Origin of the sequence: Paraburkholderia sp. RL17-380-BIE-A (assembly GCF_046028085.1) — a bacterium.
GTDB lineage: Bacteria > Pseudomonadota > Gammaproteobacteria > Burkholderiales > Burkholderiaceae > Paraburkholderia.
Genome location: NZ_JARESQ010000018.1, coordinates 1 through 57,671, shown reverse-complemented (window position 1 = coordinate 57,671; position 57,671 = coordinate 1). Strand labels below are relative to the sequence as shown.

General features: G+C 63.4%; 53 protein-coding genes (1 of these 53 running past the window's edge). 37 read left to right on the top strand and 16 right to left on the bottom strand.

Annotated elements, in window-relative coordinates:
• Positions 1-146, top strand: partial view of a cell division protein FtsB gene (ftsB, locus tag P0D68_RS26855; protein ID WP_091792905.1) — the end only. 289 nt of this gene lie to the left of the window's left edge; the window shows 146 of its 435 coding nt (coding positions 290-435); its start codon lies beyond the left edge, outside the window; the stop codon is at positions 144-146.
• A gap of 122 nt (positions 147-268) precedes the next feature.
• On the opposite strand, the gene P0D68_RS26850 is transcribed toward ftsB, so the two are convergent.
• From P0D68_RS26850 to P0D68_RS26840, 3 genes are all read right to left on the bottom strand, one after another.
• The gene (locus tag P0D68_RS26850) at positions 269-658 is read right to left on the bottom strand and encodes a hypothetical protein (RefSeq protein WP_408301778.1); all 390 of its coding nucleotides are present in this window, start codon (positions 656-658) and stop codon (positions 269-271) included.
• Between the two features lie 194 nt (positions 659-852).
• Positions 853-1,803, bottom strand: coding sequence for an Hsp33 family molecular chaperone HslO (gene hslO, locus P0D68_RS26845; protein ID WP_408301780.1), 951 nt, complete (start codon positions 1,801-1,803; stop codon positions 853-855).
• A 64-nt stretch (positions 1,804-1,867) separates the two neighbouring features.
• The gene (locus tag P0D68_RS26840) at positions 1,868-2,392 is read right to left on the bottom strand and encodes a gamma carbonic anhydrase family protein (RefSeq protein ID WP_408185444.1); all 525 of its coding nucleotides are present in this window, start codon (positions 2,390-2,392) and stop codon (positions 1,868-1,870) included.
• 329 nt (positions 2,393-2,721) lie between these two features.
• Here P0D68_RS26840 and P0D68_RS26835 point away from each other — a divergent pair, with 329 nt between their 5' ends.
• The 10 genes from P0D68_RS26835 to P0D68_RS26790 all read left to right on the top strand — a co-directional run bounded on the left by P0D68_RS26835 (position 2,722) and on the right by P0D68_RS26790 (position 11,989).
• Entirely contained in the window at positions 2,722-3,633 is a 912-nt protein-coding gene (locus P0D68_RS26835; RefSeq protein WP_408301782.1) for a ferritin-like domain-containing protein, read from the top strand.
• Between the two features lie 84 nt (positions 3,634-3,717).
• Positions 3,718-4,602: an alpha/beta fold hydrolase gene (locus P0D68_RS26830; RefSeq protein WP_408301784.1), complete on the top strand. Its 885-nt coding sequence runs from the start codon at positions 3,718-3,720 to the stop codon at positions 4,600-4,602.
• Positions 4,603-4,750: 148 nt separating this feature from the next.
• Positions 4,751-5,581 (top strand): 3',5'-nucleoside bisphosphate phosphatase, encoded by an 831-nt coding sequence (locus tag P0D68_RS26825; protein WP_091792910.1) that lies wholly within the window; start codon positions 4,751-4,753, stop codon positions 5,579-5,581.
• Between the two features lie 157 nt (positions 5,582-5,738).
• A complete protein-coding gene (locus tag P0D68_RS26820; protein WP_091800294.1) occupies positions 5,739-6,374 on the top strand; it encodes an L-threonylcarbamoyladenylate synthase in 636 nt (211 codons plus the stop codon).
• A gap of 47 nt (positions 6,375-6,421) precedes the next feature.
• Positions 6,422-7,084: a site-2 protease family protein gene (locus tag P0D68_RS26815; RefSeq protein WP_091792912.1), complete on the top strand. Its 663-nt coding sequence runs from the start codon at positions 6,422-6,424 to the stop codon at positions 7,082-7,084.
• Positions 7,085-7,090: 6 nt separating this feature from the next.
• On the top strand, positions 7,091-8,293 hold the full coding sequence (locus tag P0D68_RS26810; protein ID WP_408185447.1) for a tryptophan--tRNA ligase: 1,203 nt from the start codon (positions 7,091-7,093) through the stop codon (positions 8,291-8,293).
• Positions 8,294-8,366: 73 nt separating this feature from the next.
• Complete coding sequence (locus tag P0D68_RS26805) at positions 8,367-8,966, top strand: class I SAM-dependent methyltransferase (RefSeq protein ID WP_408301787.1); 600 nt, start codon at positions 8,367-8,369, stop codon at positions 8,964-8,966.
• A 43-nt stretch (positions 8,967-9,009) separates the two neighbouring features.
• On the top strand, positions 9,010-9,936 hold the full coding sequence (dapA, locus tag P0D68_RS26800) for a 4-hydroxy-tetrahydrodipicolinate synthase (RefSeq protein WP_091792918.1): 927 nt from the start codon (positions 9,010-9,012) through the stop codon (positions 9,934-9,936).
• 132 nt (positions 9,937-10,068) lie between these two features.
• Positions 10,069-11,208 (top strand): NlpB/DapX family lipoprotein, encoded by a 1,140-nt coding sequence (gene bamC, locus P0D68_RS26795; protein ID WP_091792920.1) that lies wholly within the window; start codon positions 10,069-10,071, stop codon positions 11,206-11,208.
• A 7-nt stretch (positions 11,209-11,215) separates the two neighbouring features.
• Positions 11,216-11,989, top strand: coding sequence for an MBL fold metallo-hydrolase (locus P0D68_RS26790; protein WP_408301790.1), 774 nt, complete (start codon positions 11,216-11,218; stop codon positions 11,987-11,989).
• Between the two features lie 145 nt (positions 11,990-12,134).
• Here P0D68_RS26790 and P0D68_RS26785 read toward each other — a convergent pair whose 3' ends face one another.
• Positions 12,135-12,833: a Bax inhibitor-1/YccA family protein gene (locus P0D68_RS26785; RefSeq protein ID WP_007181342.1), complete on the bottom strand. Its 699-nt coding sequence runs from the start codon at positions 12,831-12,833 to the stop codon at positions 12,135-12,137.
• Positions 12,834-13,132: 299 nt separating this feature from the next.
• On the opposite strand from P0D68_RS26785, the gene ndk reads away from it, so the two are divergent.
• From ndk to P0D68_RS26700, 17 genes are all read left to right on the top strand, one after another.
• Positions 13,133-13,558 (top strand): nucleoside-diphosphate kinase, encoded by a 426-nt coding sequence (gene ndk, locus P0D68_RS26780; RefSeq protein WP_007181343.1) that lies wholly within the window; start codon positions 13,133-13,135, stop codon positions 13,556-13,558.
• Positions 13,559-13,719: 161 nt separating this feature from the next.
• Complete coding sequence (gene rlmN, locus P0D68_RS26775; RefSeq protein WP_091800296.1) at positions 13,720-14,871, top strand: dual-specificity RNA methyltransferase RlmN; 1,152 nt, start codon at positions 13,720-13,722, stop codon at positions 14,869-14,871.
• A gap of 216 nt (positions 14,872-15,087) precedes the next feature.
• Positions 15,088-16,200 carry a helix-turn-helix domain-containing protein gene (locus P0D68_RS26770; RefSeq protein ID WP_408301793.1) on the top strand — a complete coding sequence of 371 codons (1,113 nt, stop codon included), beginning with the start codon at positions 15,088-15,090 and terminating at the stop codon, positions 16,198-16,200.
• A gap of 86 nt (positions 16,201-16,286) precedes the next feature.
• Complete coding sequence (ispG, locus tag P0D68_RS26765) at positions 16,287-17,603, top strand: flavodoxin-dependent (E)-4-hydroxy-3-methylbut-2-enyl-diphosphate synthase (protein WP_091792926.1); 1,317 nt, start codon at positions 16,287-16,289, stop codon at positions 17,601-17,603.
• A 21-nt stretch (positions 17,604-17,624) separates the two neighbouring features.
• Positions 17,625-18,965, top strand: coding sequence for a histidine--tRNA ligase (gene hisS / locus P0D68_RS26760; RefSeq protein ID WP_408301795.1), 1,341 nt, complete (start codon positions 17,625-17,627; stop codon positions 18,963-18,965).
• Positions 18,966-19,043: 78 nt separating this feature from the next.
• Positions 19,044-19,673: a YfgM family protein gene (locus tag P0D68_RS26755; protein WP_408301797.1), complete on the top strand. Its 630-nt coding sequence runs from the start codon at positions 19,044-19,046 to the stop codon at positions 19,671-19,673.
• Between the two features lie 86 nt (positions 19,674-19,759).
• On the top strand, positions 19,760-20,905 hold the full coding sequence (gene bamB, locus P0D68_RS26750) for an outer membrane protein assembly factor BamB (RefSeq protein WP_091792932.1): 1,146 nt from the start codon (positions 19,760-19,762) through the stop codon (positions 20,903-20,905).
• A 447-nt stretch (positions 20,906-21,352) separates the two neighbouring features.
• Entirely contained in the window at positions 21,353-22,690 is a 1,338-nt protein-coding gene (gene der / locus P0D68_RS26745; RefSeq protein WP_091792934.1) for a ribosome biogenesis GTPase Der, read from the top strand.
• Between the two features lie 153 nt (positions 22,691-22,843).
• The gene (gene hfq, locus P0D68_RS26740; RefSeq protein WP_006051315.1) at positions 22,844-23,080 is read left to right on the top strand and encodes an RNA chaperone Hfq; all 237 of its coding nucleotides are present in this window, start codon (positions 22,844-22,846) and stop codon (positions 23,078-23,080) included.
• A 30-nt stretch (positions 23,081-23,110) separates the two neighbouring features.
• Positions 23,111-24,325, top strand: coding sequence for a GTPase HflX (gene hflX / locus P0D68_RS26735; protein WP_177204955.1), 1,215 nt, complete (start codon positions 23,111-23,113; stop codon positions 24,323-24,325).
• 49 nt (positions 24,326-24,374) lie between these two features.
• Complete coding sequence (hflK, locus tag P0D68_RS26730) at positions 24,375-25,763, top strand: FtsH protease activity modulator HflK (RefSeq protein WP_408301800.1); 1,389 nt, start codon at positions 24,375-24,377, stop codon at positions 25,761-25,763.
• A 12-nt stretch (positions 25,764-25,775) separates the two neighbouring features.
• A complete protein-coding gene (gene hflC, locus P0D68_RS26725) occupies positions 25,776-26,678 on the top strand; it encodes a protease modulator HflC (protein ID WP_408301802.1) in 903 nt (300 codons plus the stop codon).
• Positions 26,679-26,722: 44 nt separating this feature from the next.
• On the top strand, positions 26,723-26,914 hold the full coding sequence (locus P0D68_RS26720) for a DUF2065 domain-containing protein (RefSeq protein ID WP_012433522.1): 192 nt from the start codon (positions 26,723-26,725) through the stop codon (positions 26,912-26,914).
• 289 nt (positions 26,915-27,203) lie between these two features.
• On the top strand, positions 27,204-28,355 hold the full coding sequence (locus tag P0D68_RS26715) for an ATP phosphoribosyltransferase regulatory subunit (RefSeq protein WP_408301804.1): 1,152 nt from the start codon (positions 27,204-27,206) through the stop codon (positions 28,353-28,355).
• Between the two features lie 204 nt (positions 28,356-28,559).
• Positions 28,560-29,906 carry an adenylosuccinate synthase gene (locus P0D68_RS26710; RefSeq protein ID WP_091792942.1) on the top strand — a complete coding sequence of 449 codons (1,347 nt, stop codon included), beginning with the start codon at positions 28,560-28,562 and terminating at the stop codon, positions 29,904-29,906.
• Positions 29,907-29,909: 3 nt separating this feature from the next.
• The gene (locus P0D68_RS26705; protein ID WP_091792944.1) at positions 29,910-30,500 is read left to right on the top strand and encodes a phosphoribosyltransferase; all 591 of its coding nucleotides are present in this window, start codon (positions 29,910-29,912) and stop codon (positions 30,498-30,500) included.
• A gap of 281 nt (positions 30,501-30,781) precedes the next feature.
• Positions 30,782-32,668: a potassium transporter Kup gene (locus P0D68_RS26700; protein WP_091792946.1), complete on the top strand. Its 1,887-nt coding sequence runs from the start codon at positions 30,782-30,784 to the stop codon at positions 32,666-32,668.
• Between the two features lie 192 nt (positions 32,669-32,860).
• Here P0D68_RS26700 and P0D68_RS26695 read toward each other — a convergent pair whose 3' ends face one another.
• The gene (locus P0D68_RS26695) at positions 32,861-35,203 is read right to left on the bottom strand and encodes a Tex family protein (protein WP_408185454.1); all 2,343 of its coding nucleotides are present in this window, start codon (positions 35,201-35,203) and stop codon (positions 32,861-32,863) included.
• 164 nt (positions 35,204-35,367) lie between these two features.
• On the bottom strand, positions 35,368-35,802 hold the full coding sequence (locus P0D68_RS26690) for a hypothetical protein (RefSeq protein ID WP_408185486.1): 435 nt from the start codon (positions 35,800-35,802) through the stop codon (positions 35,368-35,370).
• On the opposite strand from P0D68_RS26690, the gene P0D68_RS26685 reads away from it, so the two are divergent.
• The 3 genes from P0D68_RS26685 to yoaA all read left to right on the top strand — a co-directional run bounded on the left by P0D68_RS26685 (position 35,714) and on the right by yoaA (position 39,255).
• Positions 35,714-36,592: a hypothetical protein gene (locus P0D68_RS26685; protein ID WP_408468771.1), complete on the top strand. Its 879-nt coding sequence runs from the start codon at positions 35,714-35,716 to the stop codon at positions 36,590-36,592. The genes P0D68_RS26690 and P0D68_RS26685 overlap by 89 nt on opposite strands.
• Before the next feature lie 127 nt (positions 36,593-36,719).
• The gene (locus tag P0D68_RS26680) at positions 36,720-36,938 is read left to right on the top strand and encodes a DUF465 domain-containing protein (RefSeq protein ID WP_007181361.1); all 219 of its coding nucleotides are present in this window, start codon (positions 36,720-36,722) and stop codon (positions 36,936-36,938) included.
• A gap of 64 nt (positions 36,939-37,002) precedes the next feature.
• A complete protein-coding gene (gene yoaA / locus P0D68_RS26675) occupies positions 37,003-39,255 on the top strand; it encodes a DNA repair helicase YoaA (protein ID WP_408301811.1) in 2,253 nt (750 codons plus the stop codon).
• 156 nt (positions 39,256-39,411) lie between these two features.
• Here yoaA and P0D68_RS26670 read toward each other — a convergent pair whose 3' ends face one another.
• Positions 39,412-39,687: a hypothetical protein gene (locus P0D68_RS26670; RefSeq protein ID WP_091792954.1), complete on the bottom strand. Its 276-nt coding sequence runs from the start codon at positions 39,685-39,687 to the stop codon at positions 39,412-39,414.
• 232 nt (positions 39,688-39,919) lie between these two features.
• Positions 39,920-41,179, bottom strand: coding sequence for a JmjC domain-containing protein (locus P0D68_RS26665; RefSeq protein ID WP_408301813.1), 1,260 nt, complete (start codon positions 41,177-41,179; stop codon positions 39,920-39,922).
• A 32-nt stretch (positions 41,180-41,211) separates the two neighbouring features.
• Between P0D68_RS26665 and P0D68_RS26660 the strand changes: the two genes are divergently transcribed.
• Positions 41,212-41,751 (top strand): FKBP-type peptidyl-prolyl cis-trans isomerase, encoded by a 540-nt coding sequence (locus P0D68_RS26660; protein WP_011488927.1) that lies wholly within the window; start codon positions 41,212-41,214, stop codon positions 41,749-41,751.
• On the opposite strand, the gene P0D68_RS26655 is transcribed toward P0D68_RS26660, so the two are convergent.
• The 4 genes from P0D68_RS26655 to P0D68_RS26640 form a co-directional block, all read right to left on the bottom strand.
• Positions 41,731-43,125 carry a hypothetical protein gene (locus tag P0D68_RS26655; RefSeq protein ID WP_408301832.1) on the bottom strand — a complete coding sequence of 465 codons (1,395 nt, stop codon included), beginning with the start codon at positions 43,123-43,125 and terminating at the stop codon, positions 41,731-41,733. The two genes, P0D68_RS26660 and P0D68_RS26655, sit on opposite strands and share 21 nt — an antisense overlap.
• Positions 43,112-45,796, bottom strand: coding sequence for a DNA mismatch repair protein MutS (gene mutS, locus P0D68_RS26650; RefSeq protein WP_408301816.1), 2,685 nt, complete (start codon positions 45,794-45,796; stop codon positions 43,112-43,114). Before mutS ends, P0D68_RS26655 begins: the two co-directional genes overlap by 14 nt.
• Before the next feature lie 159 nt (positions 45,797-45,955).
• On the bottom strand, positions 45,956-47,254 hold the full coding sequence (lplT, locus tag P0D68_RS26645; protein ID WP_408301818.1) for a lysophospholipid transporter LplT: 1,299 nt from the start codon (positions 47,252-47,254) through the stop codon (positions 45,956-45,958).
• 211 nt (positions 47,255-47,465) lie between these two features.
• Positions 47,466-48,269 (bottom strand): inositol monophosphatase family protein, encoded by an 804-nt coding sequence (locus P0D68_RS26640; protein ID WP_408301820.1) that lies wholly within the window; start codon positions 48,267-48,269, stop codon positions 47,466-47,468.
• 421 nt (positions 48,270-48,690) lie between these two features.
• Between P0D68_RS26640 and P0D68_RS26635 the strand changes: the two genes are divergently transcribed.
• Both P0D68_RS26635 and cysE read left to right on the top strand, forming a co-directional pair.
• Entirely contained in the window at positions 48,691-49,527 is an 837-nt protein-coding gene (locus P0D68_RS26635; RefSeq protein ID WP_408301822.1) for an RNA methyltransferase, read from the top strand.
• Positions 49,528-49,715: 188 nt separating this feature from the next.
• Positions 49,716-50,576 (top strand): serine O-acetyltransferase, encoded by an 861-nt coding sequence (gene cysE, locus P0D68_RS26630; RefSeq protein WP_408301824.1) that lies wholly within the window; start codon positions 49,716-49,718, stop codon positions 50,574-50,576.
• Positions 50,577-50,745: 169 nt separating this feature from the next.
• Here cysE and P0D68_RS26625 read toward each other — a convergent pair whose 3' ends face one another.
• The 4 genes from P0D68_RS26625 to P0D68_RS26610 form a co-directional block, all read right to left on the bottom strand.
• On the bottom strand, positions 50,746-51,543 hold the full coding sequence (locus P0D68_RS26625; protein WP_408301826.1) for a UDP-2,3-diacylglucosamine diphosphatase: 798 nt from the start codon (positions 51,541-51,543) through the stop codon (positions 50,746-50,748).
• 47 nt (positions 51,544-51,590) lie between these two features.
• Positions 51,591-52,085 (bottom strand): peptidylprolyl isomerase, encoded by a 495-nt coding sequence (locus P0D68_RS26620; RefSeq protein ID WP_007181373.1) that lies wholly within the window; start codon positions 52,083-52,085, stop codon positions 51,591-51,593.
• A gap of 140 nt (positions 52,086-52,225) precedes the next feature.
• Positions 52,226-52,807 (bottom strand): peptidylprolyl isomerase, encoded by a 582-nt coding sequence (locus P0D68_RS26615; RefSeq protein ID WP_091793251.1) that lies wholly within the window; start codon positions 52,805-52,807, stop codon positions 52,226-52,228.
• Between the two features lie 68 nt (positions 52,808-52,875).
• A complete protein-coding gene (locus P0D68_RS26610) occupies positions 52,876-53,694 on the bottom strand; it encodes a tetratricopeptide repeat protein (protein WP_408301829.1) in 819 nt (272 codons plus the stop codon).
• A gap of 231 nt (positions 53,695-53,925) precedes the next feature.
• On the opposite strand from P0D68_RS26610, the gene cysS reads away from it, so the two are divergent.
• The 3 genes from cysS to P0D68_RS26595 all read left to right on the top strand — a co-directional run bounded on the left by cysS (position 53,926) and on the right by P0D68_RS26595 (position 57,516).
• A complete protein-coding gene (cysS, locus tag P0D68_RS26605) occupies positions 53,926-55,323 on the top strand; it encodes a cysteine--tRNA ligase (RefSeq protein ID WP_091793255.1) in 1,398 nt (465 codons plus the stop codon).
• A 47-nt stretch (positions 55,324-55,370) separates the two neighbouring features.
• The gene (locus P0D68_RS26600; RefSeq protein ID WP_091793257.1) at positions 55,371-56,420 is read left to right on the top strand and encodes a DNA-3-methyladenine glycosylase family protein; all 1,050 of its coding nucleotides are present in this window, start codon (positions 55,371-55,373) and stop codon (positions 56,418-56,420) included.
• 124 nt (positions 56,421-56,544) lie between these two features.
• On the top strand, positions 56,545-57,516 hold the full coding sequence (locus tag P0D68_RS26595) for an acetyl-CoA carboxylase carboxyltransferase subunit alpha (protein WP_007181378.1): 972 nt from the start codon (positions 56,545-56,547) through the stop codon (positions 57,514-57,516).
• Positions 57,517-57,671 lie beyond the last annotated feature (155 nt).

Below are 57,671 nucleotides of genomic sequence, written 5' to 3'. Positions count from 1 at the left end.
CGAACACGCCATCGGTCACCACGTCCACGCGTGGTGAGATGTCGGCGGCGCCGCTGCATGTGGTGCCGAATCCGGAATCGCGCGCGAAGCCGGATCGCAAGCACGGCGGCAAAGGTGCTGCGAACGAGAAGAAGCCTGCGCACTGAGCTTCGTCGCGGCTCAAGGGTTCAATACGAAAGACGCAAAAAAAAGCACGGTGAGAACCGTGCCTTTTTCTTTAAGCTCGCTCGTCCGGTCGGATTCTCGCGGCGCGTGAGCTTGCTGCCGCTCACCAACCCCAGTACGGCCCGTAACCGACGCCAATTCCCGTACCCCAGCCGTGCCCCCAACCACCACCGTAGTAGCTGCCGTACACACTGACTGGCGGCGTGTAGTAACGCGACCAGGCTTGCGCCGCGTTTTCGGCGGCAATCGCCTGATTCTGCTCGGCCATGACCTGCTGGTCGATCGCGTCATAGCGCTGGCGCTCTGCGGGTGTCAGCGGTTGGGCGTTGCCGGCCGTGCCCGACTGGTCGGCGGGCAGGCGGCTATAGATCGGCGACGGCCCCGGCGGGTCCATCATGCAGCCGGCCAGCATGCCACTGCCGACGACGATAGCCAGCACGGCGGCCGCGCGTGCGTGACGCAGCAGCGGCATCAACGAAGTAGGGTGGTTCATGTTCGATCTCCATCGGTCGGATGCCTAAGCAAATCATGCGCCGCCTGGCCCCGCCAATGATTCAACGCAATATTCGACGATGCTGTGCCGCCCGAGCCCTGAAAAGGTAGCGGGCGACACGGTATTGTCTGCCGTGACACAAGCGTGACGGACCGGCGTTCGGCGCGCATGGAGCCCGCGCGCCGGCGGGCCGTTCAGTGCCGCTGTTCAGCCGCGGGCGTCACACCTTGTGAGAGCGCCTCGGCGACAAAAAGTTGCGCGACATCGACCGGATCGAACTCGTAACGCTGGTTGCAGAACTCGCAATGAATCTCCACGTGACCGCGTTCTTCGAGTACGCCGTCCACCTCTTCGCGGCCCAGCATCTTCAGCATGCCGCCGACCTTTTCGCGCGAACACGTGCACTCGAAGCGCGTCTTTGCCGGTTCGAAATGCTGAACGTTCTCCTGCCAGAACAGGCGCCGGAAAATCGTTTCCGGTTCTTCCTTCAGCAACTCGTCTTGCGACATCGTGCCGCCCAGCGTGCAGACGCGTTCCCACGTGTCCGCGTCCAGATCGCCCGGATGCGGGACGATGCCGCCGTCTCCCGGCAGTTTTTGCAGCAGCATGCCGACGGCGCGTTCGGTGTTCGCCGCGAGCCACAGGCGCGTGTCGAGCTGCTCCGAGTGGTGCATGTAATGCTCGAGCACTTCGGACATCGAGTTGAGCGGGCCGTCCACGCCCGAGAGCGGCACGATACTTTGATACGGTTGCTGACCGGGCTGCTTGTCGGCCGGATCGAGCGTGATCACGCAACGGCCGTGGCCGCTCGCGTTCAACAGGTCGACCATGCTGGTCGTCTCGCCGATCACGTTGGCCGCCTCGCCTGACAGCTTGGCGGTGGCGCGCATCGACAGATCGGAGCCGCACTGCACCACCAGCATCTTGACCGGGCCGTCGCCGAAAATCTGCATGATGAGCGTGCCGTCGAACTTGAGGTTCGCCGACAGAAGCGCGCACGCGGCCATCATTTCGCCCAGCACCGTGCGCACCGGCGCCGGATAATCGCGGCGTGACAGGACTTCCTGCCACGTATTGCGCAGCGAAACGATCTCGCCGCGCACCGGCGCCGCGCTGAACATGAATTTTTGCAACTGGTCGCTCACAACTTTTCCTCGGTCAAATGACGCAGCGTGATGCCGCGTCGTGCGCGCCGTGCGCACCGGCTGGCTAGCCGATGCGCACGAGCTGCGCCTTGTAATATTCGCGGCGCTCGGCATAGGTTGCCGCGCCGCGCTGCATGTTGGCGATATCCGTCTCGGTCAGTTCGCGCACCACCTTGGCGGGCGCGCCGAGAATCAGCGAATTGTCGGGAAACACTTTGCCTTCGGTGACGATGGCGCCCGCTCCGACCAGACAGTTGCGGCCGATCACCGCACCATTCAAGACCACGGCCTGAATTCCGATCAGCGAACCTTCCTTGATCGTGCAGCCGTGCAGCATGACCTGGTGGCCGATCGTGACGTTCGGCTCGATCGTCAGCGGAAAACCGGGGTCAGTGTGCAGCACGGCGTTTTCCTGCACGTTGCTGCCCGTGCCAATGGTGATGGGCTCGTTGTCGCCACGAATCGTCGCGCCGAACCAGACGCTGGCGTTCTCTTCGAGCGTGACGTTGCCGATGATGCTCGCTGAATCCGCTACGAACACGCTTTCATGGATGGTCGGGGCGGCATCGCCAAGCTTGTAAATGGTCACAGTGTCTCCTCTTGATCGGTCGCTACGTGCGCGGAATAGGGCGCGAAACGGGCCGGCATGTCTTGCGCCGCCGGGCTGTGCCGCCACGCCAAGGCTTTGGCCACGTTGGATGGTCGCGAATCGAGTATTGTAAACGGTTGTGTGCTTGAGCCGCTTGATACGGCGGCGCGATACGCCGCTTCGCTCCTGGGGCTGCAGGTTGCGTGGTCGTGCCGCGGCTCGTGCTTTGAAGGCCGCGGGTCGATGTATCGGCCGCGGCTCGTCCTGCCGTTTCCCTGGCCTCCGCGCCTTCGGCTCTTTTTGCTGTTTCCTTTGTCGATCCGCTTGCCATGATGTCTGCCGCTCCGTCCGCTCCGTCCGCTCCGTCTGATTCATCCGTCGCCGATTCCGGACGGCAAGCGCATTGCGCGCGCGCCGCCGCGCTCCACGCATTGTGCGAAGCCGATCCGGCCGCCAAGGCCGCCGCGGCCCGAGGGCTCTACGCGGCGGTACTCGAAGGCGGCATGGTGTGCGCCGCAGACCTCGAACTCGTCGAACCGGCCGGTCTGCCGGGCCGTCCCGCTCGGCCCGAACTGGTCGATCCGCGCCAGTTGAAGCGGCGCAGCATGCAATCGCCGCAAGGGCGCGCGGTTCTGCTGCATGCGCTCGCGCACATCGAATTCAACGCCATCAATCTCGCGCTCGACGCGGTCTGGCGCTTTGCCGGCATGCCCGCGGCGTTCTACACCGACTGGCTGAAAGTCGCCGCCGAAGAGGCCTATCACTTCTCGCTGCTGGCCGCGCGCCTCGCGCAGTACGGCCACGTCTACGGCGACTTCCCGGCCCACGACGGCTTGTGGGACATGTGCGAGCGCACGCGCGGCGACGTGCTGGCGCGCATGGCGTTGGTGCCGCGCACACTCGAAGCGCGCGGCCTCGACGCCTCGCCGCCGATTCGAGCGCGCCTGTTGCAGGCGGGCGATCAGGCATCGGCGGCAATTCTCGACGTGATCCTGCGCGACGAAATCGGCCACGTGCTGATCGGCAACCGCTGGTTCCGGCACCTGTGCGACGCCAGCGGATTCGACCCTCACGACTCGTACACGCGTCTTGCCGACCAGTATCACGCACCGAAATTACGTGGTCCGTTCAATTTCGAGGCGCGCCGCGAGGCCGGCTTCGACGAAGCGGAACTGGCCGAGCTGACAGCCCTCGCGGGCCTCAACGCTCCGCAGGCGGTGCCGCCGTCCGCCGCCGACTGAGGCTTCCTTCGCAATCCGGCGCCGCGCGTTGCCGGCCTATCTCGTTATAATCGAACGACCATTCTTTTTTTGGACGTGCCGTTCATGAACTCTTCCCGGTCTGAATTCGTCGCCGTGCGCGGCATCCGTCTGCATGTGCGCCGCTGGGGCAACCCGGATGCGCCGATGCTGTTCATGCTGCACGGCTGGATGGACGTCGCGGCGTCGTTCCAGTTCGTCGTCGACGCGTTGGGCGGCGAGTGGCAGGTGCTGGCGCCGGACATGCGCGGTTTCGGCCTGTCGGACTGGCCGGTGGCGGAGCGCGGCGGCGGCAGTTACTGGATCCAGGACTATCTGGCCGATCTCGACGCCTTGCTCGACCACTATGCGCCGACCGGCGAAGTGAATCTGGTCGGCCACAGCATGGGCGCCAACATTGCCTGCGTGTATGCGGGCGTGCGGCCGGAGCGGGTGCGGCGCGTGGTCGACCTCGAAGGGTTCGGCCTCGCGCCTTCGCACGCGGCGCAGGCGCCCAAACGTCTGCGCAACTGGCTCGACGAATTGCGCGATCCGCCGCAACTGAAGCGCTACGCGTCGCTCGAGGACGTCGCCGCGCGTCTCATCAAGACCAATCCGCGCCTAGATCCGCAGCGCGCGCAGTTTCTCGCGCAGCATTGGTCGAAGCCGGATGGCGAAGGGCGCTTCATGCTGCTCGCCGACCCAGCGCACAAACTGCGCGGCCCCGCGCTGTACCGTCTCGACGAAGTGATGGCGACGTGGCGCAAGGTGAGCGCCAGGGTGCTGCACGTGGAAGCCGCCAACTCGCCGACGCTTGCGCAGATCGCCGGCGAAATTCCGCTCGACGAGTTCAAGGCGCGCTTTCAGGCGTTCCCGAACTGGCGCGAGAAGATCATCGACGAAGCAGGGCACATGGTTCACCACGACCAGCCGGAGCAGGTGGCCGCGCTGATAGAAGGGTTCTGCGCGTAGCGTCCTCGAAAGGCCGAGGAATCGCAAAGGGCGCTTCCTTCGGAACGCCCCGCATAGGAACTGCCTCCGGTCGGCGGTTGCGCGAGATAGCTCTGCGTCCACTTACTGCGTTGCAGTAAAATGAGTGCAGATCCTTTTCAAGACAACGATGAACGCCGACCTCCACTGTCATTCCACCGTTTCCGACGGCCAGTTCGCGCCGGCCGAAGTTGCGCGCCGCGCGCACGCGGGCGGCGTGACGCTGTGGGCGCTCACCGATCACGATGAACTCGGCGGCCAGCACGAAGCGAAAAACACCGCCGAAGCGCTCGGCATGGGCTATCTGAGCGGCGTCGAAATTTCGGTGACGTGGGCGTCGCGCACGGTGCATATCGTCGGGCTGGGCATCGATCCGACCAGTTCGATCCTGATCGACGGTCTCGCGCGCACCCGCAACGGCCGCGCCGCGCGCGCCGAAGCCATCGGCGAGCAACTGGCCACGCTCGGCATTCCCGACGCCTATCGGGGCGCGCTCAAATACGTATCGAACCCGGACATGATTTCGCGCACGCATTTCGCGCGGTTCATGGTTGAAAACGGCTACGCCACTTCCACGCAAGACGTGTTCACGCGCTATCTGGGCGACGGCAAGCCCGGCTACGTGTCGCACCGGTGGGCCAAACTGGCCGACGCGGTCGGCTGGATCCAGGCTGCCGGCGGCGAAGCCATCATTGCGCATCCGGGTCGGTATGCTTACTCGCCGGTCGAATTCGACGCGTTTTTTGCCGAATTCATCGATCTCGGCGGCAAGGCGATCGAAGTGGTGACGGGCAGCCATACGCCCGACCAGTATCGCGAATACGCGGATGTCGCGCGCCGTTTCGGCTTCGAGGCGTCGCGCGGGTCCGACTTCCACGCACCCGGCGAAGGCCGTGTCGACCTCGGCACGCTGCCGCCGCTGCCCTCCGATCTGAAGCCCGTCTGGGAACGCTGGCTGTGAGCGCGCCGTGCCGTAACGGCACGTCGAGCGCGAAAGCCGGCGGGGCGCGGCGCGCGGCACGCGCCTGGCTCCAGGCTTGGGCGCGATCTTCCGGCCGGTCTTCAGCCGCAGTTCATTTGCCGTTCAGCCGCAGTTCATTCGTCAGCCAACGTTAGCCATGTCCCAATACTTCCGGCTTCATCCTGATAACCCGCAGCCGCGCCTCGTCAAGCAGGCCGTGCAGATCATCAACGATGGCGGCGTGGTCGCGCTGCCGACGGATTCCAGCTACGCGCTCGCTTGCCATCTGGACGACAAGGACGCGGTCGAGCGTCTGCGGCGCATTCGCGGACTGGACGAGAAGCAGCTGCTATCGCTGCTGGTGCGCGATCTGTCCGAACTCTCGAATTTCGCGATGGTGGACAACCGGCAGTACCGGCTGATCAAATCGGTGACGCCCGGCCCCTATGTATTCGTCTTGCAGGCTACCAAGGAGGTGCCGCGGCGCCTCTCGCATCCGTCGCGCAAAACTATCGGCCTGCGCGTGCCGGATCATGCGATCACGTTGGCGATTCTCGAAGAACTCGGCCAGCCGCTGCTCGGCTCGACGCTGATCATGCCGGGGGAAACCCAGCCAATGAACGACCCGGAAGAAATCCGCGCGCGTCTGGAAAAGCAGCTGGATCTGGTGATCGACGGCGGTCCCTGCGTGTGCGAGCCGTCCACGGTGATCGATCTGACGGGCGCGGAACCGGTGCTGGTGCGGGCAGGGCGCGGCTCTCTCGCGCCGTTCGGCCTCGAAGAGACGGCATGAGTGAAAGCGGACAGACGCACGCAATCGCGTTGTTACAATAGCGAGTTATGGATTCTTCCCTGATACAGACCATTGCGGTATACGCGTTGCCCGTGATTTTCGCCATCACGCTGCATGAAGCCGCGCATGGCTATGTGGCGCGCTGGCTCGGCGACAACACGGCCTACGTACTCGGCCGCGTGTCGGTCAATCCGATGCGGCACATCGACCCGCTCGGCACGATCGCGATTCCCTTGCTGCTGTACTTCGCCACCAGCGGCGCGTTCATGTTCGGCTACGCCAAGCCGGTGCCGGTCGCCTTCGGCAACCTGCGCAATCCGCGCTGGGGCAGCCTGTGGGTCGCGGCGGCAGGACCGGCCTGCAACTTCGTGCAAGCGCTGGTCTGGGGCCTGTTCGGTGTCGCGCTCGCGGTAATGAATGTGGACGAGCCGTTCTTCACGCGCATGGCGGGAGCCGGCGTGGGCGTGAATCTCGTGCTCGGCGTGCTGAACCTGTTTCCGCTGCCGCCGCTCGACGGCGGCCGTGTGCTAATGGCGCTGCTGCCGCCGCGGCAATCCATCACGCTGTCGCGCCTCGAGCCGTACGGTTTTTTCATCGTAATGGCGCTCGTCATGACGGGCACGCTGACGCGCTACTGGCTGAACCCGCTTGTCACGATCGGCTATAGCGCGATCACCGCCATTCTGACTCCTCTTGTTTCGCTTTTCTAAATAATCATGTTCCCAGACCGTATCTTCTCCGGCATGCGGCCCACCGGGTCGTTGCACCTCGGCCACTATCACGGCGTGCTGAAAAACTGGGTGCGGCTGCAGTCCGAGTACCCGTGTTTCTTCTGCGTGGTCGACTGGCATGCGCTGACCACGCATTACGAAACGCCCGAAGTGATCGAAAAGAACGTCTGGGATGTGCTGACCGACTGGCTGGCAGCGGGTATCGATCCGGCGCAGGCCACGCTGTTTATTCAGAGCAAGGTGCCCGAGCATGCCGAACTGGCGCTCCTGCTCGGCATGAGCACGCCGCTCGGCTGGCTCGAACGCGTGCCGACCTACAAGGAGCAGCAGGAGAAGCTGAAGGACAAGGATCTGTCCACTTACGGTTTTCTCGGCTATCCGGTGTTGATGGCGGCGGACATCCTGTTGTATCGCGGCTCGCTCGTGCCGGTTGGTGAAGACCAGGTGCCGCACGTCGAAATGACGCGCGAAATCGCGCGCCGCTTCAACTACCTGTACGGCCGTGAACCGGGTTTCGAGCAGAAGGCGAACGAGGCGGCGAAAAAGCTCGGCGGCAAGCGCGCCAAGCTCTATCACGAACTGCGCAATGCCTACCAGCAGGAAGGCGACGACGAAGCGCTCGAACAGGCGCGCGCCATGTTGCAGGAATCACAGAGCCTGTCGATGAGCGATCGCGAGCGTCTGTTCGGCTACCTCGAAGGTTCGCGCAAGATCATTCTGGTCGAGCCGCAAGCCATGCTGACCGAGGCGTCGCGCATGCCGGGTCTCGACGGTCAGAAAATGTCGAAGTCGTACGGCAACACGATCGGCCTGCGTGAAGACGCGGAGACGATCACGAAGAAAGTCCGCACCATGCCGACCGATCCGGCTCGCGTGCGCCGCACCGATCCCGGCGACCCCGACAAGTGCCCGGTATGGCAACTCCACCAGGTCTACACCGACGAAGCCACTCATGAATGGGTGGAGAAGGGCTGCCGGTCGGCCGGCATTGGCTGCCTCGAGTGCAAGCAGCCGGTGATCGAGGGCATTCTTCGCGAGCAGCAGCCCATGCTCGAGCGCGCGCAGAAGTACATGGACGACCCGTCGCTGTTGCGCGCGATCGTCGCCGACGGCTGCGACAAGGCTCGCAAGTTCGCCACGGAAACGATGCGCGACGTACGCGAGGCCATGGGCCTGTCTTACAACTGAAGCAGCTGACGCAAGTGAAGCAGCTGACGCAAGTGACCCACCCGGTGAGCCGTGCTGAACGGCGGGCAAGTCGATGAGCACGCCCGCTGCCGCCATGCACGGACTGGGCGAGCCGTCTCCCTGGGTGCGCGATTGGGCGCATCTGGTCGCGCCGGGCGGCGCGGTGCTCGACGTCGCTTCCGGCGCGGGCCGGCATGCGCGGTTCTTTGCGTCGCTGGGGCATCCGGTGACCGCCATCGACCGCGACGCGGCGGCGCTCGGCATGCTGCGTGGCGAGCCGCTCGTCACGCCAGTCGAAGCCGACCTCGAAGGCGCCGCGTGGCCGTTGCCCGCCGAGTCGAAATTCGCCGCCGTCGTGGTGACGAATTACCTGCACCGCCCGCTCTTTGCGCAGCTTTTGCGCGCGCTCGAGCCCGGCGGCGTGCTGGTTTACGAGACCTTCGCGCAAGGAAACGAAAGGGTCGGCAAACCCTCTAATCCGGCGTTTCTACTGGCGCCCGGCGAGCTGCTCGAGCGCGTGCGCGGCCAGCTCCGGGTGGTCGCATTTCAAGATGGTTTTCTCGCGCAGCCGCGCCCGGCCTACGTCCAGCGGATCTGCGCAATTCTGGAGGCGGAGCGCTCAGTCGACCCCGCGCAGGCGGCAGCTCCGCCTTGTTACGAGTTGGCTGGCTAATCCGCTACAATCGCGGTTTACCTGATCAAATTCATGGCGTTTCATGACTAACGGCAACCAAGGCAGCAACCAAGGCAGCAACGACGGCGTTCAGATTCGCGGCAGCATTCCTGCCATCATCACCCCGATGCTCGAAGACGGCAGCCTGGATCTGCCGGCGTTTCGCAAACTGATCGACTGGCATATCGCAGAGGGCACGAACGCTCTCGTCGTGGTCGGCACGAGCGGCGAATCGGCCACGCTGTCGGTCGAGGAACACGTGCTGATGGTCAAGACCGCGGTCGAGCACACGGCGGGCCGGATTCCGGTGATCGCGGGCTCGGGCGGCAATTCCACGACCGAGGCGATCGAACTCACCCAGCAGGCCAAGGAAGTCGGCGCCGACGCCACGCTCCAGGTCGTGCCGTACTACAACAAGCCGACGCAGGAAGGCATTTACCGCCATTTCGCGAAGATCGCCGAAACCGTCGATCTGCCGGTGATCCTGTACAACGTGCCGGGCCGCACCGTTGCGGACATGAGCAACGAAACCATTCTGCGTTGCGCGCAGGTGCCGGGCATCATCGGTGTGAAGGAAGCGACCGGCAATATCGATCGCGCCGCGCATCTGATCAAGTCCGCGCCGTCGCACTTCGGCATCTACAGCGGCGACGACCCCACCGCCATCGCGCTGATGCTGCTCGGCGGCCACGGCAATATTTCGGTCACCGCCAACGTCGCGCCGCGCGCCATGAGTGATCTCTGCAAGGCTGCGCTCGCCGCGGACGCTAAGACCGCGCGCGAGATTCATATGAAACTCCTGTCGCTGCATAAGAACCTGTTCATCGAATCGAATCCGATTCCGGCCAAATGGGCGCTGCAGCAATTGGGTCGTGTGCAGGGCGGAATCCGCCTGCCGCTCACGCCGCTCGATCCGCAATACCACGAAGTGGTGCGCGGCGCGCTGCGCGAAGCGGGCCTGCTGGGCTAGGCGGACAGCGTCCGCGGCACCACCAGCGCCAACGAAAGCCTGCCACCGGCACTCCCTTAACCGACGTCGATCCAGCCCACGTTCCCGGCACACAGAACCAAGGCACCGCGTTCCAGCATCACGAAGGACCTCATGAAACGTTCCGCACTTTCCCTCCACGCAACCCGCATGGCGGCGCTGGCGCTTGCCCTCACGACGCTCGCCGGCTGTGACACGCTGAACGACTGGTTTGCTTCCGACCGCGTCAACTACAAGGGCGCGGGCAGCGCGCCGGCGCTCGCCGTTCCCGGCGATCTGAGCACCACGCCGACCGATCAGCGCTATGTCGCACCGCCGGCCAATCTGGCGCTGGGCGGCGCGCAGCAGCGCGCGGTCACGGCCGCCGGCAATTCGACCGAAGGTCAGCCGAACGCGCAGGATCCGTTCGGCATGCATATCGAACGTGACGGCGATCGCCGCTGGCTGGTGGTCGACGGCCGCACGCCGGAACAACTCTGGTCGCAGTTGCAGGAGTTCTGGCAGGAGAACGGCTTTGCGCTGAAGACCGACGCGCCGGCTACCGGCATCATGACGACCGACTGGGCTGAAAACCGCGCCAACATTCCGGACGACTGGTTCCGCCGCACGGTCGGCAAGGTCATCGATTTCGCGTATTCGTCGGGCACGCGTGACAGCTTCCGCACGCTCGTGTCGCGCGCGCCGGGCGAAACAACGGACATTTCCATCACGCACAGCGCGATGGAAGAAGTGATGACAGGGCAGGACAAGACGTCCTCGCGTTGGGAAGAGCGTCCTCGCGATCCGGCCCTGGAAGCGCTGTTCCTGACCAAGCTGATGCAGAAGTTCGGTCTGACCGAAGCGCAGTCGAAGCAGTTGCTGACCGACGCGCGTCCGGCGGTGGCGCCGACCACGCTCGACCAGAGCGCGGGCGCGTCCACGCTCGATCTGCAGGAGTCGTTCGACCGCGCATGGCTGCGCGTGGGCCTCGCGCTCGACCGCACCAACTTCACCGTCGACAACCGCGATCGTGCGAAGGGCATCTACTACGTGCGCTACGCGGATTCGATGCAGGAGCTGAAGAAAGAAGGGCTGTTCGGCAAGCTGTTCTACAGCGGCAATACGGCGAAGAAGCCGGGTCAGGAATTCCTCGTCAACGTTCGCTCGAAGGGCGATGCGGTGACGCAGGTGGCCGTGCTGAACGCGAACGGACAGGTGGACAATTCGTCCGACGCGCAGCGCATCGTGACGCTGCTGCACGCGCAACTGAACTAAGCGGACCGTGAGGTTCGCGAGTCTCGGCAGCGGCAGTGAAGGCAACGCCATGCTGGTGGAAGCGCAAAGCGGCGCGACCACCACGCGTGTGCTGCTCGACTGCGGTTTTTCGGCCAAAGAAGTCGAGCGGCGGCTGACGCGGCTTGGCGTGAGCGTCGAAGGTCTCGACGCGATTCTGATCACGCATGAGCATGGCGACCACATTGGCAGTGCGCTGACGCTGGCGCGCAAGTGGTCGATTCCCTTGTACATGAGCTGGGGCACCGCTCGCGCGGTAGGCGCCGACGAAGCCGACGTGGACCTGCAGGTGCTTTGGGGCGACGAAGCGGTGGCGATCGGCGACCTCAGCATTCTCCCCTACACCGTCCCGCACGACGCCCGCGAGCCGCTGCAATACGTGCTCTCGAACGGCGCGAGCCGGCTTGGTGTGCTGACGGACGTCGGCACGTCCACGCCTCATATCAGCTCGGTGCTGAGCGGATGCGACGCGTTGGTGCTCGAATGCAATCACGATGTACGGATGCTGGCCGGCAGCCGCTATCCGCAATCGTTGAAAGCGCGCATCGGCGGCAATCATGGGCATCTGAACAACGACGCGGCGGCTGAAATTCTGGCTTCGCTCGATCGTTCGAGATTGCGCCACCTGGTCGCCGCGCATCTGAGTCAGCAGAACAATTCGCCTGAACTGGCGCAGGCCGCTATGGCCGGCGTGCTGGGCGCGGCGCCTACGGAAGTGGTGGTGGCTTCGCAGGATGAGGGGTTTGCGTGGCTGAGTGTGTGATCCGCGCCTGATTCCTGATGCTTGCCCCGCGCGGCAGGCGCCGCGATTCCATGAAAAAAGCCCATAACGATTACTCGTTATGGGCTTTTTCTTCAAGGTGGGACATTTGGAATGCCACGCCCTGAATCAGGCTTGGTTGTCACCCTTAGTTGCGGTTACCGCCGAAAATTCCGAGCAGCGCGAGCAGGTTGACGAACACGTTGTACAGGTCAAGGTAGATCGCGAGGGTGGCGGTGATGTAATTCGTTTCACCGCCGTTCACGACGCGCTGAACGTCGAACAGCATGTAGGCCGAGAAGATCACGATGGCGAGAACCGACACCGTGAGCATCAGCGCCGGCAGATGCAGGAACACGTTCGCGACCGATGCGAGCAGCAGCACGATCACGCCCATGAACAGCCACTTGCCGAGACCCGAAAAGTCGCGCTTGCTGACCGTGGCGATGGTTGCCATCGACGCGAAGATCACACCAGTGCCACCGAAGGCGAGCATGATCAACGACGGGCCGTTCGAAAAACCGAGCACGAAGCTCAAGATGCGCGACAGCATCAGGCCCATGAAGAACGTGAAGCCGAGTAGCACGAACACGCCGGCCGCGCTGTCTTTGGTTTTCTGGATGGCGAACATGAAGCCGAAGGCGATCGCGAAGAACGCCAGCATGCTCATGGCGGGACTCGTGGCGGCGAACAGCGAGAAACCCGTGGCGAGGCCCACCCACGCGCCGAGCACTGTCGGAATCATGGACAGCGCGAGCAGCCAGTAGGTGTTCCGTAGCACGCGGTTACGCGTTTCGACCGTGCTGACCGCGCCATTGCGGCCAAAGCTATACGGATGATCGTTCATGGTCTCTCCTTACCTCAGAAGCAAGTTGCGTATGGTTGTGAAGCGGGTTGTAGCGAGCCGGGCCGTGGAATCCCTGTCACCGGCGCGGCGCTCTCTTCCCTAAGATTGGCGCGCGGGCAGGGAGTTTCAATGCCCTGAAAATACTGACTTGGCACCCACACGGCCAACGCTACCAGTATTCGGAAACTCCTGCTTGGAGTCTTTCAGTGTTGTAAGGGTTCAATCGCAATCATACACGGGAACATGCTACAATAGCGGATTCATTTGAATCTGTAACCTCTTAATTTTTTGGAGTTTTTATGGCGATCGAACGCACCCTGTCCATTATCAAGCCGGACGCAGTGGCCAAGAACGTGATCGGCCAGATCTATACCCGTTTCGAGAACGCTGGTCTGAAGATCGTGGCTTCGCGCATGGTTCACCTGTCGCGCGCCGACGCAGAGAAGTTCTACGCCGTGCACGCCGCACGTCCGTTCTTCAAGGATCTGGTCGATTTCATGATCTCGGGCCCGGTCGTCGTGCAAGCGCTGGAAGGCGAAAACGCCATTCTTAAGCACCGTGACCTGATGGGTGCCACGGACCCGAAGAAGGCGGAAAAGGGCACGATCCGCGCCGACTTCGCAGACAGCATCGACGCGAACGCAGTGCACGGTTCCGACGCGCCTGAAACGGCAGCAGTCGAAATCGCGTTCTTCTTCCCGCAAGTGAACGTCTACTCGCGTTAAGCAGGACTTGCCCTGCGCGGTTCGTGCAGCCGATTGGATTTATCGCACGAATCGCCCGGCAAAGTAGTAAGGTAAAAGCAGCAGGAATGGGCGCGAACGGCATTGCGTTCATGCAGCTTGTTGCATGAACGTAGTCTCGCACTGAAATGGCAGGATTCGATATGACGAGCAGTCCCACCGTCAACCTTCTCGACCTCGACGCCCAAGGGCTTGTCGCCTACTGCGACAGCCTGGGCGAGAAGCCGTTTCGCGCCAAGCAATTGCAGCGCTGGATTCACCAATACAACGCTGCCGACTTCGACGGCATGACCGATCTGGCGAAGTCCTTGCGCGAAAAGCTCAAAGGGCGCGCCACGATCTCGATGCCCGGCATCGTCAGCGACCATATTTCGACCGACGGCACGCGCAAGTGGCTGATCGACGTCGGCAACAGCAACGCGGTTGAAACCGTCTACATTCCCGAAGAAACGCGTGGCACGCTGTGCGTGTCGTCGCAGGCCGGGTGTGCGGTCAATTGCCGTTTCTGTTCGACCGGCAAACAGGGTTTTTCCCGCAATCTCACCACCGGCGAAATCATCGGCCAGTTGCGTATGGCCGAGTTCGCGCTGCGCGCGTCGCGCGGTGTGGATGGCGGTCGCGCCACGGGCGGTGACGGCAAGGGCGAGCGCGTCGTCACGAATGTCGTGATGATGGGCATGGGCGAGCCGCTGCTCAACTACGACGCGGTCGTGCCGGCCATGCGCCTGATGCTCGACGACAACGCTTACGGCCTGTCGCGCCGCCGCGTCACGCTGTCCACCTCGGGTGTCGTGCCCATGATGGACCGGCTCGGCGCCGATCTGCCGGTGGCGCTCGCGGTCTCCCTGCATGCGCCTAGCGATCCGCTGCGCGACATGCTCGTGCCGCTGAACAAGAAATATCCGCTGCGCGAACTGATGGCGGCTTGCCAGCGCTATCTGAAAGTCGCGCCGCGCGACTTCATTACGTTTGAATATTGCATGCTCGACGGCGTGAACGACAGCGAGGCGCAAGCGCGCGAGTTGCTCGCCATTACGCGCGACGTGCCGTGCAAGTTCAACCTGATTCCGTTTAATCCGTTCCCCGAATCGGGCCTCATCCGCTCGAAGCCGGAACAGATCAAGCGGTTTGCACAAGTGTTGATGGACGCAGGCGTCGTCACCACGGTGCGCAAAACACGCGGCGATGATATCGACGCTGCCTGCGGTCAGTTGGCCGGTGCGGTAAAAGACCGCACTCGCCTTGCTGAACGCACCGGGAAGGCAGCGAAGATTATCGAGGTTCGCGCCGTGTAATCGCGCGGGGACCGCAGGGCGCCGATGGTCGGGAAAGCTCCCCGAAAGCGCGAAAACCTGCGGTGCCGACGTCGATTGAAAAGAAAGTTTGCAGAAGCGATCGGAAGCGGCACACAAGGCCGCACATTTTGTTATAAACGGTCTGCGATTCGGACGTGAGGCTTGAGCCTGTCGGGGTTGCACAAGTGAAAAAGAATCGACGCGAAAGGATTTGGGATGAGTGAGCCGCAGCACCCGCAGCCGCAGGACACAGACACGAACGAAGGCCATCCGGCGCCGGTCGCACGGGCGGTGGTGCAGCCCGCCGTGCAGCCGGGCATGGATTCGTTGGCGGCGGTGGGCGCGCGCTTGACCCAACTGCGTGAATCGAAAGGCTGGACGATCGAGGACGTGTCGGCGCGTCTGAAAGTGTCAGTCATCAAGTTGCGCGCGCTCGAATCGGGCGACATCAGCCACTTACCGGACACGACCTTCGCGCTGGGTGTGATGCGTAGCTACGCGAAGATGCTCGGCGCCGATCCCGCGCCGTTCACGGCGGTACTGCGCCGCGAGAAGGGTGTGGCCGCGCCGGATCTGTCGATGCCGGCTTCGTCGGGAAAAGATTTGCCGCGCGGGCGGGTGTCGCTGTCGCTGGGCGGTAGCGGACAAAAAAGCCGCTCCTGGTTGTGGGGCGTGGCGGCGGTGATCGTCGCGGTGATCGCGCTCGGCATGTGGCACACCAACGGTGGCGATTCGTCTGCATGGCTTGCGCGTTTGAAAGCGAGCGCGAACGGTGCCGCTGGTGGCGTGACGGGCGCATCGGGTCCGGTGGCGCAAGGTCAATCGGCGGGTTCCGAAGCAACGGCGGCTGAGTCTGCGTCAGCGCCGGAGGCACAGGTGGCAGCAGAGAACGCAGCGTCGGCTACGCCGATGCCCGCGCCGCTTGCCACTGGCACGACGCCGTCATCGGCGCCGGCGGTCACGGCAACAATGGCTGCGCCCAAGGCAGGCTCACAGGCCCAGGTGGCCGCAGCACCGGGCGCGAGTGCGCCGGCGGCGGTGGTTGCGGGCGCGTCGGCGGCAATGGTGGCGCCGGCTGCCGGTGACTCAGTCGTCGCATTGCGTGTGACACAGGACAGCTGGTTCAGTGTGCGTAGCAAGGATGGCAAGGAGGTGTTCTCCGGCCTCGTGCACGCGGGCGATACGAAGGAAGTGACGGGCGCGGCACCATTCAAGATCACGGTTGGCAACAAGGCCGGTCTTGAATCGCTGACGCTCGATGGCCAGCCGGTCGATCCGTCGAAATATTCGGCTGCCAAAGGTAACGTGGCGCGTTTCGCACTGCCTTGACAAATACGGTATGCGCCGCGGCCAACCGGTCCGCGGCGCTTTTTCAATTCAGGCGCCACGTCTTTTGTGTGGCGCATGCGGCGTAAATGGGTTTTTCGATGCATTCCGAAGCTCAATCCCAATCTGGTAGCAAGATTATTTCCGACGAGCCGGTGTTCGGCGGCCAGGCTGCGCGGCGCAAGTCGCATGCGGTCGACGTCCGTTGGGGCGGCCAGCTCGTCACCATCGGTGGCGACGCGCCCGTGCGCGTCCAGTCGATGACCAACACGGATACCGCGGACGCCATCGGCACCGCGATCCAGATCAAGGAGCTCGCGCAAGCCGGCTCGGAACTGGTGCGTATCACGGTGAATACGCCGGAAGCGGCCGCGGCCGTGCCGGCCGTGCGCGAGCAGCTCGACCGGATGGGCGTGTCGGTGCCGCTCGTCGGCGACTTCCACTACAACGGCCATTTGCTGTTGCGCGACTACCCCGCGTGCGCGGAGGCTCTGTCCAAGTATCGGATCAATCCGGGCAACGTGGGCCACGGCGCGAAGCGCGACACGCAGTTCGCGCAAATGATCGAAGCCGCGGTGAAGTACGACAAGCCGGTCCGTATCGGTGTCAACTGGGGCAGTCTCGACCAGGATCTGCTCGCGAAGATGATGGACGCAAACGCGGCGCGTTCCACGCCGTGGGAAGCGCAAAGCGTGATGTACGAAGCGCTGATCCAGTCGGCAATCGGCTCGGCGGAGCGGGCGGTCGAACTCGGCCTGTCGCGCAACCAGATCATTCTGTCGTGCAAGGTCAGCGGCGTGCAGGATCTGATCGCCGTGTACCGCGAACTCGCGCGTCGTTGCGACTTCGCGCTGCATCTCGGCTTGACCGAGGCCGGCATGGGCTCGAAAGGCATCGTTGCCTCGACCGCGGCGTTGTCCGTGCTGTTGCAGCAGGGGATCGGCGACACGATCCGTATTTCGCTTACGCCGGAACCGGGCGGATCGCGCACCGGCGAGGTGATCGTCGGCCAGGAAATTCTGCAGACCATGGGTCTGCGCTCGTTCACGCCGATGGTGATCGCGTGCCCGGGTTGCGGCCGTACCACCAGCACGCTGTTCCAGGAACTGGCGTCGCAAATCCAGACCTACTTGCGCACGCAAATGCCGGTGTGGCGCGATCAATATCCTGGCGTCGAGAAGATGCACGTCGCGGTGATGGGCTGCATCGTCAACGGTCCGGGTGAGTCGAAGCAGGCCAACATCGGTATCAGCCTGCCGGGTTCGGGCGAAAATCCCGCCGCGCCGGTGTTCATCGACGGCGAAAAAGTGAAGACGCTGCGCGGCGATAACATCGCGCAAGAATTCCAGCAAATCGTGAGTGACTACGTTGAGCGCAGCTATGGCCGCGCCACGGTAGCCAACTAAATATCGGCTCTCGACATACAGATGACTGAACAGAAGAAAAAGCTCGACAAGCTGTCCGGCGTGAAGGGCATGAACGACATCCTTCCGCAGGAAGCCGGGCTGTGGGAATTTTTCGAAACGACCGTCAAGTCGATGCTGCGTTCGTATGGATACCAGAATATTCGTACGCCGATCATCGAGCATACGCAGCTGTTCAAGCGCGGCATCGGTGAAGTGACCGATATCGTCGAGAAAGAGATGTACAGCTTTACCGACGCGCTCAACGGTGAAAATCTGACCATGCGCCCGGAGAACACGGCGGCGGTGGTGCGCGCGGCGATCGAACACAACATGCTGTACGACGGCCCGAAGCGCCTGTGGTACATCGGCCCGATGTTCCGTCACGAGCGCCCGCAGCGCGGCCGCTATCGCCAGTTCCATCAGGTCGGCGTGGAAGCGCTGGGCTTTGCCGGTCCGGACGCGGACGCGGAAATCATCATGATGTGCCAGCGGCTGTGGGACGATCTCGGGCTGATCGGCATCAAGCTCGAACTCAATTCGCTGGGCCTCGCCGAGGAACGCGCGGCGCATCGCGTCGAACTGATCGCGTACCTCGAAAAGCACATGGACGTGCTCGACGAAGAGGCAAAGCGCCGTCTCTACACGAACCCGCTGCGCGTGCTGGATACGAAGAATCCGGCCATGCAGGAAGTCGCGCAGAACGCGCCGAAGCTGATCGATTTTCTCGGCGAAGAATCGCGCGCGCACTTCGAAGGTCTGCAGCGCATTCTGAAAGCGAACAACATTCCGTTCACGATCAATCCGCGTCTCGTGCGCGGTCTCGATTACTACAATCTGACCGTGTTCGAATGGGTGACCGACAAGCTCGGCGCTCAGGGTACCGTGGCGGCCGGCGGCCGTTACGATCCGTTGATCGAACAGCTAGGCGGCAAGCCCACGGGAGCATGTGGCTGGGCAATGGGCGTCGAGCGGATCCTCGAGTTGTTGAAAGAAGAGCAACTTGTGCCGGAAGACGAAGGGTGCGACGTGTACGTGGTCCATCAGGGCGACGCGGCGCGTGAGCAGGCCTTCATCATCGCCGAGCGTCTGCGCGATACGGGCCTCGACGTGATCCTACATTGCAGCGCCGACGGTCAGACGGCCAGCTTCAAATCGCAGATGAAGCGTGCCGACGCGAGCGGCGCGGCCTTCGCCGTGGTGCTCGGCGAAGATGAGATCGCCAATGGCACGGTCGGTGTGAAGCCGCTGCGCGATACAAATGCTAACGGCGGTAAAAACGAGCAACATAACGTGCCCGCCGAAGACTTGACCGAATTTCTAATCAATGCGATGGTTGCAACCGCCGAAGACGGCGACGACTGATCGCGATGTCGTCGAGCCGGTTGGTTCGCAATCAGGCTCGACACGCACACGTAGCAAGAAAGAGGAAATCGCCGGGCAATGAGTTACCACGACGAACAAGAATCGATTGAAAGTCTGAAGGCATGGTGGACGCAGTGGGGCAATGCAACCACATGGATCGTGCTGGTGGCACTGGTGGCCGCGGCCGGCTGGAACGGCTGGAATTTCTGGCAACGGCGCGAGGCGGCGGAAGCCGCCGTGCTGTATGACCAGGTGCAGCAAGCCGTGGCATCGGGCGACAAGGCGAAGATCACCCGCGTCGCCGCCGACATGGAAGACAAGTTCAGCCGCACCGCGTATGCACAGATGACCGCGCTGAGCGCGGCCAAGGCGCTGTACGCCGCGGGCGACGAACCGGCCGCGAAGGCGCAACTGCAATGGACCATCGATCACGCGAAAGATGACGAGTTCAAGCAGATCGCCAAACTGCGCCTCGCTTCGCTGTTGCTCGACGACAAGGCCTACGACCAGGGTCTGGCGCTGCTCGCCGAACCGCAGTCCGACGCGTTCAAAGGCATCGTGGCGAACGGCCGCGGCGATCTGCTCGCCGCTCAAGGCAAGCGCGACGATGCGCGTGCGGCTTACAAGCTCGCGCTCGACTCGCTGTCGAAAAACGATAGCTCGGCACGCCAGTTGATTCAGTTCAAGCTGGACGCGCTGGGCGGCTGATCGCCGCATGCAAGCGCCATAAGCGGCGCCGCGTGTAACGACCAACCGGTCTCCTTTAACTAATTTCCTGAATGCTTCGTCCACCGATGAATCTGCTGAAACGTTACGCTGTGCCCGTTGCCTGTGCGATGACCGTCCTTACCATGGCGGCTTGCTCATCCACGAAAGACGAGCGCCGCGTGCCGACGCCGCTCACCGAGTTCAAACCCGTGCTCGACGTGCAGCAGGCCTGGAAGGCGAGCGTCGGTAAGGCGGGCCGCTATCTGTTCTCGCCAGTGGCGGTTGGCAATGCGGTGTACGCGGCTGGCGCGAACGGTTCGGTGGCGAAGATCGACGCGCAAACCGGGCAGGACGTGTGGCGTGTCAAGCTGCACGACGACCTCTCGGCAGGTGTCGGCAGCGACGGCACGCTCACGGCGGTCGGCGGCCTGAAGGGCGACGTGTACGTGCTCGGGGCGGACGGCAAGCAACTCTGGACCGCCAAGGCGCCGGGCGAGATCATTTCGCCGCCGCTCGTCGGCAACGGACTCGTGGTGGTGCGTACGGTCGACGGCCAGATCGTCGCGTTCAATGCGCAAACCGGCGAACAGAAGTGGAACTACCGCAACCGCGCGGTGCCGCTCAACCTGCGCGTGTCGTCGGGCATGACCTTCGCGGGCGACGCAGCCGTGCTGGCCGGGTTCCCGGGTGGCGCGTTCGCGGCGATCAACCTGCAGACGGGCGACAACTACTGGCAAACGCCGGTGTCCTATCCGAAGGGCGTGACGGAAGTCGAGCGGATCAACGACGTGACCGGACCGCCCACGCTGGTCGGTTCGGAAACCTGCGCCGTGACGTTCCAGGGGCAGATTGGCTGTTTCGACGCGAACTCGGGCCGCGCGGTGTGGGAAAAGGCGTTTTCCAGCACGAGCGGTCTGGCGCAGGATGACCGCGCGGTGGTCGCGGCGGACGACTGGTCGGTGGTGTCGGCGTTCGACGTCAGCAGCGGCGCGCCGCTGTGGAAGAACGACAAGCTGAAGAATCGCGACCTGAGCGTGCCGTTCATTCTGGGTCACGCTGCGGTGCTGGGCGACTACCAGGGTTACGTGCACTTCCTGTCCCGCGACGACGGCACGCTCGTCGCCCGCCTGAAGACCGACGGCAGCCCGATTACCGCTGCACCGGTGCTGGCCGGCGAGACGCTGGTGGTGCTGACGCACGACGGCGATCTGTACGGCTACCGCCCGCGCTGATCGCGCGGGGAGGCAATCGCCGTTGAGCGTGCAGGCCGGCTTCGCCGGCCGTACGCGTTTTAGAAGAATGTGTTGCAGGGCAGAGTAAGTAGAAGAATTGCGCCGGACTGGCTGGTCCGGCAAGTCGGATCAGACATGGCACACGGGCCCACGTGGCCATCGGTGGCTGCTTGCGGCGCCACCATCGGCGGCATCTTCGCAAATATCGCGGAGCGTCGTATTCGAATTGGCGTGCGAGCCGTCGAGCAGGAAAGACCAGACCTGGCGGCCCCTTGGCGCCGCCCCATACAGCCAAACCCCCGTCCGCCCGGGTGCGCATATTGACAGCACATCCGGGGCTGGCCGAATTCGTGATAATTTTCGTCAAACGCTGCCGTGTAGCGGCCGCATGGCGTCGCTACGCGGACGGTCGATTTCGATCCCGCGTTTCACCGTGAACAACATCTGATGAAACCCGTTATTGCCCTCGTCGGGCGCCCCAATGTGGGGAAATCCACGCTGTTCAACCGTCTCACGCGTACGCGTGATGCGCTGGTTGCCGACCTGCCCGGTCTTACCCGCGATCGCCATTACGGCGAAGGGCGCGCCGGCGACCGGCCGTATCTGGTCGTCGATACTGGGGGTTTCGAGCCGGTCGCGAAAGACGGCATCCTGCACGAAATGGCGCGTCAAACCCGCCAGGCGGTCGAGGAGTCGGACATCGTCGTGTTCATCGTCGACGGTCGCAATGGCCTCGCGCCGCAGGACAAGTCGATTGCGGACTACCTGCGCAAGGTCGGCCGGCCGATCTTCCTCGTCGTCAATAAGGCCGAGGGCATGAAGTACAGCACGGTCGCCGCCGACTTCTACGAACTCGGTCTGGGCGACCCGCGTGCGATTTCCGCGGCGCACGGCGACGGCGTGACGGAGATGATCAACGAGGCGCTCGAAGTCGCGTACGCCGGTCAGCCGGAAGAAAGCGACGAAGAGAAAGAAACGCGTGGCGTGAAGATCGCGATCGTCGGCCGTCCGAATGTCGGCAAGTCGACCTTGATCAACGCGCTGGTGGGCGAAGAGCGCGTGATCGCGTTCGACATGCCCGGCACCACGCGCGATTCGATCTACGTCGATTTCGAGCGAGGCGGAAAGCCGTACACGCTGATCGACACCGCCGGCTTGCGCCGCCGCGGCAAAGTGTTCGAAGCGATCGAGAAATTCTCGGTGGTGAAGACGCTGCAATCGATCTCCGACGCGAACGTCGTGATCCTGTTGCTCGACGCGCGCCAGGACATCTCGGAGCAGGACGCGCACATTGCGGGCTTCGTGGTGGAGCAGGGCCGCGCGCTGGTGGTGGGCGTGAACAAGTGGGACGGGCTCGATCCGCATGTGCGCGAGCGCACCAAGGCCGACCTCGAGCGCAAACTAAAATTTCTCGACTTCGCCAAATTCCATTTCATTTCCGCTGCGGAAAAAACCGGAATCGGCCCATTGATGCGCTCGGTGGACGACGCGTACGCAGCCGCCATGGCCAAGCTGCCGACGCCGAAGCTCACGCGCGCGCTGATCGATGCCGTTGAATTCCAGCAGCCGCGCCGGCGTGGTCCGGTGCGCCCGAAACTTCGTTACGCGCACCAGGGCGGACAGAATCCGCCGATCATCGTGATTCACGGCAATGCGCTCGACGCGATCACCGAAACGTACAAACGCTACCTCGAAAACCGCTTCCGGGAAACTTTCAAGCTGACTGGGACTCCATTGCGCATAGAGTTCAGATCGTCGACGAACCCTTACGCGGATAAAGGCTAAATCCAGGCTGAAACCCGCGTGTGTGCTGGCTTTGGCCGCCTGGCCAGGTCGCTCGCGCAAAAATGAAAATCGGCTATAGTGTAGCGGTTGACGGCGGATCTCTTTTTCTTCGTCGTCAATTAAGTCAACCTGCAAAAAAATACGGAGTTTGCTATGAGCAACAAAGGGCAATTGTTACAAGACCCGTTTTTGAACGCACTGCGTAAAGAGCATGTGCCGGTGTCGATCTACCTGGTCAACGGCATCAAGCTTCAAGGGAACATCGAATCGTTCGACCAGTACGTCGTGTTGCTCCGGAATACGGTCACCCAGATGGTCTACAAGCACGCAATCTCGACTGTCGTGCCAGCCCGCCCGGTGAATTTCCACCCGGATTCCGAACAGTCCTAACCCCCGTCGCGGCCGGCGTAACGTCGCCCGTTGGCGATTACTTCCGGCCGCCTCATTTTGATACCCTCCAATTTGATCAATGCAGCGCTTGTCGGCATCGACTTCGGTAAGATCGATTTCGAAGCCAGCCTAGAAGAACTCAGCCTGCTCGCGCAAAGCGCGGGCGCGAATCCCTTAGTCACCCTCACCGGGCGCCGGTCCAGTCCCGACGCGAAGATGTTCGTCGGCAGCGGCAAGGCCGAAGAGTTGCGTCTTGCGTGTGAGGCGAACGACATCGAACTCGTCATTTTCAATCACGCTCTGGCGCCTGCGCAGCAGCGCAATCTGGAGCAAGCGCTTAATCGGCGCGTGATCGATCGCACCAGTCTGATCCTCGACATTTTTGCGCAACGCGCCCGCAGCCACGAAGGCAAGCTGCAGGTGGAACTCGCGCAACTGCAGTATCTGTCCACGCGGCTAATCCGCGCATGGACTCACCTGGAACGGCAAAAAGGCGGTATCGGTTTGCGCGGCCCGGGTGAAACGCAGCTCGAAACGGACCGCCGTTTGATCGGCGAGCGCATCAAGGCGCTCAAGACGCGGCTCGAAAAACTGCGCCGTCAGCATGGCACGCAGCGCCGCGCGCGCAGCCGCAATCAGACCATGTCCGTGTCGCTCGTCGGTTACACGAACGCGGGCAAATCCACGCTCTTCAACGCGCTCACCAAGGCTCAGGCGTACGCCGCCGACCAGTTGTTCGCGACGCTGGATACGACATCGCGGCGCGTTTATCTCGGCGACGAAGCGGGGCAGGTGGTGGTGTCCGACACGGTCGGTTTCATCCGCGAATTGCCTCACCAGCTCGTGGCGGCGTTTCGCGCCACGCTCGAAGAAACCATTCACGCCGACCTGCTGCTGCACGTGGTCGACGCGTCGAGCGCGGTGCGGCTCGACCAGATCGATCAGGTCAACGAGGTGTTGCACGCAATCGGTGCGGACACGATCCGGCAGGTGCTCGTCTTCAACAAGATCGACGCGGTGCCGGAGTTGGCGGCCCGTGGGGACGCGGTTGAAAGGGACGAGTATGGTAATATTTCGCGCGTCTTTTTGAGCGCGCGCACGGGGCAAGGGCTGGACACACTGCGCGCTGCCATCGCTGAAATCGCTACTGCCGAACCTCTTCCCGAAACGCTGGTCGATCTCTCGGAAGAAGACCGGTCGGCAGCACCACGCGACGACCGCAAGGTCCCAGAACTCGGGCATTGACCCGTTCCAATTGCACTGACCCGCTGTCTACTCTGGTGAACGAACACAGGTGAACGATTACAACGAGCGGAGTATCTGGCTGCGCATGCGCGCCATGCTTTCACTGAACGATCCGCGCTGGGGCCGTGGGGACGGCAATGGCGAGCGGCAACGTCCAAACGAGCCCAAGCGTCCACCGACCAAGGACGGTGAAGGCCCGCCCGATCTCGACGAGATGTGGCGCGATTTCAACCGCCGTTTGAGCCGCGTGTTCGGTCGCAAGGGTGGCGGCGCGGGTGGCGGGCGGCCGGACAACGGTCGTGGCGCGCGTATCGGCGTGGGCATCGTGATCGGCGTGCTGCTGGCCATTTATCTCGGCAGCGGCGTGTTCGTCGTGCAGGACGGCCAGGCCGGCGTCGTGATGCAGTTTGGCAAGTATCGCTACACGGCAGGTCAGGGCGTGCACTGGCGTCTGCCGTATCCGTTTGAAGCGCATGAGCTTGTCAATATCGGTCAGGTCCGCCAGGTGGAGATCGGCCGCAACAACGTGGTGCGTCTCGCGAATGTGAAAGACGCGTCGATGCTCACGCACGACGCGGATATCGTCGACGTGCGCTTCGCCGTGCAATACCAGGTGAAGAAGCCGACCGACTACCTGTTTCGCAGCGTCGATCCCGATCAGGGTGTGATGCAGGCTGCTCAGGCGGCGGTGCGCAGCATCGTCGGCGCGCGCAGCACCAACGACATCCTCTATCAGGATCGCGAAACAATTCGCCAGCAACTGATCGCGGCGATCCAGCAATCCCTGGATGAATATCAGTCCGGACTCGCCGTGACCGGTGTGACGATCCAGGGTGTGCAGGCGCCTAGCCAGGTGCAAGCCGCGTTCGACGACGCCGCGAAAGTCCGTCAGGAAAACGAGCGGGCGAAACGCGATGCCGAGGCCTATGCCGCGGATCTGTTGCCGCGCGCGCAAGCCGACGTGGCGCGCCAGATCGACGAAGCGAAAACGTACAGCGACAAGACGGTGGCCCAGGCGCAAGGCGACGCCGAACGCTTCAAGCAGGTCTACGCGCAGTACTCGAAAGCGCCCGCTGTGATTCGCGAGCGCATGTATCTGGAAACCATGCAGCAGATCTATTCGAATACGACCAAGGTGTTTGTGGATAGCAAGAGCGGCAACAACGTGCTGTATCTGCCGCTCGACAAGCTGGTCGAGCAGACCCGCCAGCGTGTGTCCGAGGCTGCTGCCGCTTCGGGCGCCGCGGCCGCTGCCGCGCCGCAAGCGGCGAGCGCTGCCGCGTTGCCGTCGGCCGCCCCGTCTGCCTCCGCAACCGGCACCGCAGCCTCCGCGCCGGCGGCGCTCGCCACGCCCGCCAGTCAGGCCGCGGCCAGCAGCGACGCGCTGCGTTCACGCGACTCCTTCCGCAGCCGTATGCGCGAAGACGACGTTCAATAAGGAGCGCACATCATGAACAAGATCATTGCGCTCGTCGTCGCTATCGTTATCGTGCTGTTCGCCGCTTCGTCGATGGTGTTCGTCGTCGATCAGCGGCATCTGGCCGTCCTGTCGTCGCATGGCGACAAGGCGCCGAGCCTGCTCGGCCCCGGCTTGCACGTCAAACTCCCGCCGCCGTTGCAAACGGTCACGCTGGTCGATAACCGTATCCAGTCGCTCGACGCCCCGGACGAAGACCGCTATGTGACGTCCGATAAAACCGATTTGCTGGCGAACCCGGTCGTCAAATACCGCGTGACCGATCCGCTCAAGCTGCTCGCCGAAACGCGAGGAGACGCGCAGAGCCTGCCGGACCGGCTCGCCTTGCTGTCGCGCAGCGCGCTCGGCGATGCGTTCGCGAAGGTCACGCTGTCCGACGCGCTGGCCCGTCAGCAGGCCGTCGCCGACGAAGCGCGCACCGCCATGGACAAGGCCGCGGCGTCGCTCGGTGTGTCGGTGGTCGACGTGCAACTCACGCGTGTCGACTTCCCCGCGTCGATGGCCGATTCCGTCTACAAACGGATGATCGCCGCACGCCAGCAGATCGCGGCCGACGAACGTGCGAAGGGCACGGCCGAGGCCGACAAGATCAGGCAGGACGCGCTCGGCCAGCAACAGGCGATTCTCGCGGACGGTTATCGTCAGGCGCAGACCATCAAGGGCGAGGGCGATGCCAAGGCCGCGGAAATCGCCGCCGAAGCGTACGGCGCCGACCCGCAGTTCTACCAGTTCTATCAAAGCATGCAGGCGTACAAGAACACCTTCAAGCCGGGCGACGTGATCGTGGTCGACCCGAGCAGTGAGTTCTTCCGCTTCATGCGTAGCCCGACCGGCGGCGCAGCCCCGGACGCTCCCGCGGTCCCGCGCAAACACTGATAACCGGAGCGCCGCGGCATCCGCATCGCGGCACCTTCATTCGCATGGATATAGCCGGCTCGTTACTGCTCGCGATCGCGTTGATGCTGATTATCGAAGGCATGTTTCCCTTCGTTTTTCCGAGCGCCTGGAGCGACACGTTCCGTAAAATAGCGGAACGTCCGCCGCATCAGATTCGTGTGGGCGGCCTGATCGTGATGGTGCTCGGGCTGATCCTGCTGTTTATCGTGACCTGAAGGCGCCTGCTTTTGCGGGCGGGCTGACAGGCTGCGCAGGCTGTCCGCGCTCGAGTGCAAATGTGCGCCGTTGCGCGCCAGTGCCTGAGGGTTCTGAACGCCGCGCAGTGCGGCGCCCAGCGGCCAAAAGCCGCAAGCGGTCGCCGCAGGTAATTGCAGCGACCGTGCAACGACCACGCAACGAGCGCGCAACGCCCGCGACAGCCGCCAAAATCGAGCCGCCGCCCGCCATTCACACTCACTTACCGGCGCACCCAGACGCCGTGTTCAACGTCGTAGGACTGTATCGATGTCGACCTGGTTACTTCCCGAGAATATTGCCGACGTGCTGCCGTCGGAAGCCCGCAAGATCGAAGAGTTGCGGCGCCATTTACTGGACCGTTTCCGTTCGTACGGCTACGAAATGGTCATGCCGCCGTTGCTCGAGTACATCGAGTCGCTGCTCACGGGCGGCGGACACGATCTGAATCTGCGCACCTTCAAGCTCGTCGATCAACTGTCGGGACGCACGCTCGGTCTGCGCGCGGACATTACGCCGCAGGTCGCGCGAATCGACGCGCATCTGCTGAATCGCCAGGGCGTGACACGCCTTTGCTACGCGGGCAACGTCGCGCATACGCGGCCGCGCGGCCTGCACGCCACGCGCGAGCAGATCCAGATCGGCGCGGAAATCTACGGCCACGCCGGCCTCGAAGCCGACCTCGAAATCCAGCAATTGATGCTCGACGCACTGCGTCTGGCGGGCCTCGCGAAAGTTCGCCTCGATCTGTGCCACGCGGGCGTGCTCGCCGCGCTGATCGAAGCCGAACCGGCCGCGGCCGAGCTCGGGCAGTCGCTCTACGACGCGCTCGCGGGCAAAGACGTGCCGCGCCTCGTCGAACTCACGGCGAACCTGACGCCGGCGATTCGCGACGCGTTGCGCGCGCTGCCCACGCTTTACGGCGACGCGTCCGTGCTCGACGAAGCCCGCGCGCGCTTGCCGAATATGCCGGCCATTGCCCGCGCGCTCGACGACCTCGCGTTCCTCGCGAGCCAGGTGGAGGGCGCCGAAGTGATGATCGATCTCGCCGATCTGCGCGGCTATGCTTATCACAGCGGCGTGATGTTCTCGGCGTATGTGGACGGCGTGCCGAATGCAGTAGCGCGCGGCGGCCGTTACGACCACGTGGGTCAAGCGTACGGCCGCGCACGGGCGGCCACGGGCTTTTCGCTCGATCTGCGCGAGGTGGCGCGGATTTCACCGGTCGAAGCGCGCAGCAGCGCGATTCTCGCGCCGTGGCAGCATGACGAGGCGCTGCGCGTGAGCGTCGCCGCGTTGCGAGATGCTGGCGAGGTGGTGATTCAGGCGCTGCCCGGCCATGAGCACGATCTCGACGAATTCGCGTTCGACCGTGTGTTGGTCGAGCGCAACGGTAATTGGGTCGTCGAACCGCGCGCCTGAGCGCGTTCCGGCAGACCCGCCCGAGGCCGATCCTCAGGGCATGTCAGACGGCGTCGAATGTGTCGCCGAAGCAGGGCGCGGCCAGTGGCCGCGCTACTTTCGCCATACCCATCATAACGTGCATACCGTTGAGCGGAAACGGAAAAATTCGGAAGGTTCCGCGAACATAGGTAGAATACGTTTTTAACCAGCTTACGAAACAACATGTCTGCCAGCGCAGTGAATGTGAACCCCGGGCGTAACGTCGTCGTCGTGGGGACCCAGTGGGGTGATGAAGGCAAGGGCAAGATCGTCGACTGGCTGACGGACCACGCTCAAGGCGTCGTTCGCTTCCAGGGCGGTCACAATGCCGGTCACACGCTTATCATCGGCGGCAAGAAAACCATCTTGCGTCTGATTCCGTCGGGCATCATGCATCCCGGCGTCGCGTGCTACATCGGCAATGGCGTCGTGTTGTCGCCGGAAGCGCTCTTCAAGGAAATCGGCGAGCTCGAAGCCGCCGGGGTCGATGTCCAGAATCGCCTCTTCATTTCCGAAGCCACCACCCTGATCCTGCCGTACCACATCGCCATCGACCAGGGCCGCGAAGCGCGCCGTGGCGCGGGCAAGATCGGCACCACCGGCCGCGGCATCGGCCCGGCGTACGAAGACAAGGTGGCGCGCCGCGGTTTGCGCGTGCAGGACCTGTTCGAGCCGGAGACCTTCGCCGAACGTCTGCGTGAAAACCTCGACTATCACAACTTCGTGTTGACGCAATACCTGGGTGTCGCCGCTGTCGACTTCCAGCAAACGCTCGACACGATGCTCAGCTATGCCGACCGTCTGAAGCCAATGGTGACGGACGTGTCGCGCCGCCTGTACGACGCGAACGCTAACGGCAGCAACCTGCTGTTCGAAGGCGCGCAAGGCACGCTGCTCGACATCGACCACGGCACGTATCCGTTTGTCACGTCGAGCAACTGCGTGGCCGGCGCGGCCACGGCGGGCGCGGGCGTCGGTCCGCAAAAGCTGAACTACATTCTCGGCATCACCAAGGCGTATTGCACGCGCGTCGGCTCGGGCCCGTTCCCGAGCGAACTGTACGACGCGGACAACGCCGCCCGTCAGGAAGCGATCGGCCTCGAACTGGCCACCGTCGGCAAGGAATTCGGCTCGGTCACCGGCCGTCCGCGCCGCACCGGCTGGCTCGACGTCGCCGCGCTGCGCCGTTCGATCCAGATCAATGGCGTGTCGGGTCTGTGCATGACCAAGCTCGACGTGCTCGACGGTCTGGACGAAGTGAAGCTGTGCGTCGGCTACACGGTCGACGGCCAGCATGTCGACCTGCTGCCGCGTGGTTCGTCGGAAGTCGCGCGCTGCGTGCCAGTGTACGAAACCTTCGCGGGCTGGAAGGAAAGCACGGTTGGTATCAAGGAATGGGACAAGCTGCCGGCGAACGCGCGTGCGTATCTGTCGCGCGTGCAGGAAGTCGCGGGCATTCCGATCGACATGGTGTCGACCGGTCCGGATCGCGACGAAACCATTCTGCTTCGTCATCCGTTCAAGGTTTAAGCCATGGTGCAAGGTGTACCCATGATTGCGATGAAAGATCCGCGCAACGACGACAAGAACCTGTGGGTCGGCTGGGACGAGTATCACCGGCTGATCGAAATGCTCGCGTTGCAGGTGCACGAGTCGGGCTGGAAATTCGACAAGATCCTGTGCCTCGCGCGCGGCGGTTTGCGCGTCGGCGATCAGCTCTCGCGCATTTACGATCTGCCGCTGGCGATTCTTGCCACGAGTTCGTATCGTGAAGCGGCCGGCACGGAGCAGGGCGAACTCGATATCGCGCAATACATCACCATGACGCGTGGCGAACTGCACGGCAACGTGCTGCTGGTCGACGACCTGGTGGATTCGGGCGTAACGCTCGCACGTGTTCAGCAGCATCTGAAAGAGCGTTATCCGGCGATCACCGCGGTGCGTTCGGCGGTGCTCTGGTACAAGGGCTGCTCGAAGGTGAAGCCCGACTACCACGTGCAGTATCTGCCCACCAATCCGTGGATTCATCAGCCGTTCGAGGAATGGGACACGGTTCGTCCGCACAACCTCGGCGCATGGATCAAGCGTGGCACGGCGCAAGCGCAGGAGTCGTCGGAGAAGTGATGCGAACTTCGGCGCCGAAATCGTTGCGTCGTCCCCCGCGTTGTCTCGCAAAACGGAGCTCATTGGGCTCCGTTTTTTTATGTGCGCGCCGTGCGCGCGTGCTTCGCAAACCGCGCATCGACGATGCCGCTAATACGGCCCGACCAGCAGACGCGCCCATATCGCGGTGCTACACTTCGCGGACCATCTCGTGGTGTATCCACAACAAGCCGGGCGGCGTCAGGCGGGCAGTTTAGAATAGCGGTCGCTTTTTCGCCCAGGGAACGGATTTCCTCGCGTTTATGACAGATAACAATCACGAGCACAAACAGCCTCTGCCTTCCCTCGCCATCGCTGCGATCGGCGTGGTATTCGGCGATATCGGCACGAGCCCGTTGTACTCGCTGAAGGAAGCCTTTAGTCCATCCCACGGCATTCCGCTGACCGAGCAATCTATTCTGGGCGTGATCTCGCTGTTGTTCTGGGCGATCGTGATCGTGGTCGGCATCAAGTACGTGTTGTTCGTGATGCGCGCGGACAATAACGGCGAGGGCGGTGTTCTCGCGCTGATGGCGCTGGCGCTGCGCTCGCTCGACGAGAAGTCGAAAATGGCCGGCTTGCTGATGATGCTCGGCATCTTCGGCGCCTGCATGTTCTATGGCGACGCGGTGATTACGCCGGCCATTTCGGTGATTTCGGCGGTAGAAGGTCTGGAGATTGCGGCGCCAAATCTGTCGCATCTGGTGCTGCCGCTGACCATCGTGATCCTGATATTGCTGTTCTGGATCCAGCGGCACGGCACGGCCATGGTCGGCCGCCTGTTCGGTCCGATCATGGTGCTGTGGTTCGTGGTGCTCGCGGCGCTCGGCCTGTGGCATATCCTGCAGTCGCCGAACGTGATCCGCGCGCTGAACCCGTACTACGCATACAGCTTCATGGCCGCGCACGTGCTGCAGGCCTACGTGGTGCTCGGCTCGGTGGTGCTGGTGCTGACCGGCGCTGAAGCGCTGTACGCCGACATGGGCCACTTCGGCGCCAAACCGATTCGCATGGCGTGGTACGTGCTCGTGATGCCGTCGCTGGTGCTGAACTACTTCGGTCAGGGCGCGCTGCTCATGCACGATCCGAAGGCGATCGAAAATCCGTTCTTCCTGCTCGCGCCGGACTGGGCGTTGCTGCCGCTGGTGGTGCTGTCCACGGTCGCGACGGTGATCGCCTCGCAGGCGGTGATTTCCGGTGCCTATTCGCTCACGAGCCAGGCGATCCAGCTCGGTTACGTGCCGCGCATGAAGATTCTGCACACGTCTGAACTGGCGATCGGCCAGATCTATGTGCCGGTGGTGAACTGGATGCTGCTGTTCATCATTCTGTGCATCGTGATTGCGTTCAAGAGTTCGGACAATCTCGCGGCCGCGTACGGTATCGCGGTGACGGCCACCATGGTGATCACCACGGTGCTCGCCTGCGTCGTGATGGTGAAAGTGTGGAACTGGAACAAGCTGCTGGTGGCGCTGATCATCGGCGTATTCATGACGGTCGATCTGGGCTTTTTCGGCGCCAATCTGCTGAAGGTCGAGGAGGGCGGCTGGCTGCCGCTCGGCATCGGCGCGTTGCTGTTCTTCCTGCTGATGACCTGGTACAAGGGGCGCATGATCGTCAAGGAACGCACGGCGGCCGACGGTATTCCGCTCATGCCTTTCCTGCAGGGGCTGCTCGCGCATCCGCCGCATCGCGTATCGGGCACGGCGATCTATCTGACCGGCAGCGATTCGCTCGTGCCGGTGAGTCTGCTGCACAACCTGAAGCACAATAAGGTGCTGCACGAGCGCACCATTTTCCTGACCTTCGTGACGCGCGACATTCCGTACGTGAACGACGCGGAACGTGTGACGGTCAAGGATATCGACGGTGGCCTGTATCTCGTCAAGGCGGCCTACGGCTTCAACGAAACGCCGGACGTGAAGGCGGTGCTGCTCGAAGTCGGCCGCACGCATGACATGACTTTCGAATTGATGGACACGTCGTTCTTCCTCGCGCGCGAAACGGTGGTGCCGACTCAGTTGCCGGGCATGTCAGTGTGGCGAGAGCGCGTGTTCGCGTGGATGCATCAGAATGCCGCGAAGCCGACGGACTTCTTCAGTATTCCGGCCAACCGGGTGGTGGAGTTGGGGACGAAGATCGAGATCTGACGGTCGCCGTTGATTCATGAACGCCCCAGATGCCGGGGCGAAAAAAAACCCACGCGAATGCGTGGGTTTTTTTATGTGCCGCATGTTCGGCTGAGTCAAATTGCGCAGTGCTCTGCACCGCGGTTTACCGTGCTCGACAAGCGCAACGTGCACTACAAGCGCATGAAAAAATCACGCGCTTAACCAGCGATCTTACTTCTGCTTGAGCTTGGCGAATGCAGCCGCCATCGCGCCGCCTGCTTCCGGTTCACGTGAACGCTGTTGCGGCGCACCGCGTGCGCCGCCTGAGCGACCCGCGCCGCGATCCTGCTGGGCGCCGCCGCCGCTGCGCGCCGAAGCCGCACCGACTTCGTCGTCCATGCGCATGGTCAGCGCAATACGCTGGCGCTTTACGTCGACTTCGAGCACCTTCACCTTGACGATCTGGCCGGCCTTGACGACTTCATGCGGGTCCTTGATGAACTTGGTCGACATGGCCGATACGTGAACCAGACCGTCCTGATGCACGCCGATGTCGATGAACGCGCCGAACGCCGCCACGTTCGTCACGACGCCTTCGAGCACCATGCCCGGCGTCAGGTCGCTGACCTTCTCGACGCCTTCGCGGAAGGTCGCCGTCTTGAACTCGGGACGCGGATCGCGGCCCGGCTTTTCGAGTTCGAGCAGAATGTCGCGCACGGTAGGCAGGCCGAAACGATCGTCGACGAATTCCGCGGGCGACAGGCCGCGCAACGCGTCGCGGTTGCCCAGCACTTCGCCGACGTGCTTGCTGATTTTCGCGAGCATGCGTTCGACGACCGGATACGCTTCCGGGTGAACCGACGAGCGGTCGAGCGGATTCTCGCCATTGTTGATGCGCAGGAACCCGGCTGCCTGCTCGAACGTCTTGTCGCCCAGACGCGGCACCTTGCGCAAATGTTCGCGCGACGGGAACGGTCCGTTCGCATCGCGATAATCGACGATGTTGCGCGCCAGCGTGGCATTCAGACCCGAGACGCGGGCGAGCAGGGCGACGGACGCCGTGTTCGCATCCACGCCGACGGCGTTTACGCAGTCTTCGACCACGGCATCCAGCGAACGGGCCAGTTCGCGCTGGTTCACGTCGTGCTGATACTGGCCGACGCCGATCGCCTTCGGTTCGATCTTCACGAGTTCCGCGAGCGGATCCTGCAAACGGCGCGCGATCGACACCGCGCCGCGCAGCGACACGTCCATGTCGGGGAATTCCTTTGCCGCGAGTTCGGAGGCGGAGTACACCGACGCGCCGGCTTCGGACACTACGATCTTCTGCAGCTTGAATTCCGGATGACGCGCGATCAGTTCGCTCGCAAGCTTGTCCGTTTCACGCGACGCCGTGCCGTTGCCGATGCTGATCAGTTCGGCCTGCGTCTGTGCGCAGATGCGCGCGAGTTTCGCGATCGATCCGTCCCAGTCGCGGCGCGGCTCGTGCGGATAGATCACGTCGGTGGCGAGCACCTTGCCGGTTCGGTCAACCACGGCGACCTTCACGCCGGTGCGCATGCCCGGGTCGAGGCCGATCACGGCCTTCGGTCCGGCGGGCGCGGCCAGCAGCAGGTCCTTCAGATTGCGCGCGAACACGCGGATCGCTTCGTGCTCGGCTTCGTCGCGCAGATTGGTCAGCAGTTCGTTTTCGATGTGCGGCTGCACCTTCACGCGCCAGCACCAGCGGCACACGTCGGAGAGCCACTTGTCGGCCGGACGGTTCTGATTGGCGATGCCGAAGTGGCGCGCGATCAGCGCTTCGCCCGGGTGCGGCACCTGCGCGTCGAGTTCCTCACCGAGGCCCAGCTTGACCATCAGCACGCCCGCATTGCGGCCGCGGAACAGCGCCAGCGCGCGATGCGACGGCACGGTGCGGATGGTTTCCGCGTAGTCGTAGTAGTCGCGGAATTTCTCTTCTTCGGCGTTTTCCTTGCCTTCCACCACTTTCGACGACACCACGCCCTGATTGAACAGGTAATCGCGCAGCTTGCCGAGCAACTCGGCCGTTTCGCCGAACTGTTCGGAGAGAATGTCGCGTGCGCCGTCGAGCGCGGCCTTGACGTCGGCAACGCCTTTTTCGGCGTCCACGTAGGCGGCGGCTTCGGTTTGCGGGTCCAGCAGCGGATTGGCGAGGAGCGCGTCGGCGAGCGGCTGCAGGCCGGCTTCACGAGCGATCTGCGCGCGTGTGCGGCGCTTAGGCTTGTACGGGAGATACAGGTCTTCCAGCACCTGCTTGCTGTCGGCGCCTTCGATCGCCGCGCGCAGCTCGTCGGTGAGCTTGCCCTGTTCGTCGATGCTGGCGATGATCGCGGCGCGCCGGTCTTCCAGCTCGCGCAGATACAGCAGGCGTTCCTCGAGGTTACGCAGTTGCGTGTCGTCGAGATTGTCGGTCACTTCCTTACGGTAGCGGGCGATGAACGGCACAGTCGCTCCTTCGTCGAGAAGTTGCACCGCGGCCGCGACCTGGCGCGGCTGGACGGACAGTTCGGCGGCGATGCGCTGTACGATCTTGAGTGCTACGGTTTCCGTCATAAGGTCTTGGTGTTCCTGCGGACTCAGTTCAGGGGCCGCGCGCTAACCGCACATGCGGGCACGTTAGGGCAAATGAGGCACGTGGGGCACGTCCGGGCTCGCCGGGCGTGCGCGCTGCGACCAGGTTGCTGGAGCGGGGCATTTTGCCATAAATGCAAAAGGGCTCAACCGCAGGGTGATAGAATTTCGGGCATGTTCCGCTGACCTTCTACGACGTTGCCGATCTCCTTGTCCCTCAACCGCCTGGGCTCTCGCTTGGTCTCTCGCTTGACACCGCGCTTGGCATCGCGCTTGACTCCATTGCCGCCGTTTTTATCGTCGCGTTTCTTATCGCGCTCGCTGATGCGTTCCATGCCGCGTTTTTCGGCGCGTTCGTTGCGCTCACCGCTCGGCTCGCTCGTGGCGGCTTCGCGCCCGGTGTTCAGGTCCGCGGTCCTTTCTAATGGCGTATTGCTCGCGTCGTGTGCGTCGTGCGTTCTCGCCGCCGCGCTGGCCGCGCCTATTCCGGCCGTGGCGCAGTCCGTGCTGCCGGCAAGCAGCAGCGCTGCGCGGCCCGCGGGCGCGCTCGCCCCGGCCGCTGCGTCGGGCGCGGGGGCCATGAGCGCCACGAATGCGCAGGGCGGGACGAACGCCGGCGGTACGGACAGCGCCGGCAATGCGGCCTCGCCGAACAGCGGCTTCGACGCCCGGCAGAAAGTCCTGGATCAGCGCACGGAGGAGAACAACTATCGCTATGGCGTCGCGGAACACGACTGCTACAGCAAGTTCTTCGTCAACTACTGCCTGAACAAGGCACGCGACAGCATGCGCTCGGTGCAGGCCGACATCCGCAAGGAACAACTCGCGCTCGACGGTGAGCAGCGCACGCAGCGCGCCCGCGACCGCGACGAGCAGGCCGCGCTCAAGCGTGCCCAGGAAGAAGCGGGCGCACCGCAACGCGCCGCCGAAGACGCGCGCAACGCGCAGGCATATCAGGACAAGCAGCGCCAGCATCAGCTCGATCAGGCGCAGCGCGCCGCCGAGGCGCCGCAGCGCAGCGCGAATGAGCAGGCCTATCAGCAGAAGCAGCGTCAGCATGCGCTGGATCAGGCGCAGCGCGGCGTCAGCCCGTCGCAGGCCGCCGCCAACCAGCAGGCGTACGATCAGAAGCAGGCCGACTTCCAACGCAAGCTCGACGAGGCGCGTGCGCAAGGTGCGCAGAAGGCGCAGGAGCGCGTGCAGAAGCAGCAGAGCTTCGAGAAGAAGCAGGCCGACGCGGCGCAGCACAAGGCCGATGTGGAAGCGCGTCAGAAGCAGGCGGCGGAGAAAGCCGAGCAGAAACGTCAGGACGCGTTGAAACAGCAGCAGCTCGAAGAGCAGCAAAAGCAGCAGCAACAACAACCGCAGTAAGCGTGCTGGAGTGGGCCCTGAGCGTGTGTGGCAGGGCCGTAGTCGCCGTAATGCGTTTTAAGCCGGACAGCAACCTCAGGTATCGGGCTGCACACGCCGCCCGCTCCGTAGACGAGAGGAGGCGAGTATGCGCGATCAACATCACGTCATCAACGCGGACACACTTCGCGACCGCATTCTGCAATTGGAATCGGAGCATAGTGGGCTCGATCGCCTGATCGACCGAATGTCGGATGAGCCCGGCATCGACGACTTCGAGTTGCAGCGCCTGAAAAAGCGCAAACTCAAGGTCAAGGACACCATCATCTTGCTGCAGTTGCAGCTCGAACCGGACGCACGCGCCTGAGTTCGCGGCCTGGCAGGCGCCGGGCGCGCGCCGCGCGAGCCGGACTTTGCAGGAAACGCTTGCCTTGAATTCACCGCTTGAAACTTCATCCCGTGCCACGCCGGGCGACGACGCAGCCGGAGCCAATGCGCCTGCGTCGCGTCCTGTCGCGTCCGCACTGAGCGCGTCGCTGAATCCGCGCCGCGTCGTTGAACTGGACGAGATCTTCGCCGACAACGGCTTGCTGGCCCGTCAGATCGACGGCTACCGCTCGCGGGCGTCGCAGATCGAAATGTCGCGCGCCGTGGCCGCGGCCATGGAAGCGTCGGGCCGCGCAATGCCCGAGCCCGCGATGTTCGAGGCGCAGAAGCGTCCGGCACGGCGTCTGCAGGCACCGGGCGCGGATGCCACCGCCGAGGCTGCGGAAAGCGCCGAGTCGGGCGGGCTCGACGGCAGCGAAAACACGCTGATCGTCGAAGCGGGTACGGGCACGGGCAAGACCTATGCGTATCTCGTGCCGGCCATGCTGTGGGGCGGCAAGGTGATCGTCTCCACCGGCACGAAGCATCTGCAGGACCAGCTCTTTCAGCGCGATATTCCGACCGTGCGCGATGCGCTCGCGGTGCCGGTATCGGTCGCCATGCTCAAGGGCCGCGCGAATTACCTGTGCCACTACTATCTGCAGCGCACCGCGGATAACGGCCGTCTGCCGTCGCGCCAGGAAACCTCGTATCTGCAGGATATCGTGCGTTTCGCGAAGATCACGCGCACCGGCGACAAGGCTGAACTCGCCAGCGTGCCCGAAACGGCGGCGGTGTGGTCGATGGTCACGTCGACGCGCGAAAACTGTCTCGGCCAGGAGTGTCCGCATTACAAGGACTGCTTCGTAATGCAGGCACGCCGCGAGGCGCAGCAGGCGGATATCGTGGTGGTCAACCACCATCTCTTTTTCGCCGACATCATGTTGCGCGATACGGGCATGGCGGAACTGCTGCCCACCGCCAACACCATCATCTTCGACGAAGCGCACCAGTTGCCCGAAACGGCGACGCTCTTTTTCGGCGAGACGCTTTCGACCACGCAGTTTCTCGAGCTTGCTCGCGATTCGGTGGCCGAAGGTTTGGGCCATGCGCGTGAAACGGTCGACTGGGTCACGCTGGGCTCGACGCTCGAACGCGCAGCGCGCGACGTCCGGCTCGCGTTCAAGGAAGACTCGGTGCGCCTGTCGATCGGCCAGTTGCCGGACGACCACCCGCTGTTTCCCGCGCTCGAAACGCTCGAAACCGAACTCGACGCGCTCGCGTCCGCGCTGGCGGGTCAGGCCGAGCGCGCTGAATCGATCGGCGCGTGTCTGCGCCGTGCGCGCGAACTGCAGGGTGTGCTCGCCGGCTGGACCACGCCGCCCACGCAGACCGAGCGCGAGGCCGCCGACGCTACGTCAGCCGACGGCAAAGCCGAGCGCGCCGACCCGAATGAAAAGGTGCGCTGGATCGAAGTCTTCTCGCATACCGTGCAGTTGCACGAAACGCCATTGTCGGTTGCGCCGATCTTTGCGAAGCAGCGCGCCGGCGTGCCGCGTGCGTGGATCTTCACGTCGGCCACGTTGTCGGTGCGCGGCGATTTCACGCACTACGCCGCGCAAATGGGCCTGAACGCGAAACGTTCCATGACGTTGCCCAGTCCCTTCGATTATCCGACTCAAGGGCTGCTGTACGTGCCGCGCAATTTGCCGCAGCCGTCCTCGCCGATGTTCACCGACGCCGTGTTCGACGCCGCGTTGCCGGCGATCGAGGCATCGGGCGGCGGCGTCTTCATGTTGTGCACGACGCTGCGCGCCGTGGACCGCATCTCAGCCAAGCTGCGCGACACGATCGAAGCGCGCGGCTGGGACTATCCGCTGCTCGTGCAGGGCGATGCAAGCCGCACCGAATTACTGGATCGTTTCCGGTCTTACGGCAACGCGATTCTGGTGGGCAGTCAGAGCTTCTGGGAAGGGGTGGACGTGCGCGGCGACGCATTGTCGCTGGTAGTGATCGACAAGCTGCCGTTTGCGCCGCCCGACGATCCTGTTCTGTCGGCTCGTCTGGATGCGCTGACCAAGAAAGGCTTGAGCCCGTTCGCCGTGCATCAGTTGCCGCAGGCCGTGATTACGCTGAAGCAGGGCGCAGGGCGCCTGATTCGCGCTGAGACCGATCGAGGCGTGCTGATGATCTGCGACACGCGTCTCGTCGATAAACCGTATGGACGCCGTATCTGGCAGAGCCTGCCGCCATTTAAACGCACACGTGAGATCGAAGTCGTGCGCGAGTTTTTTGAAGAGAATCAAACAGCGGGTTAATAGGCCAATCGGAATCAATGAACGCCGTTGTAAAAAGCGGCGCTTAAATGACAAAACGCCACGGATGTGAATCCGTGGCGTTTTGCTTTACTGCCCGGGAAATCGCGAAGATTTCCCGATGCAGTTTTCGCCCAGAGGCGAACCCTATGCAGCAGCTTACTGGCTTGCGCCCGAAGCCGGAGCAGCAGCCGAAGCAGCAGCGTCCGAAGCAGCAGCGCTTGCGTCCGAAGCAGCGGTCGTAGCCGAAGCAGCAGCGTCGCTCGCAGCAGCAGCAGCACCCGAAGCAGCAGCAGCCGAATCCGAAGCTGCAGCAGCCGGTGCCGAAGCAGCAGCTGCGTCGCTAGCCGGGGCAGCGGCTTGGTCGTTGCTCTTGTTGCATGCAGCCAGTGCCACAGCTGCCAACAGGGATGCTACGAGGAGGGATTTCTTCATGATCACGTCCTTTTATGGTTTAAAGGTAAGCAACAGCGCAAAATAAAACCGGTAATGTGCTCCAACACCGACCTGGGCCGCTGGTGGAGACGCTCTTTTGACGAGCTGGAATCTTCCCTACGGCTTGGGCGGAAATTATATGCACTTTCGTACTGACAATCCATAAATCCGGGGTCAATACGTTGTCTTTCTCATACAAAATTTCACTGTACGGTATAGCAGGTAGGCGGAGTTACGCAAGCTCGCCCACTTGTATCCAGCCCGCACAATACCACTCGTGTAGCCGTGCTGTCACCGACGAATCGTGTGAGAGTGTTACAAAGCGTTTCGCACTCATACAGCGGTGATCTGCGAGGTCAAACAACCACTTTTTTGCGCCATCGAATGACGTTTCCTCTCCATTTATGAAGAAAAAACGGTGGTTGTACAACAAATTGGTCTTGCGGTCCAGCCGAATACCTGACTTCAAAGCCTGACTGATGAAACGTGCTTCATTAAGCGGCCTTTGCGGCGGATCAAAGACGACACTCGGCTTGGGTTCGCTGAGATACGTGCCAAGGAACGACGCAATATCCTGCTCTTTCCATTTAATGCCAGCAAGGATTGCGCCAACCCTTTCAACGAGCGCCGCCGGCAGTTCAGCCGGACGGTCCACAGCGGGCTGCTGCGGATCACGGTAAAGCGCTCCCGCATTGCCCGACGACTCGCCGCGCTCGGCCAGATGATAGAGGAACTGCGCGGTCAATTCGTTTGCGGACGGGGCGCGAAAACCGATCGAGCAGGTCATGCATTCGCCTTCGGCAACTCCGTCGTGCGCGATGTGCGGCGGCAGGTACAGCATGTCGCCCGGTTCGAGCAACCATTCCTCTTCGGCCTGGAAATTCTGTAAAACTTTCAAAGGCAAGCCGGCTTGCAGTGTCAGATCTTTCTGCGCGCTAATGCGCCAACGCCGCTTGCCTTTTACTTGCAAAAGAAACACATCGTAGGAATCGAAGTGGGGGCCTACGCCGCCGCCGTCACTTGCATACGAGATCATCAGGTCGTCCAGACGTGCGTCCGGCACGAAGCGGAAGCGGTCGAGCAGGGCGCGCGCGCGATCGTCGTAGAGATCCACACCTTGCACGAGAAGCGTCCATGCGCGCTGCTTCAGCGAAGGCAGTTCGTCAGGCGCGAACGGACCGTGCTCCAGCTGCCATTTATTGCGGAAATGCGTGATCAGACGTGCTTCGACTTCGTCCTGATCGGCCAACTCGAAAAATTCTTCTCGCGAGAGCGGCGCCTCGACATTCGGGATCGCCTGGCGAATCAGCAGCGGCTTCTTCTGCCAGTAGCGGCGCATGAATTGCGACGGCGTCAGATTGCCGAGCAGCGGTGTAGGCGTGTCCGGCGCGGGCGGCAGAACCGGAAGAGCGGACAGAGCCGGCTTTGAAGCCGGCGACGAATTCCGTGCCGATGCAGCGTCGGCCGGGTGGTCAGTGGGCCGCTTGGGCATCGTATAATGTGAGTTGTATTCTGGAGAATCGAATGAAAATCGCAAAGAACACCGTCGTGTCGGTCGCTTACAAGCTGTCGGATGCGCAGGGCAATCTGATCGAGGAAAGCGACGAGCCGATGGTCTATCTGCACGGCGGCTATGATGGCACGTTCCCCAAGATCGAGGAAGAGCTCGACGGCCATGAGGCCGGCTTCGAGACCCAGATCCAGCTCGAGCCGCAAGACGCGTTCGGCGAGTACGACCCCGATCTCGTGAAGATCGAGCCGCGCGATCGCTTCCCGGAACCGCTCGAAGTCGGCATGCAATTCGAAGGCACACCCGAAGAAGGCGACGAGGACCTCGACTCGCTCGTCTACGTGGTGACCGACGTCGCGGAAGACAAAGTCGTGCTCGACGGCAACCATCCGCTCGCCGGCATGGCGCTGCGTTTTGCGTTGACCGTGAAAGACGTGCGCCCGGCTACCGAAGACGAAATCCAGCACGAACACGCGCACGGTGCCGACGGCCTCGAAGTCCTCGACGATGACGAGGACGACGAAGAGGACAAGTCAGGGCCCACGCTGCACTGAACTGGCGGGCACGCCGGGCATGCTTGAAGAAGCGCCCGGCGTGCGCGGCTGCGTAGCGGAGGCGGGCGGGGTCGAGGTGGCCGGCCCGTATCCACCGCCGCCCTGATCGGCCGGTATGCGCGGCTGCTGATCCAGTTGCGAGTCCCCGGGCGATTGCAACAGTGGCGGCAATTCCGATGCGGGTCCGAGCGCGGGTACAGCCGGCATGGATGTCGCCGGTTCGTCGCGTGGCATAACAGGCTGCGCCGTGGGCATCGGCATCTGCTTCGGCACGTCGCGCACACTCACGCGGAACGGCGGTTTTCTGCCGAGATCCGCTTCCACCTGAATCCACTGATTGAGCCGATCATGCGGCGCGAGCGCGACACGCGTGAGATTCGTCACGAGCATTCCCTTGTCATTGCGTAGCGGCTGATCGATGACGAAGCCGGCGCTCGCACGTTCGTCGTCGCAATGAATCACCAGCACTGGCCCGCGGAAAATCTGCGCGAGTTTGACGAGGCTGCGTTTGAATTCCAGGAAGCCGTCGCGGCCGGTATTGCGCGCAAAACGCAGCCATGCGAAACGGTCGGGCCGTTCGTAACGTTCAGGGTCCGGGTCGCCTTGAATGAACACGACAATTGCGCGCGCGTCGCGACGTTTCGCATATTCGCCGGCGTGTTCCAGCCAGAACGCATTGGCGATCACGCGATCTTCGAATTCACCGTTGCGCCCGCCGGCAGTCAGATAGTGATTGTTCGGACTCGGCGCGTTCAGGCCGACGAACACGGTATCGCCCACTTGCCAGCGCACGTTCTCACGATACGGGCGAAAGCGCGAGACTTCGCTTTCACGCGTCAACGCGATCGGGTTCTGGCCCATCGACGTGGCGTCGCTGAAGAGTGTCTGACGCAACTGATCGAGCCGTTCGACCGGGTCGAAGCCGCCGGCCTCGGCCGTGCCGCAATCGGCCCAGTCATGCTGGCCGGGAATGAAGAAGAGGGCGGGTCGCGACGCTTCGAGCAGCGCGTGGCGACGTTCGTAGAGCGCATCGCGGCAGGCCTCTTTGGCGCCCTTCAGATTGCCGTCGTACACGATGAACGACATGTCGCGCTCGCGGCTGATCGCGTCGATCAGCCGCTGCGTCGGCGCTTCGTCGGCGGCGCTTTGCATCGTGTTGGCGATGACCGCGAACGTGTAGCGCGGCGTGTCGGCGTAGGCCGCCGGCGCGTAGGCTGATAACCCCGCCGCTAATCCCACTGACATCACCGCAGACAGCCCCGCGAAGAGTCCCGCGTTCAGCACGCCGCTGCCCGAGAGCGTGAGGGCGAGAGTCAGCGCCGCGCGAAGTTTGCGCGGACGCTGCGGGCGCCTGTGTGCGTCAATGATCCGCATCCGGCGCGGCGGCCAGTTCATGCAATTCGTACAGCAGATCGAGTGCTTCGCGCGGCCGCAGATCGTTCGGATCGATGCCGCGCAAACGCTCCACAAGCGCCTGCATGGCAGGCGATACAGCCTGCGCCGCGTCCGACTCGCGCTCGTCATCCGCGTCTTCGAGCAGCATCGGCATGGGGGCGGCGAACAGATCGAGTTGCGGTGCGGGTTGCGCGGCCGATTGCTGTTCGAGATGCGCAAGATGCTTGCGCGCCGCGCGAATCACCGCGTTCGGCACGCCGGCGAGTTGCGCGACCTGCAGACCGTAGCTCTGATTCGCCGGACCTTCGCTGACCGCGTGCAGGAACACGATGCCGTGCCCATGCTCGACCGCCGACAGGTGTACGTTGGCCGCCTGCGGAAACTCGGCCGGCAGCTGCGTCAGTTCGAAGTAGTGGGTGGCAAAGAGCGTATGGCAGCCGTTGTGCGCAAGCAGATGCCGCGCGATGGCCCACGCCAGCGCGAGCCCGTCGAACGTTGAAGTGCCGCGGCCGATCTCGTCCATCAGCACGAGACTTTGCGGCGTGGCGTCGTTCAGGATCGCGGCGGCTTCGGTCATCTCGACCATGAAGGTGGAACGGCCGCCGGCCAGGTCGTCCGCAGCGCCGATACGCGTGAAGATACGGTCGATCGGGCCGAAGGCGGCGCGCCGCGCCGGCACATAGCTGCCCACGTAAGCGAGCAGCGCGATCAACGCGGTCTGCCGCATGAAGGTGGATTTACCGCCCATGTTCGGGCCGGTGATCAGCAGCAGTTTGCGCTCGGGCGTGAGCGTGCAGTCGTTGGCAATGAACTGTTCGACCTGCGCCTCGACAACCGGATGCCGTCCCTGCTCGATTTCAATGCCCGCGTCCGGCGAGAACGTGGGCGCGACCCAATCGAGCGCGCGGGCGCGCTCGCCGAAGGCCGCCAGAAGATCGAGTTCGGCGAGCGCCGAAGCGACGCGCTGGCAGTCGGGGATAAAAGGCAGCAGCGCCTGCAGCAACGCTTCATAGAGCGAGCGTTCGCGGGCGAGCGCGCGTTCCTGTGCGGACAGCGCTTTGTCCTCGAACGTTTTCAGCTCCGGCGTGATGTAGCGCTCTGCGTTCTTCAGCGTCTGGCGGCGGCGATAGTCGTCCGGCACTTTGTCGGTCTGGCCGCGCGTGACTTCGATATAAAAGCCGTGCACCTTGTTGTACTCGACGCGCAGATTGCCGATGCCCGTGCGTGCGCGCTCGCGAGTTTCGAGGTCGATCAGGAACTGCCCGCAGTTCTCCGAAATATCTCGCAACTCGTCCAGTTCCGCATCGTAGCCGCGCGCGATCACGCCGCCGTCGCGCACCATGGCCGAGGGCTCCTCGGCGACTGCGCGCTTGAGCAGTTCGACGCAGGCTTGCGGCGGCTCCAGCGAGGCGTCGATGCGCGCCAGCGAATCGGCATTCGCCGAAACGGCGGCGAGCTGCGTGCGCAATTCGGGCAACGCGATAAACGTATCGCGCAGACTCGACAGATCGCGAGGCCGCGCCGAGAGCAGCGCGAGACGCCCGGTGATCCGCTCGATATCCGAGATTTGCCGCAACGCGCCGCGCAACGCGTCGACGCCGGCGCCCGGCGGCGCGTCGAGCAATGCGCCGATTGCCTGCTGACGTGCCTGCGCCACCGCCGATTCGCGCGGCGGATGATGCAGCCAATGACGCAGCAGACGGCTGCCCATGGTCGTGCAGCAGGTATCGAGAAGCGAACACAGCGTGGGCGACTCGGTGCCGCGCAGCGTTTCAGTCAGTTCGAGGTTGCGGCGCGTGGCGGGGTCGAGGCCGATATATTCGGATTCGTACTCCACCTTCAGGCTGCGCACGTGACGCAATTGCTGGCCTTGCGTGGCGGCGGCATACAGAAGCAACGCACCGGCCGCGCCGCATGCGCAGGTCAGCGAATGCGCGCCGAAGCCGTCGAGGCCGGCCACTTCCAGTTGGTCGCACAAGCGCTGCGTGCCCGAGGTGATGTCGAAGTGCCAGACCGGCACGCGGGTGAGGGCGCCCGCGCTGACCGGCGGTGTCCAGCTCGCCGAGTCGCTGGGCGTGTCGGCCACCAGAATTTCCGCCGGACGAATGCGCTCCAGCGCGGCCGCTACCTGGTCGGGCGCGACTTCGGCGAGGCGCAACGCGCCGCTTGCCAGATTCAGCCATGCCAGGCCGACACTGGTCGCGACGCCACGCCGATTGTGCGCGACGCACATGGCCAGCAAGTAGACATCGTTCTTATCCGAGAGGAGCGCGGCGTCCGTGAGTGTGCCCGGCGTGACCACGCGTACCACTTTGCGCTCGACCGGGCCCTTCGACGTAGCCGGGTCGCCGATCTGTTCGCAAATCGCGACGGATTCGCCGAGCTTCACGAGCTTGGCCAGATATTGTTCGACCGCGTGGTGCGGCACGCCGGCCATCTTGATCGGATTGCCCGCCGAGGCGCCACGCTGCGTGAGTGTCAGATCGAGCAGACGCGCGGCTTTTTCCGCATCTTCGAAAAAGAGCTCGTAGAAGTCGCCCATCCGGTAGAACACCAGCGTGCCGGGATGATCCGCCTTGATGCGGAGATACTGCTGCATCATCGGCGTATGTTGTGCGACGTCGTTGGCCGCTGCGGTTTGAATGCCCATCCTCGGTGTCTTCTTGCGTTAGCTGTTCAGGGCGTGAGTTTAACCTGTCGTCAGGGCGAACGGACCCTGGCCGGATGGTCAATCCGCACGGCGAACCCCAAGCCGGTGCGACGAACCGCCAGCGGCCCGCGCAGCGCCGGCTTAGTCTCGGTCAAGGCCTCACTCTTCCACCATCGCCCGCATGTCCACCGTGCGCTCATTCACCGCGCTGCGCCGTTTCGCGAGCCACATCATGAAGGTGATGAACGTGCCGAATACGACGATGATCCATTGCGCCGGCATCTTCGCCGTGAGCAGCAGCGCGTACGCGCCGAGCATGAGCAGCACGGCGAGGTTCTGGTTGAAATTCTGCACCGCGATCGAATGCCCCGCGGAGAGTAGCGTCGCGCCGCGATGCTGAAGAATCGCGTTCATCGGCACGATAAAGAAGCCCGACAGCGCGCCGAGCAGGATCATCAGCGGATAGGCGAGCAGAATGTAAAACGGCAGCACGTATGAGCCGATGCGAATGCCCGAGCCCGGCGGAAACAGATCCTTGTTGTAGAACGCCATGGCGATCGCCACCGCACCGGTCAGGATGCCGACCGGCAACACCCGCAGCGACTTGCGCAACGGAATCAGCGCGGCAGCGCCCGCCGCGCCCACCGCGATGCCAAGCCCCGTGACGCCCTGCATGACCGCCGCTTTCGAGAGCGACAAGCCGAGGTTCACGTTGGCCCATTTGAGCACCAGCAACTGCAACGTCACCGCGCCGCCCCACATCAACGTCGTCACCCACAGCGCGATCTGCGCGAGTTTGTCGGCCCACAGTACGTTAAAGCAATGATAGAAATCGCCGACCAGCTTCTTCGGTTCTTTCAGGCGGTTTTCATAACGCGCGCCGGTGTCGGGAATGAAGATATTGATCGCGGCGGCAATCGCGTAAGTCACCATCGTCGCAAACATGGCGAGGTCGGCGGAGGAGCGGATCAGTGGCAGATGCGCATGGGCGACGAATTTGTCCGCGAAGGTGCTGATCAGCGCGCCGCCCACCATCGTGCCGACAATGGTCGACAGCACGGTGGCCGATTCGAGCCACGCGTTCGCCTTGACGAGTTTTTCCGCGGGCAGCAGCTCAGTGAGGATGCCGTACTTGGCCGGCGAATATGCGGCCGCGCCGAAGCCGACCACGCCGTAGGCGATCATCGGATGAACGCCCGCGATCATCATCAGGCAACCGCTTGCTTTCAACGCGTTGGAGACGAACATGACGTGCCGCTTTTGCATCGAGTCGGCGAAAGCGCCGACGAACGGCGCGAGCAGCACGTAGGAAACCGTGAAGAAAATCTGCAACAGCGGCGTGACCCAGGCGGCCGAGCGAATCACTGAGAGCAACGCGATGGCCGCGATCAACAGTGCATTGTCCGCAAGCGACGAAACAAACTGCGCCGCGATGATTGTGTAGAAGCCTTTTTTCATGAAGCGGATCGGAAGCTGCGCGAGAAGTCAGGCGCAAAGCGGGGCGCAGCGAATAACGCGCGAAATGCAGCCGGTCATCGAGCACGCCGGCGCGGCTTCCCGCTTTGTAGCACGAACGCCCGCGGCATGCAGGCGCGCCAACGAAAAAGCGGCCGAAGCCGCTTTTTCGCATTCCGCATGCCGGTCAGGAGCCGGCGCTACACCGCAGGGCTTAGGCCGATTGCTGGCGCGTACGGCTGTAGCGCGACAGGATCGGGATCATCTGTGCGTAGACCTTCGGGTTGCCCGCGACGATTTCGCCGATGTGCAGGAAATCCGAATCGCCCGTGTAATTGCCGACGAGGCCGCCGGCTTCCGTGATCAGCAGGCTGCCCGCGGCGACGTCCCACGGATTCAGGCCTTGCTCGAAGAAGCCGTCCATGCGGCCGGCGGCGACGTTGGCCAGATCCAGCGCGGCCGCGCCCGGACGGCGCAGGCCGGCGCAGGCCTGGGTCATTTCAGCGAACTGGCGGCCGTAGGCTTCGAGGCCGTCCGTTTCGCGGAAAGGGAAGCCGGTGCCGATCAGGCCGTCGGCCAGACGGTCGCGCTTGGCCACGCGGATGCGACGATCGTTGAGGAACGCGCCGCGGCCGCGCGAGGCGGTGAACAGGTCGTTGCGGGTCGGGTCGTAGACCACGGCTTGCGTCACGATGCCCTTGTGCGCGAGCGCGATCGACACACAGTAGTAAGGAAAGCCGTGGATGAAATTGGTGGTGCCATCGAGCGGATCGATGATCCACTGATATTCGGACTCGTTATCCGACTCGCCTGATTCTTCGGCGAGGATCGCGTGATCGGGGTAGGCGGTCTTCAGCGTGTCGATAATCGCCGCTTCAGATGCTTTGTCGACCTCCGTGACGAAATCGTTGTGCTGTTTCTTGCTGACCTGGACGAGATCGAGGTCGAGCGATGCGCGGGTGATGATCTGTGAAGCGCGGCGCGCGGCCTTCACAGCGATATTGAGCATGGGATGCATGAGACTGGATCCTTGTGCCGGGGCAGCACGGCTGCTGGCCGGTAAATGAGCGCTAACCTGCGCTAATTGGGCGCCCTCTGCGAGGCGCGGAAACAGCACGGAACGCCCGCCCGGTACAGGACCGGTGCGCATTCCGCCGACGGAGACGAATTGGATAAGAACGAGGCGCTCATGCAAAGCTGGACGGCAAAGCTGGGCGCGAATATTGGTATTTTACCTGAGTCCGGGCGCCGCGGCAGAGTCCGCGGGCTGTGCAGGGCATTTGCGCGTGTTTATGCGGCCTGGTCCGGTATTCGCACGCGCGTTTGTGCGTGCGGTTGCGGGTGCGCGTACATGCACATGTGCGTGAGCATTCGCGCGCAATTCTGACCGGTTGCGGCGTTGGCGCTACCATACGCGTCTTTAGTTGCCGAATTTCATCGTGGACCACACCCACCATTCCTCCGATCCCGCCGTCGCCGAGTTGCGCGGCGGCTTCACCTCGACCCGCTTCATTCTTGTCGAGCCGAGCCATCCGGGCAACGTCGGCGCTGCGGCGCGGGCGCTGAAAACCATGGGTTTCTCGCGGCTCGTGCTGGTGTCGCCACGCGTGCCGCACGTGCAAACCGATCCGGAGGCCATTGCCATGGCGAGCGGCGCCGACGACGTACTAGCCTCCGCGCACGTCGTGCCGACGCTCGCCGATGCGCTGAGCGGCGTGCATTGGTCGATCGCGCTGACCGCGCGGCTGCGCGAATACGGACCGCCGCAGTGGACCCCGCGTGCCGCGGCGGGCGTGGCGCGCGAGCAGGCGGCGCACGGTGAAATCGCGCTGGTGTTCGGCAACGAGCGAACGGGTTTGTCGAATGAGGATGTCGAGCGGTGCAGCGCACTTGCGCATATTCCGGCCAATCCGGCCTACAGTTCGCTCAATCTCGCGCAGGCCGTGCAGGTGCTGGCGTATGAGTTGCGCACCATGTATCTCTCGACCGACAGTGCAACGACCACGGCGCACGCCGCGCCTCCAGCGGCAGCGGGGCAGGGCGAGCCGGCCGGCGCACGCGCCGCGAGCGATGAAATCGAAAGCATGTTCTCGCATCTGGAAAGCGCGCTGGTCGCGCTCGACTTTCTCGATCCGGCCAACCCGAAGAAGCTGATGTCGCGTTTGCGCCGCCTGTTCGCGCGTTCCGGTCTCGAGCGTGAGGAAGTGAATATCGTACGCGGCATCGCCAAACACATTCTGCTGAAGACCGGTCCGAAGGGCGGCGACGCGTCCTGAGCGTTTCCGCCGCCCACGCTGCCCGCGACGACCCCGCGGGCAGCGTGGGCTTCCGGCGCATTTCGCGCAATCGCCCTACAATCCCCGAAACGTTCTAAGCAAAGCTGCCGTCGTGCTAAGCGGCAAGCCACGCCGTCATGCGTGCCAGGTCATGCGTGCGCCCTTTCTCCCACAACACAGTCCCTGCCATGTTCACGAGACTTCGCGAAGACATCGCCACGATCCGCGAGCGCGACCCCGCTGCCCGCAGCGCCTGGGAAGTGCTCACGTGTTATCCGGGTCTGCACGCGCTCGTGCTGCACCGGCTCGCGCATGCATGCTGGCGCGCGAGGCGCCGCTGGCTTGCGCGGTTTGTCTCGCAGATGGCGCGCTTCATGACCGGCATCGAAATCCATCCGGGCGCGACGCTCGGGCGGCGCGTGTTCATCGATCACGGCATGGGTGTGGTGATCGGCGAGACCGCGCAGATTGGCGACGACTGCACGATCTACCAGGGCGTGACGCTCGGTGGCACGTCGCTCACGCGCGGGGCGAAACGGCATCCCACGCTCGAGCGCGGCGTGATCGTGGGCGCGGGGGCGAAGGTGCTCGGCGGTTTCACGATCGGCGCGGACGCGAAGATCGGCTCGAATGCCGTGGTGACCAAGCCCGTGCCGGCGCGTGGCACGGCGGTGGGCAATCCGGCGCGGATCATCGTGCCGGCGGCGGCTGTGGCATCGGAAGAGGCTTCCGTTGCGGCGAATTCCGGTGCCGGCGGCGCCGCGCGCGATGCAAAACGCTCTGCGGCATCTACGGCATCTGCGGTAACCAGCGGCTTTTGCGCGTACGGCATCACGCCGAATGCGGACGATCCCGTCTCGCTGGCAATTCATGGCCTGATCGATCACGCCGCCACGCAGGCAAAACGCATCGACGAAATCGTCGACGCGCTGGAGCGGCTGGGTACGAGTCTCGAAGCTCTGCAAGGCGCGGATGCGGCGTTGCTCGATCTGCGGCGTTTGTCGGCGGCGATCGCAGGCAAGGTGGATGGGGCGGTGGCAGAGCGTTGAGGTATTTTGCGGAAGCCGAAGCCGAAGCCGAAGCAGATCGCGCGCAGTCAGCGTCGGCGCTGACACTTTTGCGCGGCACGAGGAAAGGCTAGCCCACCAACGCCGCACACGGCGCGAAGACCTTGACGAGGCCCGGCGGCAGCGCCGTCATCCAACGCTAACGCCGCATTCAACCCAACGGCAGCGCCCGTATTCCCTCGGCATCAATACGCAGATATCCGCCACGGCGCTCGCCGTGGTCGAGATCCCAATCCGGCAGAACCCAGCGCGTGCCGGCCGGCTCGCGATGCCGCGCCGGCCTGTGCGTGTGCCCATGAATGATGGTCGCTGTCTTCGACGACTTGAACAACGCGGCCACGGCCGCCGCCGTCACGTCATACTTCGGCGAAACCGGTCGCGAGCGGCCTTCGTCGCTTTTCGCGCGCATGTTCTCGGCCAGCTTCTGGCGCCAGCGCAACGGCCACGCGAGAAACAGCATCTGCGCGAAACGGCTGCGCGCAAAACTTCGAAACGTCTGATAGCCGCGGTCCGCCGTGCACAAGCCATCGCCGTGAGCGAGCGCGATACGCGTGCCGAAGGCCGTGATCACGAACGGATCGGGTAGCCAGATCGCGCCTGCCGCTTTCATGAAGCGCTTGCCCAGCAGAAAATCGCGGTTGCCATGCATGATGTAAAGCGCAATGCCGCGCTCGGACAAGGTATGCAGCAGCGCGGCCATGCGTGCGACGAACGGCTCCACGAGCATGTCGTCGCCGATCCAGTACTCGAACAGATCGCCGAGAATGAAAACCGAATCGGCCTGCTCGGCCGTGACGCGGATGAAATGCTCGAACGCGGCGACCGTATGCGGGATCGCCTCGCTCAAGTGAATATCGGAGAGGAAAAAAAACGGGCGTGCGGCGTGCGGGCGTTTGCCCTCGCCAGGCACGCCCGCGGCGACGCTTCGCAGCGGCGTTTCTTGCAGCATTGAAGGTGCCTGATATCAGTTCGAACGGGTCGACCTTTAGCTCGCGCTTAGTCGACGATCACGGCCTTTTCGATCACCACGTCGTCCGCCGGCACGTCCTGATGGAAGCCCTTCGAACCCGTCTTGACCTTCTTGATCTTCTCGACGATGTCCATGCCTTCGACCACCTTGCCGAACACGGCGTAGCCCCAGCCCTGCGGCGTCGGCGACGAGTGGTTCAGGAAGTCGTTGTCGTTTACGTTGATGAAGAATTGCGCCGTGGCCGAATGCGGGTCGTTCGTACGCGCCATGGCGATCGAGCCGTTCACATTCTTCAGGCCGTTGTTCGCTTCGTTGGTGATCGGCTCGGCCGTCGGCTTCTGCTTCATGCCGGGTTCGAAGCCGCCGCCCTGGATCATGAACCCGTCGATTACGCGGTGAAACACCGTGTTGTCGTAATGGCCGGCTTTCACGTAGTTGAGGAAGTTTTCAACCGACTTCGGCGCCTTTTCAGCGTCCAGTTCGAGTTTGATGACGCCGTGGTTCGTATGCAGTTCAACCATGATGGAATCCTTTGATGAACGGGGTGGGTAAAAGGCGCGGCGAGTCGTCGTGAATTGACGCCGGGCCGCGCCGGGGCGTGGATTGAGCGCTGACGCTTTTTTTCGGGCGCGCTATGTGTCGCGCGCCTCGTTTGCTGCAGTTACTTGCCGACCACCGTTGCCGACTCGATCACGATCGGCTTTTGCGGCACGTCGCCCATCGGGCCGCGCGAGGTGGTGGGGGTGCTTTCGATTTTCTTCACGACGTCCATGCCGCTCGTGACCTTGCCGAATACCGCATAGCCGTTGCCGTCCGGATTCGGATAGTCGAGGCCGGCATTGTCCACCGTGTTGATGAAGAACTGCGCGGTGGCCGAGTTCGGATCGCTGGTGCGCGCCATGGCGAGCGTGCCGGTCGTGTTCTTCAGACCGTTACGGCTTTCGAGCGGAATCGGCGCGCGCGTCGGTTTCTCCGCGAAGCTCTGCGTGTAACCGCCGCCCTGAATCATGAAGCCGCGAATCACGCGATGGAAAATCGTGCCGCTGTACTGGCCGGCCTTCACGTAGTCGAGGAAGTTGGCGACCGTCTTGGGCGCTTTCTCAGGATACAGCTCGACGCGGATGTCGCCTTCCGATGTCTTGAAGAGGACGGACGGATGCGCGGCTTGCGAACCGGACTGGGCAAAGGCGGGGGCGTTTGCGATCAGGGCGGCGCTGCCGAGCGCCAACATCAACCATTTCATGAAGATCCTCAGGGTTGGAAAAACGTGTTGCGCGTAAACCTGACTGCGCGTACCTGCGCGTCGCGGCGCTATTTCGATGGCGCCATGTAAGGCGGCATGGCGAGCGAGCCGTTCGCGCCACCGTACTGGAAGCTCGGCGTCTGCGTCATGTTCGACGTGGCGCGGGCAGTGTAGTCGTCTTCCGCGCTGGCGGCTTGCCTCGCCGAAGATTGCGGTTTGGCCGCGGTCGGCGAGATGACTTTCTGGATGTCCGCGAGGCGCTGCGTAGTCGTGGGGCTCACCTTGCCCAGGCTCTGCGCGCGGCGATAGGCTTCGTTGGCCATGCGCAGATACAGGTCGCCGAGATTTTCGTACGCGAGGCCGTAGCCCGGATTGACCTTGGTTGCCGTTTCGAGCGCGGCGCGCGCTTCGGCATAACGGCCTTGCTTCGCATAGAGCGCGGCGAGGTTGTTATACGGCTCGGGCAACTCGGGGTAGGTCTGCGTGAGTTCGGTGAACGCGGTGATCGCTTCGTCGTCGCGGCCCAGGTGGGCGAGCACCGTGCCGCGCTTGAATTTCGCTTGAGCGTCGCGCGGATTCGAGGCGATGCGCGCGTCGAGCTGCGTCAATGAGGCCGCCCAGTTTTTCTGCGCGATCGACGCGTCGATTTCCGGCGTGTTGTCGCGCACGGCCGGGCCTTGCGGCAGCGTGGCGGTTTTCTGCGCAAACGCTGCCGCAGCAGGTACGGCTGCGAGCGCGACCGCGACGGCCGCGCGCAACGTGAGGGCGCGCGTGGCGTTGAGAGCGACGCCGCGGATCACGCCGTGCGTCATGCCACGCACGACACCGCCGAAGGCCGTCGCGGCGAGGGTCGCAGCGCTGCGCGCGCGGCCGCTTGAAGGTTTCATAGGCTCAGGTCTGGATGTTATACTCCGACCCATTCTAACAAAAGGTCTGCGCGTTCCGTCGAACCGCAAACTGTCTTTTCGCCACTCGTGGTCGTCTCCGCCTTGATCGCAGCCTGACCGCCGCACCCGTTGCACCGGTTTTGCTGTACGCGACGCTCCCGCCGTCTGTTCGCTGGGCGCGGCGCGCTTGAAACACATTGCGGATTTCTTTCGGCCCACGCACCGTTCTCTATGGAATCACTGCGCATCTACAACACGCTCGCGCGTGACAAGCAAACCTTCGTGCCGCTGCAAGACGGTGTCGTGCGGATGTACGTCTGCGGGATGACCGTGTACGACTATTGTCACGTCGGTCATGCGCGGGTGATGGTCGTGTTCGACATCGTGCAGCGCTGGTTGCGCACGCTCGGCTACGACGTGACCTACGTGCGCAACATCACGGATATCGACGACAAGATCATCCGGCGCGCAGTGGAGAACGGCGAAACGATCAAATCGCTGACCGACCGCTTCATCAAGGCACTGCATGAAGACGCGGACGCGCTCGGCATCCAGCGCCCCGACGTCGAGCCGCGCGCGACCGATTTCATTCCGCAGATGCTCGGCATGATCGAGCGCCTCGAAGCGAACGGCTACGCCTACCAGGCGAGCGACGGCGACGTGAATTACGCGGTACGCAAGTTTGCGAACTACGGCAAGCTTTCGGGCAAGTCGCTCGAAGATCTGCGCGCGGGCGAACGCGTCGCGGCGAACGACGCGAAGCAGGACCCACTCGACTTCGTGCTGTGGAAGCAGGCCAAACCGGAAGAGCCCGCCGACACCGGCTGGGATTCGAAGTACGGGCGTGGCCGTCCGGGCTGGCATATCGAATGCTCGGCCATGGGCTGCACGTTGCTCGGCGACCATTTCGACATTCACGGCGGCGGGCAGGACCTGCAGTTTCCGCACCACGAAAACGAGATTGCGCAAAGTGAAGCCGCTACCGGTCAAACCTTCGTCAATTTCTGGATGCACAACGGCTACGTGCAGATCGACAATGAGAAGATGTCGAAGTCGTTGAACAACTTCTTTACGATTCGCGAAGTATTGGCGCAGTACGATGCCGAGGTCGTGCGGTTTTTCATCGCGCGCGCGCATTACCGCTCGCCGCTGAATTACAGCGACGTGCATATCGACGACGCGCGCAACGCCCTCACGCGTTTGTACACCGCGCTGAAAGACGTCACGCCTGATGGCGCGGAACTCGACTGGAACGAAGCGTATGCGCAGCGTTTCCAGGCAGCAATGAACGACGACTTCAACACGCCGGTTGCCGTATCGGTGTTGTTCGAGTTGGCAACTGAAGTGAACCGCACGCGCGATCCTGCGCTGGCCCGTCAATTGCGCTCGCTTGGCGCTGTGATCGGACTGCTCGGCCGCGAGCCGCGCGCCTTCCTGCAGCAGGCAGCGGGGGCAGCCGCCGCTGGCGCGCTCGAGGCCGACGCGATCGAAGCGAAGATTGCCGCGCGCACGGCCGCCAAGCAGGCGAAGGACTTTGCGGCAGCAGACCGGATCCGGTCCGAATTGCTCGAGGCCGGCGTTGCACTTGAAGACAAACCCGGTGGGTTGACTGAGTGGCGGCGCGTGTGAGCGCACCTCGACCGTCCCTTTGATCGACTCGCCAGGCAGGAGGCAGGATGGCAACGGCCACGAAGACGCCGGCTAAACGAGCCGCGTCTCAAACAAACGCGGCAGCCGCGGGAAAGTCGACACGCACGTCGGCTCGCGCGAGCAGCAGCGTGGTAAAGAAAGCATCGTCGAAAGCCGCCGGGGTGGTGGCCAAGACCGCAGCGGGCGCAGCGAAAAAGACCGCGGTCAAACGCGCGCTCAACGGTGCGTCGGCGCATGCGCCTGTTGTGAAGCGCGCGAAGGCGACGCGTACGAAGGGTAATGGCGCCTTGCCGGCTGAACTGGCCGGCGACGTGCAGGAGCTCGCGCGCGTGACGGCCGAGGGCCACGAAGGCGAAGTCGTGCGCAAGACGCGCGCGTCCACCGCCGCGGGCGGCGAAGCGTCGAGCGCGAACGAAGCCGCGGCGCCGGTGCAGATCGGCGGGCTCACGCCTGAAGTCACGCGGCCCGCGTATTGGGACAAGGCGTGTGCCGACCTCGTCAAGCGCGATCGCATTCTGAAGAAACTGATTCCGAAGTTCGGTCCGGTGCATCTGCTGAGCCGCGGGGATCCGTTCGTCACGCTCGCGCGCTCGGTGGTCGGGCAGCAGATTTCGGTGGCGTCCGCGCAAGCGGTCTGGGCGAAAGTCGAGGCCGCCTGTCCGAAGCTCGTGCCGCAGCAGTTCATCAAGCTCGGTCTGGAAAAACTGACCGCGTGCGGGCTGTCCAAACGCAAGGCCGAATACGTGCTCGATCTCGCGCAGCATTTCGTTTCGGGTGCGCTGCACGTCGGTAAATGGACGTCGATGGAAGATGAGGCGGTGATCGCCGAGCTCACGCAGATTCGCGGCATCGGCCGCTGGACCGCGGAGATGTTCCTGATCTTCAATCTGTCGCGTCCGGACGTCTTGCCGCTCGACGACCTGGGCCTGATCCGCGCGATCAGCGTCAATTATTTCAGCGGCGAACCTGTCACGCGAAGCGAAGCGCGCGAGGTCGCCGCCAACTGGGAGCCGTGGCGTACCGTCGCCACCTGGTATATGTGGCGTAGTCTTGACCCATTGCCGGTCGACTACTGAAGAACAAGAAACGGGATCAGATCAAAAACTATCGATTGTTAAAGATTGATAGTTGCGAGATGGTTTTGACATCGGCGAGCGCGGTTAGAATACGCGCTGCCGGTAAGTCCAAGGATTACAACCAATGAAGACCACCTTTCTGGATTTCGAACAGCCGATCGCTGAACTCGAAGCGAAGATCGAAGAATTGCGCTTCGTGCAGGACGATTCGGCCGTCGACATTTCGGAAGAGATCGAGCGGCTGTCCAAGAAGAGTCAACAGCTCACCAAAGATCTGTACGCGAACCTCACGCCGTGGCAGGTTTCGCAAATCGCCCGTCATCCGCAACGCCCGTACACGTTCGACTACGTGAACGAGCTGTTCACGGATTTCCACGAACTGCACGGCGACCGTAACTATGCGGACGACCTGTCGATTGTCGGCGGCCTCGCGCGTTTCAATGGCCAGGCCTGTATGGTGATCGGCCATCAGAAGGGTCGCGACACGAAGGAGCGCGCGCTGCGCAACTTCGGCATGCCGCGTCCGGAAGGCTATCGTAAGGCCGAACGTCTGATGCGTCTCGCCGAAAAATTCGGCTTGCCGATTTTCACGTTCATCGACACGCCGGGCGCCTATCCGGGCATCGGCGCGGAAGAGCGTGGTCAATCGGAAGCGATCGGCCGCAATCTGTACGTCATGGCGGAACTGAAAACGCCGCTGATCGCGACGATTATCGGTGAAGGCGGATCGGGCGGCGCGCTGGCGATTGCTGTGGGCGACAGCGTGCTGATGCTGCAATTCTCGACCTATTCGGTGATTTCGCCGGAAGGCTGCGCATCCATTCTGTGGAAGAGCGCCGCGAAAGCGCCGGAAGCCGCGGAAGCGCTCGGGTTGACCGCGCATCGGCTGAAGGCGCTCGGCCTGATCGACAAGATCGTGAATGAGCCGCTCGGCGGCGCGCATCGCGATCCGAAGGGCATGGCCGCCATGCTGCGCCGTGCGCTTGCAGATTCGCTGCGCCAGTTCCAGGGCATGAGCATCAACGACCTGCGTCAACGCCGTTTTGAACGGCTGATGTCGTACGGCAAGTTCAAGGAAACGACGCCGGGTGCCTAAGCCCGCGCGCGTTCTCTTTCGTCCTTCAGCGCTTCACGCGCTAGCGACGTGACTTCCACCGCCGAAACGCCCGCCGACCGCCTCGTTATCGAGGGGGGGGGGGGTTTGGGGTGCCCCCGCGCCCCAGACCCGCGGATATCGGTGTGTTTTTAAAA

Coding starts and splice junctions, on each gene's coding strand:
- P0D68_RS26850 (WP_408301778.1), bottom strand. CDS start 658: ATGAACCACCCTACTTCGTTGATGCCGCTGCTGCGTCACGCACGCGCG.
- P0D68_RS26835 (WP_408301782.1), top strand. CDS start 2,722: ATGATGTCTGCCGCTCCGTCCGCTCCGTCCGCTCCGTCTGATTCATCC.
- P0D68_RS26830 (WP_408301784.1), top strand. CDS start 3,718: ATGAACTCTTCCCGGTCTGAATTCGTCGCCGTGCGCGGCATCCGTCTG.
- P0D68_RS26825 (WP_091792910.1), top strand. CDS start 4,751: ATGAACGCCGACCTCCACTGTCATTCCACCGTTTCCGACGGCCAGTTC.
- P0D68_RS26820 (WP_091800294.1), top strand. CDS start 5,739: ATGTCCCAATACTTCCGGCTTCATCCTGATAACCCGCAGCCGCGCCTC.
- P0D68_RS26815 (WP_091792912.1), top strand. CDS start 6,422: ATGGATTCTTCCCTGATACAGACCATTGCGGTATACGCGTTGCCCGTG.
- P0D68_RS26810 (WP_408185447.1), top strand. CDS start 7,091: ATGTTCCCAGACCGTATCTTCTCCGGCATGCGGCCCACCGGGTCGTTG.
- P0D68_RS26805 (WP_408301787.1), top strand. CDS start 8,367: ATGAGCACGCCCGCTGCCGCCATGCACGGACTGGGCGAGCCGTCTCCC.
- dapA (WP_091792918.1), top strand. CDS start 9,010: ATGACTAACGGCAACCAAGGCAGCAACCAAGGCAGCAACGACGGCGTT.
- bamC (WP_091792920.1), top strand. CDS start 10,069: ATGAAACGTTCCGCACTTTCCCTCCACGCAACCCGCATGGCGGCGCTG.
- P0D68_RS26785 (WP_007181342.1), bottom strand. CDS start 12,833: ATGAACGATCATCCGTATAGCTTTGGCCGCAATGGCGCGGTCAGCACG.
- ndk (WP_007181343.1), top strand. CDS start 13,133: ATGGCGATCGAACGCACCCTGTCCATTATCAAGCCGGACGCAGTGGCC.
- rlmN (WP_091800296.1), top strand. CDS start 13,720: ATGACGAGCAGTCCCACCGTCAACCTTCTCGACCTCGACGCCCAAGGG.
- P0D68_RS26770 (WP_408301793.1), top strand. CDS start 15,088: ATGAGTGAGCCGCAGCACCCGCAGCCGCAGGACACAGACACGAACGAA.
- ispG (WP_091792926.1), top strand. CDS start 16,287: ATGGGTTTTTCGATGCATTCCGAAGCTCAATCCCAATCTGGTAGCAAG.
- hisS (WP_408301795.1), top strand. CDS start 17,625: ATGACTGAACAGAAGAAAAAGCTCGACAAGCTGTCCGGCGTGAAGGGC.
- P0D68_RS26755 (WP_408301797.1), top strand. CDS start 19,044: ATGAGTTACCACGACGAACAAGAATCGATTGAAAGTCTGAAGGCATGG.
- bamB (WP_091792932.1), top strand. CDS start 19,760: ATGAATCTGCTGAAACGTTACGCTGTGCCCGTTGCCTGTGCGATGACC.
- der (WP_091792934.1), top strand. CDS start 21,353: ATGAAACCCGTTATTGCCCTCGTCGGGCGCCCCAATGTGGGGAAATCC.
- hfq (WP_006051315.1), top strand. CDS start 22,844: ATGAGCAACAAAGGGCAATTGTTACAAGACCCGTTTTTGAACGCACTG.
- hflC (WP_408301802.1), top strand. CDS start 25,776: ATGAACAAGATCATTGCGCTCGTCGTCGCTATCGTTATCGTGCTGTTC.
- P0D68_RS26720 (WP_012433522.1), top strand. CDS start 26,723: ATGGATATAGCCGGCTCGTTACTGCTCGCGATCGCGTTGATGCTGATT.
- P0D68_RS26715 (WP_408301804.1), top strand. CDS start 27,204: ATGTCGACCTGGTTACTTCCCGAGAATATTGCCGACGTGCTGCCGTCG.
- P0D68_RS26710 (WP_091792942.1), top strand. CDS start 28,560: ATGTCTGCCAGCGCAGTGAATGTGAACCCCGGGCGTAACGTCGTCGTC.
- P0D68_RS26705 (WP_091792944.1), top strand. CDS start 29,910: ATGGTGCAAGGTGTACCCATGATTGCGATGAAAGATCCGCGCAACGAC.
- P0D68_RS26700 (WP_091792946.1), top strand. CDS start 30,782: ATGACAGATAACAATCACGAGCACAAACAGCCTCTGCCTTCCCTCGCC.
- P0D68_RS26695 (WP_408185454.1), bottom strand. CDS start 35,203: ATGACGGAAACCGTAGCACTCAAGATCGTACAGCGCATCGCCGCCGAA.
- P0D68_RS26690 (WP_408185486.1), bottom strand. CDS start 35,802: ATGGCCCCCGCGCCCGACGCAGCGGCCGGGGCGAGCGCGCCCGCGGGC.
- P0D68_RS26680 (WP_007181361.1), top strand. CDS start 36,720: ATGCGCGATCAACATCACGTCATCAACGCGGACACACTTCGCGACCGC.
- P0D68_RS26670 (WP_091792954.1), bottom strand. CDS start 39,687: ATGAAGAAATCCCTCCTCGTAGCATCCCTGTTGGCAGCTGTGGCACTG.
- P0D68_RS26665 (WP_408301813.1), bottom strand. CDS start 41,179: ATGCCCAAGCGGCCCACTGACCACCCGGCCGACGCTGCATCGGCACGG.
- P0D68_RS26660 (WP_011488927.1), top strand. CDS start 41,212: ATGAAAATCGCAAAGAACACCGTCGTGTCGGTCGCTTACAAGCTGTCG.
- P0D68_RS26655 (WP_408301832.1), bottom strand. CDS start 43,125: ATGCGGATCATTGACGCACACAGGCGCCCGCAGCGTCCGCGCAAACTT.
- mutS (WP_408301816.1), bottom strand. CDS start 45,796: ATGGGCATTCAAACCGCAGCGGCCAACGACGTCGCACAACATACGCCG.
- lplT (WP_408301818.1), bottom strand. CDS start 47,254: ATGAAAAAAGGCTTCTACACAATCATCGCGGCGCAGTTTGTTTCGTCG.
- P0D68_RS26640 (WP_408301820.1), bottom strand. CDS start 48,269: ATGCATCCCATGCTCAATATCGCTGTGAAGGCCGCGCGCCGCGCTTCA.
- cysE (WP_408301824.1), top strand. CDS start 49,716: ATGTTCACGAGACTTCGCGAAGACATCGCCACGATCCGCGAGCGCGAC.
- P0D68_RS26625 (WP_408301826.1), bottom strand. CDS start 51,543: ATGCTGCAAGAAACGCCGCTGCGAAGCGTCGCCGCGGGCGTGCCTGGC.
- P0D68_RS26620 (WP_007181373.1), bottom strand. CDS start 52,085: ATGGTTGAACTGCATACGAACCACGGCGTCATCAAACTCGAACTGGAC.
- P0D68_RS26615 (WP_091793251.1), bottom strand. CDS start 52,807: ATGAAATGGTTGATGTTGGCGCTCGGCAGCGCCGCCCTGATCGCAAAC.
- P0D68_RS26610 (WP_408301829.1), bottom strand. CDS start 53,694: ATGAAACCTTCAAGCGGCCGCGCGCGCAGCGCTGCGACCCTCGCCGCG.
- cysS (WP_091793255.1), top strand. CDS start 53,926: ATGGAATCACTGCGCATCTACAACACGCTCGCGCGTGACAAGCAAACC.
- P0D68_RS26600 (WP_091793257.1), top strand. CDS start 55,371: ATGGCAACGGCCACGAAGACGCCGGCTAAACGAGCCGCGTCTCAAACA.
- P0D68_RS26595 (WP_007181378.1), top strand. CDS start 56,545: ATGAAGACCACCTTTCTGGATTTCGAACAGCCGATCGCTGAACTCGAA.